The organism is Eubacterium ramulus, from assembly GCF_045002895.1.
Classification (GTDB): Bacteria; Bacillota; Clostridia; order Lachnospirales; family Lachnospiraceae; genus Eubacterium_I; species Eubacterium_I ramulus.
Genome location: NZ_CP173382.1, coordinates 1,745,432 through 1,803,102, shown reverse-complemented (window position 1 = coordinate 1,803,102; position 57,671 = coordinate 1,745,432). Strand labels below are relative to the sequence as shown.

50 protein-coding genes, 5 tRNA genes, 1 other RNA gene and 1 riboswitch (2 of these 57 running past the window's edge) are annotated in these 57,671 nt (G+C 44.2%); of the genes, 42 read left to right on the top strand and 14 right to left on the bottom strand.

All coding sequences use genetic code 11. From position 1 onward, the window contains the following. The 8 genes from dnaG to ACIRUQ_RS08605 form a co-directional block, all read left to right on the top strand. A protein-coding gene (gene dnaG / locus ACIRUQ_RS08640; RefSeq protein WP_055289518.1) for a DNA primase crosses the window boundary here: on the top strand, positions 1–319 show its 3' portion. 1,466 nt of this gene lie to the left of the window's left edge; only the last 319 of its 1,785 coding nucleotides appear in the window; its start codon lies beyond the left edge, outside the window; it ends in the stop codon at positions 317–319. 65 nt (positions 320–384) lie between these two features. Continuing rightward, positions 385–1,494, top strand: a complete 1,110-nt coding sequence (gene rpoD / locus ACIRUQ_RS08635) for an RNA polymerase sigma factor RpoD (protein WP_129899575.1) — start codon at positions 385–387, stop codon at positions 1,492–1,494. A gap of 1 nt (position 1,495) precedes the next feature. Next, on the top strand, positions 1,496–2,227 hold the full coding sequence (locus ACIRUQ_RS08630) for a class I SAM-dependent methyltransferase (RefSeq protein WP_055289521.1): 732 nt from the start codon (positions 1,496–1,498) through the stop codon (positions 2,225–2,227). Next, the gene (locus ACIRUQ_RS08625) at positions 2,208–3,872 is read left to right on the top strand and encodes a nucleoside kinase (RefSeq protein ID WP_242853576.1); all 1,665 of its coding nucleotides are present in this window, start codon (positions 2,208–2,210) and stop codon (positions 3,870–3,872) included. Before ACIRUQ_RS08630 ends, ACIRUQ_RS08625 begins: the two co-directional genes overlap by 20 nt. A 49-nt stretch (positions 3,873–3,921) precedes the next feature. Beyond that, an RNA gene (gene rnpB / locus ACIRUQ_RS08620) (RNase P RNA component class A) lies at positions 3,922–4,436 on the top strand. A 166-nt stretch (positions 4,437–4,602) separates the two neighbouring features. Next, the gene (locus ACIRUQ_RS08615; RefSeq protein WP_070103940.1) at positions 4,603–5,019 is read left to right on the top strand and encodes a hypothetical protein; all 417 of its coding nucleotides are present in this window, start codon (positions 4,603–4,605) and stop codon (positions 5,017–5,019) included. Positions 5,020–5,121: 102 nt separating this feature from the next. Next, positions 5,122–5,967: a DUF5685 family protein gene (locus tag ACIRUQ_RS08610; protein WP_055289523.1), complete on the top strand. Its 846-nt coding sequence runs from the start codon at positions 5,122–5,124 to the stop codon at positions 5,965–5,967. Further along, positions 5,964–6,650, top strand: coding sequence for a J domain-containing protein (locus ACIRUQ_RS08605; protein WP_021738292.1), 687 nt, complete (start codon positions 5,964–5,966; stop codon positions 6,648–6,650). Before ACIRUQ_RS08610 ends, ACIRUQ_RS08605 begins: the two co-directional genes overlap by 4 nt. Before the next feature lie 254 nt (positions 6,651–6,904). On the opposite strand, the gene ACIRUQ_RS08600 is transcribed toward ACIRUQ_RS08605, so the two are convergent. Together ACIRUQ_RS08600 and ACIRUQ_RS08595 are read right to left on the bottom strand one after the other, a co-directional pair. Continuing rightward, positions 6,905–6,978: transfer RNA gene (locus ACIRUQ_RS08600), tRNA-Met, on the bottom strand. A 142-nt stretch (positions 6,979–7,120) separates the two neighbouring features. Further along, positions 7,121–7,315: a Uma2 family endonuclease gene (locus ACIRUQ_RS08595; protein ID WP_242853577.1), complete on the bottom strand. Its 195-nt coding sequence runs from the start codon at positions 7,313–7,315 to the stop codon at positions 7,121–7,123. A 443-nt stretch (positions 7,316–7,758) separates the two neighbouring features. On the opposite strand from ACIRUQ_RS08595, the gene ACIRUQ_RS08590 reads away from it, so the two are divergent. Together ACIRUQ_RS08590 and ACIRUQ_RS08585 are read left to right on the top strand one after the other, a co-directional pair. Beyond that, positions 7,759–7,986, top strand: a complete 228-nt coding sequence (locus tag ACIRUQ_RS08590; RefSeq protein WP_022034971.1) for an HPr family phosphocarrier protein — start codon at positions 7,759–7,761, stop codon at positions 7,984–7,986. A gap of 183 nt (positions 7,987–8,169) precedes the next feature. After that, positions 8,170–10,560 carry an ATP-dependent DNA helicase gene (locus ACIRUQ_RS08585; protein ID WP_055289528.1) on the top strand — a complete coding sequence of 797 codons (2,391 nt, stop codon included), beginning with the start codon at positions 8,170–8,172 and terminating at the stop codon, positions 10,558–10,560. Positions 10,561–10,875: 315 nt separating this feature from the next. Here ACIRUQ_RS08585 and ACIRUQ_RS08580 read toward each other — a convergent pair whose 3' ends face one another. Further along, positions 10,876–11,760, bottom strand: coding sequence for a LysR family transcriptional regulator (locus ACIRUQ_RS08580; protein WP_336302587.1), 885 nt, complete (start codon positions 11,758–11,760; stop codon positions 10,876–10,878). A gap of 254 nt (positions 11,761–12,014) precedes the next feature. On the opposite strand from ACIRUQ_RS08580, the gene ACIRUQ_RS08575 reads away from it, so the two are divergent. From ACIRUQ_RS08575 to ACIRUQ_RS08535, 9 genes are all read left to right on the top strand, one after another. Then, positions 12,015–15,821 carry a phosphoribosylformylglycinamidine synthase gene (locus tag ACIRUQ_RS08575; protein WP_055289531.1) on the top strand — a complete coding sequence of 1,269 codons (3,807 nt, stop codon included), beginning with the start codon at positions 12,015–12,017 and terminating at the stop codon, positions 15,819–15,821. A 362-nt stretch (positions 15,822–16,183) separates the two neighbouring features. Continuing rightward, positions 16,184–17,092, top strand: coding sequence for a 1-phosphofructokinase (gene pfkB / locus ACIRUQ_RS08570; RefSeq protein WP_021739223.1), 909 nt, complete (start codon positions 16,184–16,186; stop codon positions 17,090–17,092). A 59-nt stretch (positions 17,093–17,151) separates the two neighbouring features. Next, entirely contained in the window at positions 17,152–19,068 is a 1,917-nt protein-coding gene (locus tag ACIRUQ_RS08565; protein WP_055289533.1) for a fructose-specific PTS transporter subunit EIIC, read from the top strand. Positions 19,069–19,092: 24 nt separating this feature from the next. Beyond that, positions 19,093–19,350, top strand: a complete 258-nt coding sequence (locus ACIRUQ_RS08560) for an HPr family phosphocarrier protein (RefSeq protein WP_021739221.1) — start codon at positions 19,093–19,095, stop codon at positions 19,348–19,350. A gap of 180 nt (positions 19,351–19,530) precedes the next feature. Continuing rightward, positions 19,531–21,189 (top strand): phosphoenolpyruvate--protein phosphotransferase, encoded by a 1,659-nt coding sequence (ptsP, locus tag ACIRUQ_RS08555; protein WP_021739220.1) that lies wholly within the window; start codon positions 19,531–19,533, stop codon positions 21,187–21,189. A 135-nt stretch (positions 21,190–21,324) separates the two neighbouring features. Next, entirely contained in the window at positions 21,325–22,071 is a 747-nt protein-coding gene (locus ACIRUQ_RS08550) for a DeoR/GlpR family DNA-binding transcription regulator (RefSeq protein WP_021739219.1), read from the top strand. A 183-nt stretch (positions 22,072–22,254) separates the two neighbouring features. Further along, positions 22,255–23,442 (top strand): cysteine desulfurase NifS, encoded by a 1,188-nt coding sequence (gene nifS, locus ACIRUQ_RS08545; RefSeq protein WP_021739218.1) that lies wholly within the window; start codon positions 22,255–22,257, stop codon positions 23,440–23,442. After that, positions 23,432–23,863 carry a Fe-S cluster assembly scaffold protein NifU gene (nifU, locus tag ACIRUQ_RS08540; RefSeq protein ID WP_022035438.1) on the top strand — a complete coding sequence of 144 codons (432 nt, stop codon included), beginning with the start codon at positions 23,432–23,434 and terminating at the stop codon, positions 23,861–23,863. The genes nifS and nifU overlap by 11 nt, the downstream gene beginning before the upstream one ends. A 232-nt stretch (positions 23,864–24,095) precedes the next feature. Continuing rightward, positions 24,096–24,341: a hypothetical protein gene (locus ACIRUQ_RS08535; protein WP_021739216.1), complete on the top strand. Its 246-nt coding sequence runs from the start codon at positions 24,096–24,098 to the stop codon at positions 24,339–24,341. 47 nt (positions 24,342–24,388) lie between these two features. Here ACIRUQ_RS08535 and ACIRUQ_RS08530 read toward each other — a convergent pair whose 3' ends face one another. Both ACIRUQ_RS08530 and ACIRUQ_RS08525 read right to left on the bottom strand, forming a co-directional pair. Then, the gene (locus ACIRUQ_RS08530) at positions 24,389–25,126 is read right to left on the bottom strand and encodes a YwaF family protein (RefSeq protein WP_044963479.1); all 738 of its coding nucleotides are present in this window, start codon (positions 25,124–25,126) and stop codon (positions 24,389–24,391) included. Between the two features lie 110 nt (positions 25,127–25,236). After that, on the bottom strand, positions 25,237–26,409 hold the full coding sequence (locus ACIRUQ_RS08525; RefSeq protein ID WP_021739214.1) for a pyridoxal phosphate-dependent aminotransferase: 1,173 nt from the start codon (positions 26,407–26,409) through the stop codon (positions 25,237–25,239). Positions 26,410–26,655: 246 nt separating this feature from the next. Between ACIRUQ_RS08525 and ACIRUQ_RS08520 the strand changes: the two genes are divergently transcribed. The 4 genes from ACIRUQ_RS08520 (at position 26,656) to ACIRUQ_RS08505 (ending at position 28,338) form a co-directional block, all read left to right on the top strand. After that, positions 26,656–27,234: a prephenate dehydratase domain-containing protein gene (locus ACIRUQ_RS08520; RefSeq protein ID WP_172679874.1), complete on the top strand. Its 579-nt coding sequence runs from the start codon at positions 26,656–26,658 to the stop codon at positions 27,232–27,234. A gap of 167 nt (positions 27,235–27,401) precedes the next feature. Further along, a tRNA-Val gene (locus ACIRUQ_RS08515) sits at positions 27,402–27,474 on the top strand. An 8-nt stretch (positions 27,475–27,482) separates the two neighbouring features. Continuing rightward, a tRNA-Met gene (locus ACIRUQ_RS08510) sits at positions 27,483–27,556 on the top strand. A 59-nt stretch (positions 27,557–27,615) separates the two neighbouring features. Beyond that, complete coding sequence (locus ACIRUQ_RS08505) at positions 27,616–28,338, top strand: hypothetical protein (protein ID WP_021739211.1); 723 nt, start codon at positions 27,616–27,618, stop codon at positions 28,336–28,338. Between the two features lie 172 nt (positions 28,339–28,510). Here ACIRUQ_RS08505 and ACIRUQ_RS08500 read toward each other — a convergent pair whose 3' ends face one another. Continuing rightward, complete coding sequence (locus ACIRUQ_RS08500; RefSeq protein WP_172679875.1) at positions 28,511–30,079, bottom strand: FUSC family protein; 1,569 nt, start codon at positions 30,077–30,079, stop codon at positions 28,511–28,513. Positions 30,080–30,308: 229 nt separating this feature from the next. Between ACIRUQ_RS08500 and ispF the strand changes: the two genes are divergently transcribed. The 6 genes from ispF to sigH all read left to right on the top strand — a co-directional run bounded on the left by ispF (position 30,309) and on the right by sigH (position 35,432). Continuing rightward, entirely contained in the window at positions 30,309–30,845 is a 537-nt protein-coding gene (gene ispF, locus ACIRUQ_RS08495; protein WP_055289539.1) for a 2-C-methyl-D-erythritol 2,4-cyclodiphosphate synthase, read from the top strand. Between the two features lie 79 nt (positions 30,846–30,924). Further along, entirely contained in the window at positions 30,925–32,016 is a 1,092-nt protein-coding gene (locus ACIRUQ_RS08490; RefSeq protein WP_044963474.1) for a phosphotransferase enzyme family protein, read from the top strand. 117 nt (positions 32,017–32,133) lie between these two features. Continuing rightward, positions 32,134–33,537 carry a cysteine--tRNA ligase gene (gene cysS, locus ACIRUQ_RS08485; protein WP_021739207.1) on the top strand — a complete coding sequence of 468 codons (1,404 nt, stop codon included), beginning with the start codon at positions 32,134–32,136 and terminating at the stop codon, positions 33,535–33,537. After that, entirely contained in the window at positions 33,522–33,992 is a 471-nt protein-coding gene (locus ACIRUQ_RS08480) for a Mini-ribonuclease 3 (RefSeq protein WP_021739206.1), read from the top strand. The genes cysS and ACIRUQ_RS08480 overlap by 16 nt, the downstream gene beginning before the upstream one ends. A gap of 67 nt (positions 33,993–34,059) precedes the next feature. Then, positions 34,060–34,806, top strand: a complete 747-nt coding sequence (gene rlmB / locus ACIRUQ_RS08475; RefSeq protein ID WP_021739205.1) for a 23S rRNA (guanosine(2251)-2'-O)-methyltransferase RlmB — start codon at positions 34,060–34,062, stop codon at positions 34,804–34,806. Between the two features lie 20 nt (positions 34,807–34,826). Next, complete coding sequence (gene sigH / locus ACIRUQ_RS08470) at positions 34,827–35,432, top strand: RNA polymerase sporulation sigma factor SigH (protein WP_055289542.1); 606 nt, start codon at positions 34,827–34,829, stop codon at positions 35,430–35,432. 135 nt (positions 35,433–35,567) lie between these two features. Here the strand turns inward: sigH and ACIRUQ_RS08465 are convergent, their stop codons facing one another. Beyond that, positions 35,568–36,557 (bottom strand): dipeptidase, encoded by a 990-nt coding sequence (locus ACIRUQ_RS08465; RefSeq protein ID WP_055289544.1) that lies wholly within the window; start codon positions 36,555–36,557, stop codon positions 35,568–35,570. Between the two features lie 147 nt (positions 36,558–36,704). Between ACIRUQ_RS08465 and ACIRUQ_RS08460 the strand changes: the two genes are divergently transcribed. Beyond that, positions 36,705–37,667 (top strand): CPBP family intramembrane glutamic endopeptidase, encoded by a 963-nt coding sequence (locus ACIRUQ_RS08460; RefSeq protein ID WP_055289546.1) that lies wholly within the window; start codon positions 36,705–36,707, stop codon positions 37,665–37,667. A gap of 31 nt (positions 37,668–37,698) precedes the next feature. Here ACIRUQ_RS08460 and ACIRUQ_RS08455 read toward each other — a convergent pair whose 3' ends face one another. The 5 genes from ACIRUQ_RS08455 to thiS all read right to left on the bottom strand — a co-directional run bounded on the left by ACIRUQ_RS08455 (position 37,699) and on the right by thiS (position 41,239). After that, a complete protein-coding gene (locus ACIRUQ_RS08455) occupies positions 37,699–38,289 on the bottom strand; it encodes a thiamine phosphate synthase (RefSeq protein WP_055289548.1) in 591 nt (196 codons plus the stop codon). Beyond that, entirely contained in the window at positions 38,282–39,496 is a 1,215-nt protein-coding gene (thiH, locus tag ACIRUQ_RS08450; protein WP_021739200.1) for a 2-iminoacetate synthase ThiH, read from the bottom strand. Before thiH ends, ACIRUQ_RS08455 begins: the two co-directional genes overlap by 8 nt. 12 nt (positions 39,497–39,508) lie before the next feature. Next, positions 39,509–40,291 carry a thiazole synthase gene (locus tag ACIRUQ_RS08445; RefSeq protein WP_022036642.1) on the bottom strand — a complete coding sequence of 261 codons (783 nt, stop codon included), beginning with the start codon at positions 40,289–40,291 and terminating at the stop codon, positions 39,509–39,511. A 91-nt stretch (positions 40,292–40,382) separates the two neighbouring features. Continuing rightward, positions 40,383–41,036: a sulfur carrier protein ThiS adenylyltransferase ThiF gene (gene thiF, locus ACIRUQ_RS08440; RefSeq protein ID WP_242853578.1), complete on the bottom strand. Its 654-nt coding sequence runs from the start codon at positions 41,034–41,036 to the stop codon at positions 40,383–40,385. A gap of 5 nt (positions 41,037–41,041) precedes the next feature. After that, the gene (gene thiS / locus ACIRUQ_RS08435) at positions 41,042–41,239 is read right to left on the bottom strand and encodes a sulfur carrier protein ThiS (RefSeq protein WP_021739197.1); all 198 of its coding nucleotides are present in this window, start codon (positions 41,237–41,239) and stop codon (positions 41,042–41,044) included. Between the two features lie 282 nt (positions 41,240–41,521). Next, positions 41,522–41,628, bottom strand: a riboswitch (TPP riboswitch). Positions 41,629–41,840: 212 nt separating this feature from the next. On the opposite strand from thiS, the gene ACIRUQ_RS08430 reads away from it, so the two are divergent. The 8 genes from ACIRUQ_RS08430 (at position 41,841) to ACIRUQ_RS08395 (ending at position 47,667) form a co-directional block, all read left to right on the top strand. After that, positions 41,841–41,913: transfer RNA gene (locus tag ACIRUQ_RS08430), tRNA-Thr, on the top strand. Positions 41,914–42,021: 108 nt separating this feature from the next. Further along, complete coding sequence (locus ACIRUQ_RS08425) at positions 42,022–42,318, top strand: hypothetical protein (protein WP_336302594.1); 297 nt, start codon at positions 42,022–42,024, stop codon at positions 42,316–42,318. Positions 42,319–42,398: 80 nt separating this feature from the next. Further along, positions 42,399–43,280: a LysR family transcriptional regulator gene (locus ACIRUQ_RS08420; protein ID WP_055289550.1), complete on the top strand. Its 882-nt coding sequence runs from the start codon at positions 42,399–42,401 to the stop codon at positions 43,278–43,280. 93 nt (positions 43,281–43,373) lie between these two features. Continuing rightward, a complete protein-coding gene (locus ACIRUQ_RS08415; RefSeq protein ID WP_055289552.1) occupies positions 43,374–44,774 on the top strand; it encodes an LVIVD repeat-containing protein in 1,401 nt (466 codons plus the stop codon). A gap of 139 nt (positions 44,775–44,913) precedes the next feature. Next, positions 44,914–46,182 carry a diaminopimelate decarboxylase gene (locus ACIRUQ_RS08410; protein WP_022036645.1) on the top strand — a complete coding sequence of 423 codons (1,269 nt, stop codon included), beginning with the start codon at positions 44,914–44,916 and terminating at the stop codon, positions 46,180–46,182. A gap of 87 nt (positions 46,183–46,269) precedes the next feature. Beyond that, a tRNA-Leu gene (locus tag ACIRUQ_RS08405) sits at positions 46,270–46,351 on the top strand. Between the two features lie 95 nt (positions 46,352–46,446). Next, positions 46,447–46,848 carry a BlaI/MecI/CopY family transcriptional regulator gene (locus ACIRUQ_RS08400; protein ID WP_021739192.1) on the top strand — a complete coding sequence of 134 codons (402 nt, stop codon included), beginning with the start codon at positions 46,447–46,449 and terminating at the stop codon, positions 46,846–46,848. 126 nt (positions 46,849–46,974) lie between these two features. After that, positions 46,975–47,667 carry a hypothetical protein gene (locus ACIRUQ_RS08395; protein ID WP_055289554.1) on the top strand — a complete coding sequence of 231 codons (693 nt, stop codon included), beginning with the start codon at positions 46,975–46,977 and terminating at the stop codon, positions 47,665–47,667. A 130-nt stretch (positions 47,668–47,797) separates the two neighbouring features. Here the strand turns inward: ACIRUQ_RS08395 and ACIRUQ_RS08390 are convergent, their stop codons facing one another. Beyond that, positions 47,798–48,898, bottom strand: coding sequence for a prephenate dehydrogenase (locus ACIRUQ_RS08390; protein ID WP_055289556.1), 1,101 nt, complete (start codon positions 48,896–48,898; stop codon positions 47,798–47,800). Positions 48,899–49,268: 370 nt separating this feature from the next. Between ACIRUQ_RS08390 and ACIRUQ_RS08385 the strand changes: the two genes are divergently transcribed. The 3 genes from ACIRUQ_RS08385 (at position 49,269) to ACIRUQ_RS08375 (ending at position 55,174) form a co-directional block, all read left to right on the top strand. Beyond that, on the top strand, positions 49,269–51,338 hold the full coding sequence (locus ACIRUQ_RS08385) for a translation factor GTPase family protein (RefSeq protein ID WP_055289559.1): 2,070 nt from the start codon (positions 49,269–49,271) through the stop codon (positions 51,336–51,338). 275 nt (positions 51,339–51,613) lie between these two features. Next, positions 51,614–54,025 (top strand): leucine--tRNA ligase, encoded by a 2,412-nt coding sequence (gene leuS, locus ACIRUQ_RS08380; protein WP_022036648.1) that lies wholly within the window; start codon positions 51,614–51,616, stop codon positions 54,023–54,025. An 87-nt stretch (positions 54,026–54,112) separates the two neighbouring features. Then, complete coding sequence (locus ACIRUQ_RS08375) at positions 54,113–55,174, top strand: endonuclease (protein WP_055289562.1); 1,062 nt, start codon at positions 54,113–54,115, stop codon at positions 55,172–55,174. 143 nt (positions 55,175–55,317) lie between these two features. On the opposite strand, the gene ACIRUQ_RS08370 is transcribed toward ACIRUQ_RS08375, so the two are convergent. Further along, complete coding sequence (locus ACIRUQ_RS08370) at positions 55,318–56,649, bottom strand: MATE family efflux transporter (protein ID WP_055289565.1); 1,332 nt, start codon at positions 56,647–56,649, stop codon at positions 55,318–55,320. 342 nt (positions 56,650–56,991) lie between these two features. Between ACIRUQ_RS08370 and lgt the strand changes: the two genes are divergently transcribed. Continuing rightward, a protein-coding gene (lgt, locus tag ACIRUQ_RS08365; protein WP_055289567.1) for a prolipoprotein diacylglyceryl transferase crosses the window boundary here: on the top strand, positions 56,992–57,671 show its 5' portion. The gene runs 88 nt beyond the window's last position; 680 of the gene's 768 nt are visible here — the first part of the coding sequence; the start codon lies at positions 56,992–56,994; its stop codon lies beyond the right edge, outside the window.

The following is a 57,671-nucleotide window of genomic DNA, read 5'->3' as shown; positions in this document are numbered from 1 at the left end:
GATTTTCCGTGATGTGGCAAAAGTACTGTACGAGCAGCATGCCGCAGGGGAGATCAATCCGGCACAGATCATCAGCCGCTTTACGGACGAGGAACAGCAACGGGAGGCAGCGGCGTTGTTCCACGCACGCCTGCATCCGGTGGAAACCCGTCAGGAGAAAGAGAAAGCTTTAAAAGAAACGATCCTCAGGATTAAGAAAAACAGTATGGATGTACGCTCCGGAAAATTGGAGCCGACAGACCTGGCAGGCCTGCAGCGGCTGATCGAAGATAAAAAGCAGCTGGCGCAGCTACAGAAAATGCATATTTCATTAGATTGAGGACAAACTATATAGACTAAAAACATGGAAGGATGAACAAGATGGCAGAGAAAAACGATCAGAAAATGAGAGAAAGAGCAGAGCGGGCAGAAAAATTCCAGGCAAAACTTCAGGAACTGCTTGCACTGGCAAAAAAGAAAAAAAATATGCTCGAGTATCAGGAAATCAATGACCATTTCAAGGATTTTGCCCTGAGTCCGGAGCAGATTGATAAAATTCTGGATTTCCTGGAGGCAAATCATGTCGATGTCCTTCGTATTACAGACGATGATGACGATATCCTGATTGATGACGAAGATAATGATGTAGAAGTAGAGAAAATCGATCTGTCTGTACCGGATGGTGTCAGCATTGAGGATCCGGTGCGTATGTATTTAAAAGAGATCGGAAAAGTTCCGCTGCTGACTGCGGAGGAAGAGATCGAACTTGCAAAACGTATGGAACTTGGTGATCAGGAGGCGAAAAAACGTCTGGCAGAGGCAAACCTCCGTCTGGTTGTAAGTATTGCAAAACGTTATGTGGGAAGAGGTATGCTGTTTTTGGATCTGATTCAGGAAGGTAACCTGGGTCTGATCAAAGCCGTTGAGAAATTCGATTACAGAAAAGGATATAAATTCAGTACCTATGCGACCTGGTGGATCCGTCAGGCGATTACCCGTGCTATTGCTGATCAGGCACGTACCATCCGTATCCCGGTGCATATGGTTGAGACGATCAATAAACTGATCCGGGTGTCCAGACAGTTATTGCAGGAACTTGGACGTGAACCCACTCCGGAAGAAATTGCAGAGGAAATGAATATGCCGGTAGACCGTGTGCGTGAGATCTTAAAAATCTCCCAGGAGCCGGTTTCTTTAGAAACTCCGATCGGTGAAGAGGAAGACAGTCACCTGGGTGATTTCATTCAGGATGACAATGTGCCGGTTCCGGCAGATGCAGCAGCATTCACACTGTTAAAAGAGCAGCTGGTGGAAGTTTTAAGCACACTGACAGACCGTGAGCAGAAAGTGCTTCGTCTGCGTTTTGGTCTGGATGACGGCCGTGCGCGTACATTGGAAGAAGTTGGAAAAGAGTTCAATGTTACCCGTGAACGTATCCGTCAGATCGAGGCAAAAGCACTGCGGAAATTACGCCATCCGAGCCGCAGCAGAAAGCTGAAGGATTATCTGGATTAAGATGGCGATTCGTTTATCAAACCGGTTATCTGCATTGGCCAGTCTGGTATCGAAGGGGCATCGTCTGGCTGATATCGGAACGGATCATGGATACATACCGATTTATCTGTGTCAGACGGGGATCATTCCTTCTGCCATAGCTATGGATATCGGAAAAGGTCCGCTGCAGCAGGCAACAGCCCATATCAAACAACAGGGACTCTCAAGCCGGATCAGGACGCGTCTGTCGGATGGACTGACTGCGCTGCAGCCGGGAGAGGCAGATACGATACTGATCGCCGGTATGGGTGGTGGTCTGGTGATGAAGATATTATCCCAGGGCACACATGCACTGACCGGCAGTGAAGAACTGATCCTGCAGCCACAGTCAGAAATTGCGCAGGTAAGAGCCTATCTGCGCACACATGGATTCCGGATTTTGGAAGAAGAGATGATCCTGGAGGATGGAAAGTATTATCCGATGATGAAGGTGGTGCAGGAGACAGCATCTGATCAAAGAGAAGAGACAGTTCAGGTGCAGGTGGAAGATGCCTTTGGCCCTGTATTATTACAGAAAAAACATCCGGTGCTGAAAGAATGGCTGCAGCGGGAATTGAAGACCGTGGATACGGTCTGTCGTCAGCTTGCAGCGCAGCCGGAGAATGAGCGGATTACGATCCGTATGGCGCAGGTACAGGAAAAAAGACAATTGATTCTGGAGGCGTTGAAAAGATATGAAACAGCAGATGTGTAAGATTACGATACAGGGAACAGAGCGGGAATATCCGCGGGAGACAACCTTTCAGCAGATTGCAGATGAATATCAGTCACAGATGGAAAATGATATTGTGCTGGTGAAATTCCAGCAGGATCTGCGGGAGTTACATCAGTCAGTACTCCGGGACGGAGAACTGGAATTTATCACCACTGCCGAAAAACCGGGCAGAGATACTTACCGGAGAAGTGTAACGCTTCTGATGGAGGCAGCGGCATGGAAGCTGTATCCGAACCTGGAGCTTCTTGTCCAGCATTCCATTGGTCAGGGCTACTACTGTGAATTCCGCCATGAGGATGCCATCTGTGTCCCGGATCAGAAGATGTTGCAGGCTCTGAAAGAGAAGATGCAGGCATTTGTGGAAGCAGATCTTCCTATCGTTAAATATAATATGAGCACGCAGGATGCATCTGCACGGTTTCGTCAGATGGGAAGAATGGATAAAGTCCGTCTGATGCGCTACCGCCGCAGTTCCAGAGTGAATGTATATGAATTGCAGGAATTCCCGGATTACTATTATGGCTATATGGTGCCTGGCACCGGTTATCTGAAATATTTTGATCTGATTCCGTACCAGAATGGATTTATGCTGATGTTTCCGGGAAAAGAAACACGGAAAGTGGCGGACTTTGAAGTAACCGATAAATTGTTCAACACATTAAATGACTCTGCCCAGTGGGGAATTGATATGGGAATCCGTACAGTGGGGGAACTCAATGATGTGATCGCAGCCGGCCGGATCCAGGATATGATCCTGGTGCAGGAATCCTACATGGAGCAAAAAATCGGTGATATCGCTGAGACGATTGCGGCAGACCGCAGGAAAAAGTTTGTGTTGATCGCAGGACCTTCTTCTTCCGGAAAAACAACATTTTCCCATCGTTTATCCATTCAGATGACGGCACATGGTCTGAAACCGCATCCAATTTCTCTGGATGATTTCTATTGCAACAGAGAAGAGACACCGCTGGATGAAAATGGTGAGTATGATTTTGAATGTCTGGAAGCGTTGGACATTCCTCTGTTTAATCAGTGTATGACAGATCTGCTGGCGGGAAAAGAAGTGATACTTCCGGTGTTTAATTTCAAAACCGGTCACCGGGAATACCGTCAAAAACCGCTGAAACTCGGGGCGGAGGATGTTCTGGTGATTGAGGGCATTCACGGATTGAATGAAAAACTTTCCTATGAACTGCCAAAAGAAAACAAGTATAAGATATATATCAGCGCATTGACACAGCTAAACATTGATGATCACAATAATCTGTCCACTGCGGACGGACGGCTGATCCGTCGTATGGTACGGGATGCCCGCACCAGAAACACTTCTGCCAGGGAAACACTGGCGCGTTGGAACTCGGTACGGCGTGGAGAAGAGAAAAATATCTTTCCATATCAGGAAGAAGCGGACGTAATGTTCAATTCGGCCTTGATTTATGAATTATCTGTGTTAAAATTATATGCGGAGCCTTTGCTCTTTTCCATCGATGCAGACTGCCCGGAATATCCGGAAGCAAAACGTCTGCTGAAGTTCCTGGATTATTTTCTTCCGGTACCGGGAGAGAATATCGGGCACAATTCGATTCTGAGGGAATTTATCGGTGGAAGCTGTTTTCATGTGTAGTAACGTCATACAAAGGTAACAGCATAATTTAAGTGAAAAGAATACAATTCAAGTAAGACAAATGATCGCGGCTGCAAGTGTCGAAAGACCGCAGGTGAGGAAAGTCCGGGCTTCATAGGGCAGGATGCCGGATAACATCCGGTGGAGGTGACTCCAAGGACAGTGCAACAGAAAGATACCGCGTTAGCAATGAGCCATGCGCAGACACGGATTCAGCAGATTTTCGAGTAAGCTTGCTTACAGAGAAAACAGGATGAATCCGGGGATGGATACGGCGAATGCCGTGTATCGAAAATTGCGCAGCAATTTGAGAGACCGCATGGCGGAGTAAAACAGGATTCTGTGTATTGCTCATTGTTAACGTAAGGGTGGAATGGCAGTGTAAGAGACTACCGCCCGGCTGGTAACAGTCGGGGCACATGTAAACCCCATCCGAAGCAAGACCGAAACAAAGCGTTGACGTGGCCCGCCAGCTTTAGGTAGGTCGCTTGAGGTAACTGGCAACAGTTATCCTGGATAGATGATCATTCACGACATAACCCGGCTTATCGTTTTGCTTGAATTGTATTTTTTGTTCTATTAACTTTTTCTAAAATGTTTGTGAAAAGACAATAGGTTTGTTGACATCAATTTGCACAAACTGTAACATAAGGTTATCGGTTCTGAAACAGGGACTTTATTAAATAAAAAGACTGAGGTGTTACAGGTGAGAAATCGTTTTCAACAATTTATGTATGGACGTTATGGTATGGATCAGCTCAATCGTTTTTTATCAACGGTTGCATTGATCATTCTGGTAGTTTCTATGTTTATCCGCAGACCAATCGTCGAGATTGTCGCATTGGCACTGCTGTTCTGGTGCTATTATCGTATGTTTTCCAAAAATATTTCAAAACGTGCAGCTGAAAATCAGAAATATATGAATTTCAGATATCGTGCCGTATGTTTCTTTAAAAAGGGAAGAACCGGTGGTTCTGCAAGTTTTGCACAGAAGCAGGCGCAGCGGAAAGCACATCATGAGCAGAAAAAGATGTATCGTTTTTTTGCATGTCCGAACTGTGCACAGAAGGTGCGTGTGCCGAAAGGAAAAGGAAAAATCTGTATTACCTGTCCGAAATGCCATACAGAGTTTGTAAAGAGAAGTTAGAGAAATCGTTTAAATCGAATGTTGGGCTACAAATGGCAAAATGCTTGAAGAAAAAGCCGGATAAAATGCGAAAAGAAAAATGAGAATACAAGGAGTATGATCATGTTTGGATATATTTATGTGAATCGAAAAGAACTTTCGGAGGAAGACAGAAAAGATTATCAGTCTTACTACTGTGGATTGTGTCAGGCATTGCGTAAGAGCAGTGGGGTCAAAGGGCAGGTGCTGCTGAATTATGACATGACGTTCCTGATTATTCTGCTGTCCGGTCTGTATGAACTGGAGAATAAGGAAGAAGAATTTTTCTGTCCGTTGCATCCTGGGAAAAAGAAAATCGCATATATCAATGAGGTGACACAGTATGCCTCTGACATGAACGTGCTGCTGTCTTACCACAATCTGCTGGATGACTGGCAGGACGAGAAAAATTATCCGAAGCATGTGATGTCCATGATGCTGAAAAAGGATTATGCACGGATATCGCGCAAATATCCGCGGCAGGCAGAGGCAGTGGAAGCTTACATGAGAAAACTGAATATGCTGGAGCATAAGCGGGAAACGAATCTGGATGCGATCGCAGGTCTCACCGGTGAAATGCTGGGTGAAATTTTTGCATGGAAGGATGATATATGGTCCGAAGAATTACATTGCATGGGATTTTACATGGGCAAGTTCATCTATCTGATGGATGCCTACGAGGATCTGGAAAAAGATCTGCGGAAAAGAGAGTATAATCCTTTTGAGTCCATGGTAAAAAACAGTCCGCAGGATTTTGAGACATTGAGCAAACTGATCCTGACCAGTATGATGTCGGAGTGTTCCAAATCCTTTGAGCGGCTTCCGATTCTTCAGCATGCATCGATTATCCGGAATATTCTGTACTCCGGCGTATGGTCAAAATACGAGTATGTACAGGCAAAGAAGAAAAAGAGGAGGAAATCTCAGTGAGAAATCCTTATGAAGTACTGGGAGTATCTCCCGGTGCTACTGATGAAGAGATAAAAAAGGCATATAGAAAACTAAGCAGACAGTATCATCCGGATGCAAATGTCAACAGTCCGCACCCGGAGATCGCAGAAGAAAAATTTAAAGAAGTGCAGCAGGCATACACGCAGATCATGAAAGAAAAACAGCAGGGGTATGCAGGAGGCTACCAGAATAGCAGTGCACAGTCGGGGCCGTATGGCGCATACGGCGGATATGGCAGCTATGGCGGCTTTGGTGGATTTGATTTTAACGGTCAGAGCGAGCAGCGTTCCCAGCAGAATGATTCTGTGAATATGCAGGCAGCTTTGAACTATATCCGAAACGGATATTATAAAGAAGCACTGCATGCGTTGAATGATATTCCGGCTGGACAGCGCAGTGCGAGATGGTATTTCTTCTCTGCAGTGGCAAATCAGGGAGCCGGTAATAATGTGGCTGCACAGGAGCATGCACAGCAGGCGGTGTCTATGGAACCGAGCAATATGGAATATCGGCAGTTTTTGCAGAATCTTCAGTTCGGCGGTACCTGGTATCAGAACATGGGATCAGCTTATCAGAGACCGGTATCCGGACTGTCACGGATGTGTGCCATCTGGTGTGGATTTATGATGTTTTTGAATTGTTGTTGTTTTCGGCCATTTTAAGACTGTGGCTGTGGAACAGTGATCAGTGGCGGAACGTTAATTTTTATAAAAGAAATCGGGATATCTTGTCTCCTCAGCTAGCAATCGCTTTCGGAGAAAAGATATCCCGATTTCTGTCTACACAGAGAGTAAAGCGGACATTCGCAATCCGCTTTCACTGACCAGAATCACGCACCAAGTCTCACGTGCGTTCGACTTGAATGCAGGATAGTGCAAAAAAAGACCTGTTGGAAATTCCAACAGGTCTTCAGAAGTAGCGAGAGGGGGATTCGAACCCTCGACACTGCGGGTATGAACCGCATGCTCTAGCCAACTGAGCTATCTCGCCACACGAACTTCTTTACTATACATGAAGTGGCGGGATTTGTCAACAGTTTTTTGAATTTTTTTCATATCGGAAGTGCCTCAAGGTCATTCATCCACCTTTGTGTAAGCACAGGTGGATGAATGACCTTTTGACACTGTAATTATTATAATAAATCAGCTATTTTTATTTTCAGATTTTTATAAATGCCGGAAATGACTTCCTGATGAAATGGAATGATCATTGGTGCAGCATCCTGCTCGTAATAGTAGATCGTAGTTCTTTCTTTGGCAGGATCAACAATCCGATATTCACGAACACCGACAGAAGCGTAGAGGGCATTCTTTATATTGTAATCCATGCGTCGGCTGCTGGGAGATACCACTTCAATAACCAGATCAGGAGCACCTTCACAGCCACGATCAGAGATTTTCCATGGACAGACTTGTGCAGAATGCGCGGTAAACCTGTTTAAAAAAGTGAAAGATTATGAAAAATGTTTTTGCATTCAAAATTTTTTGTATTGAATTACATAAAATTCAGAGCAAACTGACGGGAAAGGAAAGCCTGCAGCAGAGTAATATTGACAGATTCCACGAAATGTAAAGGAAATCTTGCAATTGGAACTACCATTTTGGAGAAGAAATGTGAAATATCCTGATTTGACAAAAAATCAATATCATGCAATAATGCATCCGATGTGGAGAAACTGCATAGAGTGTAATGATGGAATAAAAAATGAAATCGTTACCAATTTTCCATTTTGTATAGGGGTGAGCTCATTATAGAAAGGGTGAATCAATCATGACAGAAAAGAAAATCAAATTAAATGCAACCAATGAAGTACAGGAATTTGTCAATGCAGCATCCGAATGTAATTTTGATATTAACCTGCACTATCAGCGTGCCATCGTAGATGCGAAATCATTTCTTGGCGTTTTAAGTCTTGGACTTTCGAAAATTTTTACGGTATCTTATGGCGGAAACGATGGTAATTTCGAACAGATTCTGAGCAAGTATGCTGCTGCATAGTCAGAATCCACAAATCACTGAAAAAAACAGAGATATATACAGGGTCGTACGATAATCGTACGGCCTTTTTTCTGTTTGCAGTGAAAAAAAACATAAGATGTGTTACACTGATAACAGTTTGCTGAATCGATGATACATAGAAGATTCAGTATAAAGTGTTGAAAAGGCGGATAGCAGTCATTTATGGAGCAGATAGAAACGATTGGAGCGACAGAGCAGCGGGAGCTGACGAGAATACGGATTTCCGTGCGAAATCTGGTGGAATTTATTTTTCGTTCCGGAGATATTGACAATCGTATTGGAAAAGGTGCACAGAAAGAGGCTATGCAGGAAGGCAGCCGGATGCACCGTAAAATCCAGGGACGGATGGGAATGGAATATCGAGCAGAGGTTCCTCTGAAACTGGAAGTGCCGCAGGAGCAGTATGTGCTGGCATTGGAAGGCCGGGCTGATGGTATTATTACAAATGCAGATGGTGTGACCGTTGATGAAATCAAATGCATGTATACCGATGTGACACGTTTTGAGGAACCGATTTTTGTGCACAAGGCACAGGCGATGTGTTATGCGTATATTTATGCATTGCAGAACGGATTGGATCAGATTTCCGTGCAGCTGACCTACTGTGATCTGGATACAGAAGAAATCTGCCGGTTTGAGGAAGCATTTTCTTTTTTCTGGCTGGAGCGATGGTTTCAGGATATGATGGAAGCCTATCGGAAATGGACAGATTTTCAGTTTACATGGAGAAAGATCCGTCAGACATCCATACAGACACTGGAGTTTCCGTTTCCTTACCGTGAGGGACAGTACAAACTGGTGGGAGATGTATATAGAACCATTCACCGGAAAAAAATATTGTTTATCCAGGCACCTACCGGAACCGGAAAGACGATTTCTACGCTGTTTCCGGCAATCCGTGCTGTTGGGGAAAATCTGGGAGACAAAATTTTTTATCTCACGGCAAAGACGATCACACGAACGGTGGCAAAGGATACATGTGACCTTCTGAAAGCAAAGGGTTACCGCGGAAAGGTCATTGTACTGACGGCCAAAGAGAAAATGTGTCCCTGTGAGGAAATGGATTGTAATCCATCCAACTGTCTGCGGGCGAAAGGACATTATGACAGGGTAAACGATGCAGTGTATGATCTGATCACCACAGAGGAGGATTTTACCCGGGAGCGGATGCTGGCGCAGGCGGAAAAATATCAGGTGTGCCCTTTTGAAATGTCACTCGATGCGTCACTGTATGCAGATATCATTATCTGTGATTATAATTATGTGTTTGACCCGAATGTGTATCTGAAGAGGTTCTTTTCCGAGGAAGAAAAAGGTGACTATATTTTTCTGGTGGATGAGGCGCACAATCTGGTGGAGCGCGGCCGGGAGATGTACAGTGCCGTTTTGGTAAAAGAAGAGATTTTGACGGTGAAAAAGCTGGTGCGTGGTAAGGACCGGAAACTGGAAGCGGCTTTGGAAAAATGTAACCGCCAGATGTTGGAATGGAAGCGGGAATGTGAAACATATACGATATATGAGAGCATCGGAGCCTTTGCATTTTCCCTGATGCGTCTGATGTCTCTGCTGGATATTTTTCTGCAGTCGAGAGGGGAGATGCCGGAGCGAAAAGAAGTCACGGAGTTTTATCTGAATTTGCGGCATTTTATGAATATGTTTGAGCGGGTGGATGAAAATTATGTACTGTATTCTGATTTTGATGAAACAGACCGGTTTTGTCTGCACTTGTATTGTGTGAATCCATCCGTAAATCTGCAGGAGTGTCTGGAGCGGGGGAAAAGTACGATCTTTTTCTCTGCGACATTGCTTCCTGTGAACTATTATAAAAATCTGTTAAGTTCGAAAAAAGATAATTATGCGGTATACGCGGATTCAGCGTTTCGAGAGGAACAGCGTCTGCTGTTTATCGGCCGGGATGTCAGCAGCTTGTATACACGACGGACCCTTGGAGAGTTTCATCGCATTGCTTTGTATATCCAACAGGTGTTGCGGGCAAAAAAGGGAAACTATCTGATATTTTTTCCATCTTATCGTTTTATGGAGGATGTGTATGAACAGTTTCTGGCGGTCAATGAGCAGGAAGCAGACTGTATGATGCAAAGCGGAAATATGAATGAGGCAGACCGGGAAGAATTCATACAGGAGTTTTCCAATCCAAGAGGAAAATCCCTGGCGGCATTCTGTGTGCTTGGCGGTATTTTTTCGGAGGGGATCGATCTGAAGGAAGATCTTCTGATCGGTGTTCTGATTGTCGGAACGGGATTGCCACAAATCTGTAACCAGCGCGAAATCCTGAAAGAATACTATCAGGAAGAGAATGGACAGGGATTTGATTATGCCTATCAGTATCCGGGGATGAATAAGGTGTTGCAGGCGGCAGGACGTGTGATCCGGACAGCGTCTGACCGGGGGATCATCGGTCTGCTGGATGAACGTTTTCTGCGAAGTGATTACAGGAAGCTTTTCCCAAGGGAGTGGAGTCAGTATGAGGTGCATACGTTGGATAGTCTGCCTGAGGCATTGGAAGCCTTCTGGAATCTGTGTAAAGGGTAAATCTGAAGCAGAAATCCAGACAGACACGGATGATTTTCTGCCTCCGCTGCGCCGCTACGCAGTGCGTCGTGTGAATGGCTGATTATTTCACTGTGTAAATACAGAAAACGAAGCATCCTGTCAGGGAAAGCGATTAAGCAAACGACCGAGTTTCACGAGTTTTTGCGCGAGTGGGAACAACCTCTTTTTCAGGCGTGGGAACGAGCGCGATGAAAACGACGTGAAACGAGGGTAGTGAGCGTCTAGCGTCCTGACAGGATGCTTCGTTTTCGTATTAAAAATTAAATTTCAGCCAACAACAAGACAAACAAGAAGTTACAGAGATGGTAACAAGTCCAGAAATGCCTCTGTTGGTGCATTGATCGGAAGCGTCGGATTCACGGAAGCCACGATCTGTCGTGCAGGCATGGTTTCTTTTGTTTCAATGATATCCAGTTCCTCATTGCCTTCCCGGACGCAGTAGTCCGGTACGCAGGCAATGCCAAGACCGATTCTTGCAAAATCAATCAGCAGATCGTTACTGGAAAGTTCAATCTCCGGTACCAGTTCCAGCTGATGCTGCAGAAACAGATTGTGCAGAAATTCGCAGGTGGTGCAGTGACGTTCCAGGGTGATCAGTGGATAGCCGGAAAGCTCCGCCAGGCGCAGTACCCGGGATTTCAATGGGTAATAAGCCGGATTTGCCACGAATACATCATGAAATTCACAGACAGTTTTCCGGATGTAAGACTGGTTTAGCCGGGTATTTGGTGCATTGGTGATGATCAGATCCACCTTTCCCTGTTCCAGCAGATCCACGCAGTTCAAAGAGGTTGCGTTCGTGACCTTGATCGGCACATTTGGATACTGCTGATGGAATTTCCGGAAATACGGAACGAGAAAATAACGGCAGATGGTGTCGCTGGCGCCGATGTGCAGCTGACCAAGTCCGAGCCCCTGACTGTCAAAGAGCTGGTTTTCACCGCGGCGGATGAGGTTCATCGCCGGTTCCACATGTTTTAACAGCAGCTGCCCGGCCGGGGTGAGCTGCACTTTTTTTGTACTGCGGATAAAAAGCGGCTGTCCGAGTTTGCGTTCCAGTGTCTTGATGGACTGGCTGACCGCAGACTGGGAAATGTAGAGATGTTTGCTGGCTTCCGAAAAGCTTAACGACTGTGCCACATAAAAAAATACTTTGTAAAGTTCATAATTGATATCCATAGAAGTATCCCCTTTGTATGTTTTGATTTACAGAAATCTCTTTTTATATTAGTATATAAAGTGTAAGAGCGTATGTCAATTATAAATTAGTGAAACTTATATATAGAATTAAATATATTAATTTTTCTAATTGAAATGTCTACGGTATACTAAAGGTACCATGATAGCACGGAACAGGTCTGTGCCATGTAATATTGCAGAGATGGACTGGAGAGAATGTCCGCTTTACCTAATTTTAAAATGGAGGATCCGATATGAGTAATGTACGCAGAGTTTATGTAGAGAAAAAAGAAGCGTATGCAGTAAAAGCAAAAGAACTGCAGGAAGAAATCAAGAGCTATCTTGGAATTACTTCCGTCACAGGAGTACGTGTTCTGATCCGTTATGATGTGGAAAACATTTCTGAGGCTACTTATCAGAGAGCACTGGTCAGTGTTTTCTCCGAGCCGCCTGTTGATGATATTTATGAAGAAACTTTTGATCTGAAAGGCGCAAAAGCATTCAGTGTGGAGTTCCTGCCGGGCCAGTTTGACCAGAGAGCAGATTCCGCTGTTCAGTGTGTAAAACTTCTGAACGAGAATGAGGAGCCGGTCATCCGTACCGCAACAACTTATGTGATCGAAGGTGATGTGACTGAGGAGCAGTTAGATGCCATCAAACATCATTGTATCAACCCGGTAGATTCCAGAGAGACCGGTTTTGAAAAACCGGAGACACTGGTTCAGAACTTTGACGAGCCGGCAGATGTTATCGTATTTGATGGTTTCTGTGAGATGCCGGAAACAGAACTGAAAGCATTATATGAATCCTTAAATCTGGCTATGACATTTAAGGATTTCCAGCACATTCAGAATTATTTTGTGAAAGATGAGCACCGTGACCCGACAATGACAGAGATCCGTGTACTTGATACATACTGGTCTGATCACTGCCGTCATACTACTTTCTCCACAGAGTTAAAGGATGTTGTATTTGAAGATGGTGATTATCTGGAGCCGATCAAAGCTTCCTATGATAATTATAAGGAGACTTACGCAGAACTTTATAAAGACCGTGACGATAAATTTGTATGCCTGATGGATCTTGCACTGATGGCTATGAAGAAACTGAAAAAAGAGGGAAAACTGGCAGATCAGGAAGAATCTGATGAGATTAATGCCTGCAGTATTGTTGTTCCGCTGGAGGTGGATGGCAAGACGGAAGAGTGGCTGGTAAACTTCAAAAATGAGACACACAACCATCCGACTGAAATCGAGCCGTTTGGTGGTGCCGCAACCTGTCTGGGTGGAGCCATCCGTGATCCGTTATCCGGACGTACTTATGTTTACCAGGCAATGCGTATCACAGGTGCGGCTGATCCGACCGTTTCCGTAAAAGACACTCTGGAAGGAAAACTTCCGCAGAAGAAGATTGTCCGTTCCGCAGCAGCGGGTTACAGTTCCTACGGTAACCAGATTGGTCTGGCAACCGGTTTTGTCAAGGAAGTATATCATCCGAACTATGTGGCAAAACGTATGGAGATCGGTGCGGTTCTGGGTGCAGCTCCGAGACGTGCCGTACAGCGTCTGACTTCTGATCCGGGTGATATTATCATCCTGCTTGGTGGTCGTACCGGTCGTGACGGCTGTGGTGGAGCAACCGGTTCTTCCAAAGCACATAACACATCTTCTATCGATACCTGTGGTGCTGAGGTTCAGAAAGGTAACCCGCCGACAGAGCGTAAAGTACAGAGATTGTTCCGCAGAGAGGAAGTCAGTCATATTATTAAAAAATGTAACGATTTTGGTGCCGGCGGTGTATCTGTTGCCATTGGTGAGTTGGCAGATGGCCTGCGTGTGGAGTTAGATAAAGTTCCGAAAAAATATGCCGGTCTGGATGGTACGGAAATTTCTATTTCTGAGTCACAGGAGCGTATGGCCGTTGTCATTGCACCGGAAAATGTGGATCAGTTCCTTGCTTATGCAGCAGAGGAAAACTTAGAAGCAGTTCCGGTAGCAGTTGTTACGGAAGATCCGCGTCTGGTTCTGATCTGGAGAGGTAAAGAAATCGTAAATATCTCCCGTGCATTCCTGAACACAAACGGTGCACACCAGGAGACAGGTGTTCAGGTGGAAATTCCGAGCAGAGAGGATAATTATCTGCATAAAATCGCGCTTGACAGCGTTGCAAAAGATCTGGAACATAACGATGTAAAGGCTGCATGGGTAGATACATTAAAAGACTTAAACGTATGCTCCCAGAAAGGTTTGGTGGAAATGTTTGACGGTTCCATCGGTGCCGGAAGTGTATATATGCCATATGGTGGAAAATATCAGTTGACCGAAACACAGAGTATGGTTGCAAAAATTCCGGTTATGACTGGAAAATGCGATGCCGTTACGATGATGAGTTATGGATTTGATCCGTATCTGTCCAGCTGGAGTCCATACCACGGTTCTGTTTATGCGGTTCTGGAGTCTATTTCCAAGATCGTGGCAGCCGGAGGTGATTACAAGAAGATCCGCTTCACATTCCAGGAGTACTTCCGCAGAATGAACGAGGATCCGAAACGCTGGAGTCAGCCGTTTGCAGCATTACTTGGCGCATATCAGGCACAGATGAGCTTTGGTCTGCCGTCCATCGGCGGAAAAGATTCCATGTCCGGAACTTTCAATGAGATTGATGTACCGCCGACACTGGTTTCCTTTGCTGTAGACGTTGCAAAAGAACAGGATATCGTGACTCCGGAGTTAAAGACAGCAGGCGATAAACTGATGTATTTTACCATTGATCATGATGCTTATGATCTGCCGGATTATGCTCAGGTCATGAAACTGTATGATGCAGTATACAGCCTGATCCAGGATCAGAAACTGAAAGCGGTATATGCACTGGATGCAAAAGGTCTGGTAGCTGCAGTCAGCAAGATGGCATTTGGTAACAAACTGGGCGTATCCATCCGTGGCTGCCTGAAGCCGGAAGAAGCATTTGCACCGGGATTTGGTAATCTGGTAGCAGAGGTTGCACCGGAAGATGCGGATGCTGTAAAAGCAGCATTAGAGGCTGTAGGACTTCGTGCAAACGTGTCCATCGTTGGTTCTGTTTTAGAAGAGCCGGTATTCCGTTATGGTGATGCGGAGATTGCAATGGATGACGCATTATCCGCATGGACAAACACATTGGAAAAAGTATATCCGACCAGAGCAACCACAGATAAAAAAGAGCTGGATGCAAAACTTTATACTACCAAAGAAATCTATGTATGCAAAAATAAAATTGCAAAACCGACGGTATTTATCCCGGTATTCCCGGGTACAAACTGTGAGTATGATTCTGCAAAAGCATTTGAGCGTGCAGGCGCAAATGTTGTGACGAAAGTATTTAAAAACCTGAATGCACAGGATATCCGTGATTCTGTCGATGTATTTGCAAAAGCAATCGACCAGGCACAGATCATTATGTTCCCGGGTGGATTCTCTGCCGGTGATGAGCCGGAGGGAAGTGCAAAATTCTTTGCAACTGCATTCCGTAATGCAAAAATCAAAGAATCTGTTGAAAAACTCTTAAATGAGCGTGACGGACTCTGCCTCGGTATCTGTAACGGTTTCCAGGCACTGATCAAACTTGGTCTGGTTCCTTACGGTGAAATCTGTGAGCAGAAAGCAGATTCTCCGACACTGACATATAACACCATCGGACGTCATATTTCCAAGATGGTTTATACAAAAGTGATGTCCAATAAATCGCCATGGCTGGCACAGGCAGAGGTGGGCAAGATTTACACGAACCCGGCGTCTCATGGTGAAGGTCGTTTTGTAGCAAACGAGGAGTGGCTGCAGAAACTCTTTGCAAACGGTCAGGTGGCAACCTGCTACGTCAACGAGGCAGGCAATCCGACGATGGATGAAGAGTGGAATGTCAATGGTTCTTACATGGCTATCGAGGGTATTACAAGTCCGGATGGAAGGGTTCTCGGTAAGATGGCTCATTCTGAACGTCGTGGTGATGGCGTGGCTATCAACATTTACGGCGAGCAGGATCTGAAGATCTTTGAGTCCGGTGTAGCATTCTTCCGCGACTAAAGTTTGCTTATTTTTCTGAAAAATTGATATGACTGAGAAGGGAAATCATTATTTTGTTTCCGCGGCTTACAATCGGCCGTTGAGAAAAATAATTGATTTCCCTTTTTTATGCCATGAAGATTTTATCCATGTATAAAACCATTACAGATAGAAACAATCGCAGAGCATTGTAATAAAAATGAATGAGATTGAACGGATTTACACTATTTGATCTTCTTTTGCAAAAAAAGTGAATGAAAGTGAATGAAAGTGAATGATTGTGAATATTGCATAAAAATAAAAAGTTTTTTTGTGAATTAAAATGATTGATTATGACTGAATGTGACGGTATAATACAGGCATAAAAGACATGGAGGTGCAAGATGGTTTACACAGTAACTTTTAATCCGTCACTGGATTATATCGTATCAGTAAATGATTTTCAGATGGGTATGACAAACCGGACATGTGCAGAGCAGATGCTCCCGGGCGGCAAGGGAATCAACGTGTCTACCGTACTTTATAATCTGGGAATTGAAACAAAAGCACTTGGTTTTTCAGCAGGTTTTACAGGTAAGGAGATTGAGCGCAGAATGGCAGAGATCGGCTTTACACATGATTTTATATCTTTACCGGAGGGGTGCTCAAGGATCAATGTCAAATTGAAGGATTTTGACGGAACAGAGATCAATGGTATGGGACCGGATATCAGTCCGGAGAATGTAGAATCTCTGATGCAGAAACTGGATACACTGACGTCAGAAGATTATCTGGTACTGGCAGGAAGCATTCCGGGAAGTATGCCGAAGATGATCTATCGTGACATTATGGCACGTCTGGCATCCAAAGGTGTACAGTTCGTGGTTGATGCTACCGGAGAACTTCTGATGAATGTACTGGAGTATCATCCGTTTTTGATCAAGCCGAATAATCATGAGCTTGGCGAGATTTTTGGTGTAGAGTTAAAGACAAGAGATGAGGTTCAGCCATACGCAAAGAAACTGCAGGAGATGGGAGCCAGAAATGTACTTGTATCTATGGCAGGACAGGGCGCAGTTCTTCTGGATGAAAACGGCGGATTCCATCAGCTTCCGGCACCGAAGGGAACATTGGTGAATGCAGTCGGCGCAGGTGATTCCATGGTGGCAGGATTTGTAGCCGGATGGATTGAAAAACAGGATTATGAACATGCCTTCCGCATGGGAATTTCCGCAGGAAGTGCAAGTGCATTTTCAGAACTACTTGCGACAGAAGCAGAAATCAGACAGGTTTATGCATCCATCGAGGCATAAGAAACAGTTGATAAGAAGATAAAACAAAACGGACAAAGGAAAGAGGAGGTAATGAGAGTATGAGAATTACAGACTTACTGGACAAAAGAAGTATTTCGCTGGATGCCGTTTGTGCATCAAAATCTGATGCGCTCGACCAGGCGGTTGCCCTGATGGTAAAAAGCGGCAAGATCAATGACGAGGAAGCGTATCGCAAACAGGTTTATCTGAGAGAGGAAGAGAGTACCACTGGTATTGGAGAGGGAATTGCAATTCCACATGGAAAATGTGATGCAGTTACAAAACCGGGACTTGCAGCTATGGTCATCAAAGATGGTGTTGATTTTGATTCTCTGGATGATGAGCCGGTCAATCTGCTGTTTCTGATCGCAGCACCAAATACCGAGGACAACATTCATCTGGATGTGCTCAGTAAACTTTCCATGTTATTAATGGATGAGAACTTTGTGGAGAAGCTGAAAAACGCATCTTCCGTAGATGAATTTTTAGAGATTGTAGATGCGGCAGATGAGGAAAAACCGGATCTGAACGATCAGCTGGCAGCTCAGACGGAGACAGAAGGTTCTGTGTGCAGAATTATTGCAGTTACTTCCTGTCCGACCGGTATTGCACATACTTATATGGCAGCGGAAGGTCTGGAAAAAGCAGCAAAATCTCATAATTGTTCTATTAAAGTAGAAACAAGAGGATCCGGCGGTGCAAAAAATGTGCTGACAGATGAGGAGATCGCAAATGCAGATTGCGTTATCGTAGCAGCAGATGCAAAGGTTCCGATGGATCGGTTTGATGGAAAGAAACTGATCGAGGTTCCGGTTTCTGACGGAATCAGTAAAGCAGATCAGCTGGTAGAACGTGCGATCAGCGGAGATGCACCAATCTATCACAGCAGTAATGCAGGCAGCCAGAGTACTGCTTCCAAGAAAACTTCCGGCGGAATTGGTCACAAATTGTATGTACATCTGATGAACGGTGTATCCCATATGCTTCCGTTTGTTGTCGGCGGTGGTATTCTGATCGCGATTGCATTCCTGATCGATGGAATGAACGTAGATATCAATTCACTCTCCGCAGATATGAGAGCAAACTTTGGTACGATCACACCAGTAGCAGCAGCATTTAAACAGATTGGTGGAATTGCTTTTGGACTGATGCTTCCGGTGCTGGCCGGATTTATCGCTATGAGTATCGGTGACAGACCTGCACTTGCAGTTGGTTTTGTTGGTGGTATGATTGCAGCAAACGGAAAATCCGGTTTCCTTGGTGCGTTGGCAGCCGGTTTCCTGGCAGGACTGATCATTTTATTACTGAAAAAAGTATTTTCAAGATTGCCGGATGCATTGGAAAAGATCACACCGGTATTGTTATACCCCGTATGTGGTATCCTGCTGATGGGACTGATCATGATGTTTGTCATCGAACCTCCGGTAGGAGCTTTGAATACAGCTTTAAATACAGCCTTGACCAATATGGGGGCTTCTAGTAAAATATTACTGGGAATCATATGTGCCGGAATGATGGCAATCGATATGGGTGGCCCATTCAATAAGGCAGCATATGTATTTGGTACCGCAGCAATCGTTGCCGGAAACTATGATATTATGGCAGCAGTTATGATCGGTGGTATGGTACCACCGTGTGCGATCGCTCTTGCTACTTTGCTCTTTAAGAACAAATTTACAAAAGAGGAACGCAAATCCGGACCGGTCAACTTTATTATGGGACTTGCATTTATCACAGAAGGTGCAATTCCATATGCAGCAGCAGACCCGATCCGCGTCCTGCCATCCTGTGTGGTTGGTTCAGCGGTAGCAGGTGCGTTATCTATGGCATTCGGATGTACACTGATGGCACCGCATGGTGGAATCTTTGTTGTACCGGTTATGGGCAATGCAGGTATGTATCTGGTGGCACTTGCAGTCGGAACCGTTATTTCCGCCGTTTTACTCGGTCTCTTGAAGAAAAAAGTAAATGAATAATTGATTGAAAAGGAGAACTTGAACATGAAAGAATTTAAGTACGTAATCACAGATGCACAGGGAATCCATGCTCGTCCGGCTTCTGAACTGGTAAAAGAGCTTAAAGGAGTTACTTCCGTTGTCAAACTTACAAAAGAAGGTAAAACGGTTGAGGCGAAGAAATTAATGGCTGTTATGAGCCTTGGTATTAAATGTGGACAGGAAGTTACTGTAACAGTAGAAGGCGAAGACGAAGACGCAGTAGCTGAGAAACTGGAAAATTTCTTCAAAACAAATCTGTAAGATAACAACTGAAAAAAGGTTTTGGAAAAGAATGCTCTGAATAAGTTATGATCATTTATAAAATGGTTGGTATTTTGAGCCAGAGAGGCTGTGTACGGTGGAAAACATCTGGCGTACACAGCTTTTTGTTTGATAGAAAATTACGGTGAATGATATAAATAAGGAAAGGAACAATGTGGTATGAACGTATATCAGGGAAAAAGTGTGTTTGGCGGTATTGCAATCGGACATTTATGTGTATACCAAAAAGGAGAGCAGCAGGTTACACGTCAGAAGATTGAGGACGTGGAAGCAGAAGTAAAACGGTTTCAGGTTGCCAGAGAAGCGGCTCAGGCACAACTTGGGGAGTTATACGACAAAGCTGTAAAAGAAGTAGGTGAAGCAAATGCCGCTATTTTTGAAATGCATCAGATGCTTTTGGAGGATGAGGATTATCAGGATTCGGTAGAAAATATCATCCGTACGCAGCAGGTGAATGCAGAGTATGCGACAGCTGTGACAAGCGATCATTTTTCTTCTATGTTTGCCGAGATGGATGATGATTATATGAAGGAGCGTGCGGCAGATATCCGTGATATCTCTGAACGTGTTATTGCAAACTTAAATGGTGAGAACAAAAGTAAAGTTGTGACAGATGAGCCGGTGATCATTCTGGCGGATGATCTGGCTCCGAGTGAGACAGTTCAGCTGGAGAAGGACAAAGTACTTTCTTTCGTAACTGTACATGGTTCTGTCAACTCCCATACAGCAATTCTTGCCCGCACCATGGGAATTCCGGCCCTGGTAAGTACAGAGATGGAACTTACACAGGATCTGGATGGGAAACTGGCTGTTGTAGACGGCAACCATGGAACCATCTATGTGGATCCGGATGCTGAGACCATGGAAAAAATGAAAACTCTGAAAAAAGAGGAGGAGGAGAAGAAAGAGCTTCTTCAGACTTTTAAAAATAAAGAGAGTATTACACTGGACGGCAAAAGAGTACTGACTTATGCAAATATCGGCAATGTCAAAGATCTGGCGTTGGTTCTTCAGAATGGTGCTGAGGGTATCGGACTGTTCCGCAGCGAGTTCTTATATCTGGAGTCCGAGACATATCCGACGGAAGAAGAACAGTTTGAAGTATACAAAAAAGTTGCTGAGACTATGGCAGGCAAACGTGTCATCATCCGTACCCTGGATATCGGTGCGGACAAACAGGCAGATTATTTTGAACTGGCAAAAGAAGAGAATCCGGCGATGGGTGTCCGTGCCATCCGCATCTGTCTGACCAGACCGGAAATCTTCAAAACACAGCTGCGTGCACTGTTCCGTGCAAGCGCTTATGGAAACATTGCAATCATGTATCCGATGATCACTTCTTTATCTGAAATTGCACAGATCAAAGAGATTGTGGAAGAGGTAAAAGCAGAACTGGATGCAGACGGCGTTCCGTATGGTACACCGGAGCAGGGTATTATGATCGAGACACCGGCAGCAGCAACTATCAGTGATCTGCTGGCAAAGGAAGTAGATTTCTTCAGTATCGGAACCAATGATCTGACGCAGTATACATTGGCGATTGACCGTCAGAACCAGTCTCTGGATGCATTTTTCGATGCACATCATATCGCAGTACTCCGAATGATCTATCAGACCGTACAGAATGCACATAAAGCAGGAATCTGGTGTGGTATCTGCGGAGAACTTGGTGCAGACAGCGATCTGACAGAGTTATTCCTGGCAATGGGTATTGATGAATTGTCAGTATCTCCGGGTCGTCTGCTGACGATCCGTCGTCTGATCTGCGAAACTGACAGCAGTGCAAATAAGGAAGAAATTCTGAAAAAATGGCTGTAGGGTAGCTACGGAGGTCCTGAAAGGACGTTTTGCGAATGGCACGCGTGAACAGTAACGCATAGCATGTATCTCGCAGCAAGAATTCCGAGGGCGTTCTTGCATTAGAAAAGTAACAGAAAAGAGGAATGATACTAGATGTTGACAGAAAAGAGGCAGGAGGAAATTCTGCGCCTGCTTACTTTGAAAGGCAGCGTGACTGTTCAGGAGCTGAAAGAATACTTCGATGCTTCGGAATCTACGATCCGGCGTGATTTGAACACACTGGATGAAAAAGGTGCGCTGGTGAAAGTATTTGGCGGAGCCATGCTGACAGAATCAAATCTTGCGACCAAAGATGAGCAGGTTTCTCAGCGTAAGGGAATGTATCAGGAAGAGAAGCAGAAGATTGGCAGATATGCTGCTTCCCTGATCGAACCCCATGATTTTGTATATGTGGATGCCGGAACGACGACTGCCTGCATGATACCATATATTACAGAAAAAACGGCAACTTTTGTAACAAATGCGGTTTCACACGCGCTGGAGCTTGCAGAAAGGGGATTCCATGTCATTATCCTTGGTGGTGAACTGAAGGCGGCAACGGAAGCGATTGTTGGAAATGAAGCCTGTTTAAGCCTTCAGAAGTTTAATTTTACAAAAAGTTTTATGGGAACCAACGGTGCATCTCCGACGATTGGTTTTACCACCCCGGAGATCAATGAAGCCAAAATCAAGGAATGTGCCATGGTGCACAGTCTGAAATCTTATGTGCTGTGTGACAGCACGAAGTTTCACCAGGTCAATCCGGTCCGGTTCGCAACATTTGAGTCTGCCCAGATTCTGACAGAACAAATCCCGGATGCAGTATTAAAAGGACATAACAATATCATTGTGGTGCCGTAACAGGAGCATGAATTAAAACAAAAATAACTCCGACATAGGATTGTTGGAGTTATTTTTGTTTTTGTTCTTTAAATGAAACACCTTAATTCCTATTGACATTAGGGGAATACTATGATAAGATATCCGCGAATTGAGAAAACAATAGTTGAGATACAAATACTAAACTAGAAAGTGTGAGGGACTATGAACGTATATTTTGATAATGCGGCAACGACAAAAATGAGCCAGGTTGCATTGGACGCTATGATTCCATGCCTGGAAACTGTATATGCAAACGCATCAAGTCTTCATACTCCGGGTCAGAAATCCAAGGAGGTACTGGAGAAAGCAAGAGAGGAGATCGCAGCCTGTATCGGGGCACAGCCGAATGAAATATATTTTACTTCCGGTGGAAGTGAGGCAGACAATCAGGCTATCGTATCTGCAGCAAAATGGGGTGCACGCAGAAATAAAAAACATATTATTTCCACAACGTTTGAGCATCATGCCGTACTTCATACATTGCAGAAACTGGAAAAAGAAGGTTACGAAGTAACATATCTGGATGTCCATGAAAATGGTATCGTTCAGCCGGAAGAAGTTGCGGCAGCCATTCGCCCGGATACCTGTCTTGTAACAATCATGTATGCAAATAATGAGATTGGAAGCATCCAGCCAATTGCTGAAATCGGTGCAGTCTGTAAAGAAAAAGGGGTCTATTTCCACACAGATGCTGTACAGGCAGTTGGACATCTTTCAATTAATGTGAAAGAGCAGAATATCGATATGATGTCTGCATCCGCACATAAATTCCATGGACCAAAAGGAGTGGGCTTCCTGTATGCAAGAAAAGGGATCCTGCTTTCTAACATCATTGAGGGTGGTGCACAGGAGCGTGGCAAACGTGCCGGTACAGAAAATATTCCTGCAATTGTAGGTATGGCTGCAGCATTGAAAAATGTTCTGGCTCATCAGGAAGAGAACGCAGCAAAAATGACAGCTTTACGTGACCGTCTGATCGATGGATTGCTGACGATTCCGCACTCCAAATTAAACGGAGACCGTACAAAACGTCTCCCGGGTAACGTAAACTTCTGTTTCGAAGGCATTGAGGGCGAATCCCTGTTACTGATGCTTGATATGAAAGGTATCGCAGCATCTTCCGGTTCTGCATGTACATCCGGTTCCTTAGATCCGTCTCATGTACTTCTTGCAATCGGACTGCCACACGAAGTAGCACACGGTTCCCTTCGTTTATCCCTGTCTGAGTATAATACACAGGAAGAAGTGGATTATGTATTAGAAGAATTACCAAAGATCGTAACTTATTTAAGAAATATGTCACCGGTTTGGGATGAATTGGAAAAAGGAGAGAAAAAACATGTTATATAGTGAAAAAGTAATGGATCATTTTCAGAATCCGAGAAACGTAGGTAAAATGGAAGATGCTGACGGAGTCGGCGAAGTAGGAAATGCAAAATGTGGTGATATCATGAGAATGTATATCAAAGTCAATCCGGAAGATCAGACAATTTCAGATGTAAAATTCAATACATTTGGATGTGGCTCTGCCATTGCAACAAGTTCTATGGCTACTGAGATGATCAAAGGTAAAAAAATCGACGAAGCGCTGGAACTGTCCAACCGTGCAGTAGTAGAGGCACTTGACGGACTTCCACCGGCAAAAATCCACTGTTCCGTACTTGCTGAGGAAGCAGTAAAAGCAGCAGTAAAAGATTACTATGATAAAAACGGCATTGCATACGATCATGAAAAATTCCAGTCTGTAGACTGTGCACACTGCCACGAATAAAGCACCATTCCTTAAATGAATAAATACTTGTGAGCGAAAGAAAAGCGTCCTTTGTAGGGCGCTTTTCTTTATGGTATACTATCTGTAATTATTGAAAAATGCAAATTGGCATAAAAACGAAATAAAAGTTTTACTTATAATTTACGGTAATATGCTTTGTTTTTTACGATGACATGCTAGGATTTCAATATCAAAAGAAAAGAGTTTTTGATGTTAAGAAAGAGGGCATGACATGATGGAAAAGATTTATGCATATTCAAATAAAGCAGGAAGACATACAGTAAATTCAGGTAAATATTTATATCTGTTTTTGCGTACGGTAGTTGTAGCGGCAATTTCACTGGCAGCAGTGATGATCTTGAATCTGTTTGTTACGATTCCGGGAATGACGCATCTGGTATTTTTAATGTTGGTTTGTGGCTGGATTACACTTGTATATGGATTTTTCGGTGGCATCTTAACATTGATGCGCCGATAAAGAATACAGTGGGTACCAAGATGATTTGGGCTATTACGGGTATAGGATCATTGAAATCTGTTGAAAATCTGATATAAAATCAGTATCATCAAAAAGATAAAAATGGCATATCCAAGCAAATAGCCGGGATTTCCAATTTGATCGGCAAGAACTTTCAGTGGCGTATTGGCTGGTGGATAGTTGATAAACATGTAGTTACTGTCAAATTTTTTATTAAAGAGATAAACGGGTGGCACAATGCAACAAAGGAATAGTACCGGCTGCCAGATGTGTTTGGTTCTGGGACGAACGTTTCCGCTGACAAAAAGCAGCCATGGATAAAGGATGATCAGAGCGTGATATATAAAACCGTGGATTGTCATATAATGAAAAGCCGGATATACACTCCACACCGGAAATAAAATTCCTAGAACGGCGCCAGGCATAAAAAGGCACAGTGCAATTTCTGCCAGTGAGTCACAGTGACCGGTGCGCAGAATGCGCATTTGCAAAAACAGGTAAAAAAATGTGGCCAGATCACAGAGATGGAACGGGAGCATTCTTGCATTCATATGTCCGGTGACAGCCAAAATAGCATCCTGCGTAAATGTGCAGCACAAGGCCAGAAGCACAAAAGCGTTTAGCATTTGCAGGCGTTTGTTTTTGGCAAGACGCAGGTATACTTTGCACAGGAGGAAAATACTCATGGCAATGCCTGCAATCCATATAAAATGAACACCGCCAAAAAGTGGAAAACCGGAATTTTCAGGCAGAGCGTCCTGATAAGTGAAAAAATAACCATACATAAAAAGAACCTTCATTCATACAATTGATAAAAGGAAAAACCGTGGAAACGATGTTAATGTACAATCTTTGGTTTTTCCTTATGTATGAAACGAGGTTCTTTTTTTGTAAATTATAAGTCATTGTGAGTGGTCTGATAAGTTTTTAACCGTTCTAACATGGTTCTTAACACATCTTCCGATGCTGCAAAGGAGAAGCGGATGCAGACACAGTCTTCTTCTCCGTAGGCAATTCCCGGAACACCGGCAATTTTTGCTTTATCAAGGAGATCATTGCAGAGTGTTTCACTGTCCATATCGGTATCAAATTTTACCCAGGCATAAAAAGCTCCGGCAGGAGTCAGAAGTTCCACTCCTGGGATCTCGTGGATTCCTTTGACCAGGAGATTCTTGCGCTTTTCGTATGCCTGACGCATCTGTTCTGTTTTTTCCACACAGTCCATGGCAGTCAGTGCACCTCTCTGCAAAAAGCCGCTGGTGCAGCTGATGGAATGCTGGAACAGCTTCAGGACAACCTGATACATCGCAGTATTGCAGGCAAGATAGCCCAGACGCCATCCGGTCATGGCACTGCATTTGGAAAAACCATTGACGATGACAACTCGATCGAAAAATTCCGGAATAGAAGCAAGGCTGATAATCTGCTTCTGATCATATACGATTTTCTCATAAATTTCATCGGATAAAACATAAATGTTCGGATGCTTGCGCAAAAAGACGGTCAATGCCTGAATATCTGCTTCTGTCAGAATCTGTCCGGTGGGGTTGTTCGGATAATTGATGATCAGAAGTTTGGTTTTATCCGATACGGCAGCCTCCAGCGCTTCTGCTGTAATGCGGTAGTTTTCTTCATATTTTAAATGGACCGCCACAGGAATACCACCACTGGCTTCCACGATGGACGGGTAAGAAACCCAGCCGGGTGTGAGCCAGATAGCTTCATCTCCGGGATTGATCAGTGCACGGATGGTCAGGTACACAGCATATTTTGCCCCCGGTGTGATCAAAATATTCTCCGGCTGAAAAGGAGCATGATTTTCCTCCTGTAATTTACGGGCAATGCGGGCACGCAGCTGTGCATCTCCGCGACTGTCGGAGTAGTGTGTATGTCCGGCAGCAAGTTCCGCCACAACAGTATCACAGATGGCTTTCGGTGTTGGAAAATCCGGTTCACCGCCGGTCAGATTTAATATTTCAGGATCAATTTTCTGTAATTCTTTTGTTTTTGTCAGCAAAGTAACGGATTTTGATGGTTCCACGTTGCTGATCTGTCTGTTAAATTCCATAATTCATTCCTCCAAAATGCGGGAAAATTTGCCAGTTTAGCTTTTTAATGTGTAAAAGCACACTTTCCTGTATTTTACCTCAATTCCAGGTTAATAACAATCGGAAAGATGAGAATTATCTGGATTTTTTTACAGAAAACGATATAATAAATACATATGGGCTTATAAAAGTGTAAAGTGCAGTGATTCTGAGCGGAGAATGTTCTGCAAAACAGAAACTTTTATAAGTTATGAGAGAAAATGGAAATGAGGATTGTAAAAATGGATAAGATTGGTTATATGGGAATTCCGGGAAGCTTTTCAGAAGTAGCAGCAAATGAACTGTTGGCACAGGCAGGCATGACAGAGACAGAACTTGTGCCTCTGGTATGTGCAAAAAATATTCTGGAAGCAATGCAGAAGGGTGAGGTTCAATATGGTGTACTGGGTGTGGAGAATTCTACAGCCGGTCCGGTGGGAGAGTTTGTACATACTTTTGAAAATATTTCTTATGAAAAACTTGCTGTGTATGTGCTGCCGATCCATCATTGTCTGTTTAAAAAGCTGGGAGTGGATGCGGCAGCTTTGCAGGAAGTGGCTTCTCATCCGCAGGCTCTGCGTCAGACGATCAATACCCGTAAGGAAAAGTTTCCTGATTTGAAAGAACTCGAGATTGAAGATACTGCTATTGGAGCAGAGTGGCTGGCAAAAGGAATATTGCCGGAAACAACGGCTGCCATTTGCAGCGCACGTGCAGGGAAACTGTGGGATCTGGAGATGATTGCAGAAAATATCGAGGACAGTTCCGAGAACCGCACGACTTTTTGGCTGCTGAAACTTGCGTAGCAGATCATCAGGATGAAATGTGTAAATTGCGTGAAAAAAACATAAATTACAAATAAAATGTCTAACTTTGAAAAAAGTAAAAAAACTTGTTGACTTTCGGCTTGTTATGGGTGTATACTAACGAAGTCGACAGGGCGAACAGATAAAGGTTCACCGGTCAACAAAATGGGATCTTAGCTCAGCTGGGAGAGCATCTGCCTTACAAGCAGAGGGTCACAGGTTCGAGCCCTGTAGGTCCCATTTAATATGGCGAGATAGCTCAGTTGGCTAGAGCATGCGGTTCATACCCGCAGTGTCGAGGGTTCGAATCCCCCTCTCGCTATTAGAAGCCTGTAAGAGTTTTCTTGCAGGCTTTTTGTTTAAAGCAGACGAGGTATAATTATGGATCGTTATTTGGAAAACATTGAACATAAAGCGGCAGTACTTTGTGATGCACTGCCGTATATCAGAGATTTTGTAAACAAGATCATTGTCGTAGAATATGATTGCGGAGAGTGGCTTTCCGGTGTGGAAGAAAAGAAACTGATGAAGGACATTGTTCTGCTGAAGAGTATTGGTGTCATTCCGATCGTGGTACACCGGACGCCGATGGGCGTGGATAAATTTCGTGAGAACAAGCGGATCGCAAAGATGCTGGAACTTTGTGGTACCAAGGCATTGGGAATCTGTGGTGTAGATGTGGAGACACTTCATATGACCATTTCAAATGATTATATACCGGTCATCGTGCCGAATGATATCGACAATGAGATGGAATACATTGATCCAAAAGATACGGCATTGGAAATTGCGGTAAAGATGCAGGCAGACAAGCTGATCTATCTGTCCCGTTATCCGGGGATTTATACAGATGAGACTCGTAGTGATGTATATCCGCGCATTACATCTGAGGAAGTGGAAGAATTGAAGAAAACACGTCATTTTCCAGAAGATTTCATGGATTATCTGAATCATTGCATGGATGCGGTACATCAGGGAGTAAACAGAGCACATATCCTGGATGGAAGGATTGAACATGTACTTCCAATCGAGTTCTTTAGTATTGACGGTGCAGGAACAGTCGTCATCCGGGATGAGCGGACCTTATACCAGCACGAATTATAAAACCTGAGGGGATCTGGAGAATTTTCAGGCAGGTATCATAAAAACCGGAGTATTTTTTTCAATCAGCGCTTGCTGGCTGAGAAAAATACTCCGGTTTTCTCTTTTTGAACGCAGAATAAGCAAGTATCGAAAGCGGATTGCGAATGTCCGCTTTGCTCGGATTTGTCAGAAACTATGTCATATATTGTGCCAGATAGGAAGCCAGAAATTCCATATGCTGTTTCCTTGCATCCTCAAAGTCGGAATATTTCTGCATTTCCGGCAGAGACTCCTGCAAATCTTCCGCGCGTGTAGAGAGCAAATAGGATTTTATGATCAGCTGATCGATCTGGTGACGTCTGGAATCATCCCCGGGTGTGGTGTGGATACCGATTTCTGCCAGTTGTTCCCGCAGAGTGCGGAGCAGTTCAAAGAGATATTGCATCTGTTTCTGGAGCCGGACCGGGAAAATATACCGGTTGGAGAGCAGAGCAATCCCGCCGCCAAGTAATGTGTAGATCAGCCGTTGTGTCAATACGACAGGTATATTGCTGTCGATGGACTGCAGTGCGAGGGCAGAACATGTAATGAAAGCAACTGTGGGACCATATCCGTCCGCCGCATAGATTAAAAAGTTCGCTGCTGTCATAATTACAACTCTGGAAGTGAAATCCGGGAAGATTGTAAAAAGGATGAAGCTAAGGACAATGCCTGCCATCGTTCCAAATACTCGTTGTCGTACCCGTTGCATGGTATATTCCGTAAATGGTATCATCATAAAAAATACGGAGATGACCAGCCAGTAGATATTGTTTGTCTGCCACAGGTAGGCAAGTACCAGACAGGGAGTCAGCACAATGACCTGACGCAGTGCAAATCGAAACCGCAGATTACGGATATCAGGTTTGCGGATGCGGAAATTCAGCCGCCGGTAATCGGTGGCAGGTTCAATTTCCTGGAACTGCGCATAAAATTTTTCATAAATACCCCGTGCCGTCTGTTGGTTGTTATCCTCCTGTGCGTGATCCGTCAGATAGTTTATAATCTGGAATACAAGGACAAAGCGGCAGTACCAGTTGGTTTTTCCTTTCAAACGCAGGGTAGCACGGTTGGCAGAATAAATTTCGCGGCTGATGTGCTGATTGATCGTGCAGAGCTTTTTGTGAAGTTCCGGAACCTGTTCGGATGTTTCGTTTTGAGCAGAATGGGAATCTGCAGTTATGCATCCGGTCTGTGTCAGGAGTTCCTTACATACATCAAATCCATCAGAAATCAGAGCCTTTAACCGGTTTTGTACGGTTGTATTCAAAGAAAGAAACCAGGCAAATAAAAATACGATGCCAAAACTTGCCAGAAGAGCCAACAGACGGTTTCCAAGGTCAGATACTGTATGCACCGGTGCAATCTGGAAAAAAATCAGTGCCATTCCTGCCGGAAAATAATTGTTTGGATTGTATTCATCAATGAGCAGACAGGCGATCCAGAACAGTGCAATGGCATTGACAATGATGCACAGTGGCAGATTCAGTACAGCCAGAAAGGAAAGTACAGCCATGATCATATACACGGAAAAATTCCGGATCAGACATTCGTAGTGGTTGCACATATTCCTGCAGCGCAGGAAGGACAGCGTGGCAAATGGTCCGATCATGGTGTTTTCCATGCCGAAAAAGAAATATGTAATAAAAAATATCAGGGTGGCAACAATGGTCGGAGCGACAGCACCCTGCAACATTTTTTTCTGTTTATCTGATAATTTCAAAAAATCACCTCTGAATATACGATTATTATGGTTCACGCGCATCATTCCTCATTATGCAGGCATGCTTGAATGTACATGAGGAATGAACTGTAACCTTGAAATTTATATTAATTTATATTAACAAAGAAAAAAACGGGAAGTCAATGGAAATTTTTCGGGAAGTGTGATAAACTAAATACCAAATAGGCTCTTGGGGCAAATAGAAGAGAAAAGAGGTGCAGATACAGTTATGAGAATCGGAATGGGTTATGATGTGCATAAACTGACGGAAGACCGCAAGCTGATCCTTGGAGGTGTGGAGATACCACATACGTTGGGACTTCTTGGACACTCAGATGCGGATGTGCTTCTGCATGCAGTCATGGATGCGCTGCTGGGCGCAGCGGCTTTGGGAGATATTGGCAAGCATTTTCCGGATACGGATGAAAAATATCGTGGCATTTCCAGTCTGAAGCTGCTCGAGCATGTGGGAAATCTGTTGGAGCAGGAGCATTATATTATCGAAAATATCGATGCAACGGTAATCGCTCAGAAACCGAAACTTCGTCCTTATATTGAAGAGATGGAGCAGAATATTGCGGATACCCTTCATCTTGCAAAAAATCAGGTGAATGTTAAGGCTACCACGGAAGAGCATCTGGGATTTACCGGACGGGAAGAAGGTATTTCCGCAAATGCAGTCTGCATGTTGTCAACGATTTATGAAAACAGTGTGGCTGTGGGTGACAGTGAAGGTGGATGCACGGGCTGTGCGGGATGTCATTGAGGATGATAAATCTGACCTTTACATGTCTGGCAGAAGAAGCACTTTGTTAAAAAATTGGTCTGACCATGGAGGTAGAAAGATGTTAAAGTTTGAAGAAATTATCAGTAAATTTCAGATTGAAGGAGAGATCACGGATGTGAAACCTCTGGGTCATGGAACCGTGAACCACACATATGAGATTGTCTGCGGCGGAGAGCATTATGTCCTTCAGGAGATGAACCATATCGTGTTCAAATATCCTACAGAGGTGATGAATAATCTGTTCCTTGTCACAGAATATCTGCATGAGGTAATCGAGCAGGAAGGACGGGATCCGCAGCTGGAAGGACTGACATTTATCCGGACGAAGGCAGGCAATCAGCTTCTGCAGACGGAAAACGGCAGTTATTTCCGTTTATACCGGATGATCTGCTGTGGTGAGGAAATGGAAAAACCGACGACACCGGAGCAGGCATATGAGGCTGCCAATGCGGTCGGCGTGTTTCATCGGAGACTGCGTGATTTTGACAGCAGTCAGCTCGGAGTTACGGTGCCGAAGCTGCATGATATGAAGAATGCGATGCGTCAGCTGCTGGATGCAGTCCGTGCGGATATTTGCTTTCGTACTTCAGACTGTCAGGAGCAGATTCAGTTTGTGCTGGATCGTTCCAAAAAGCTGAATGAGATTCAGGAAGCTATTGAGTCAAAGCAGATTCCAAAACGTGTCACACACAATGATACACGATACAGTAATGTGCTGATCGACAGTGATAGTAAGAAAGCAATTTGCCTGATCGATCTGGATACTGTGATGCCGGGAGCATCCATACTGGATTTCGGAGATGCGGTGCGCGCCGGTGCAGCGACATTTACGGAAGATGAAAAATTTGGCAATATTGAGCTTGATATGGAGCTTTTCCGGGGCTATGTGCAGGGCTACTGCCATGAGATGGGACGGATCCTGACAGCAAAAGAAAAAGAATTGATGGTGTATGCGGTATGGCTGATGACTATGGAAAGTGGTATTCATTTTCTGACGGATTATCTCAGCGGTGACCGGAATATGACCAATTTTTCCGATGAACGCCAGAACCTGTACCGTGCCGTGAATCAGTTTTTTCTGGTGCTGGATATTGAAGAAAAGAAAGAGCAGATGGACGAAATCGTGGCAGCTGTTCTGATGAAGAAATAAGGAAATCGTCTGTGGGTTACAGGCAATTGAAAATAATTTTTAAATAAGTGCACGGGAGGTGCACATATTTAAGAAACAGAATTGAGAAAGGAGAGCGGGGTGACCTGCTTAAATGGAATGAAACTTTACAATACACTGACAAAACAGAAAGAAGAATTTGTACCTTTACATGAAGGAAAAGTAAGTATGTATGTATGCGGACCTACCGTATATAACTTTATCCATATTGGAAATGCCCGTCCGATGATTGTATTTGACACTGTGCGCAGATATATGGAATACAAAGGATACGAAGTAAATTATGTGTCTAACTTTACGGATGTGGATGACAAGATCATCAAAAAAGCCATGGAAGAGGGCCGTACAGCCGAGGAGGTGTCCCAACAGTACATCGAAGAGTGCAAAAAAGATATGCACGATATGAATGTAAAACCGGCAACCACACATCCGTTGGCTACGCAGGAAATCCAGGGTATGCTGGATATGATCAGTACATTGATCGAGAAAGGATATGCATATGCGGCAGCGGATGGAACCGTATATTACCGTACCAGAAAGTTCAAAGATTACGGAAAACTTTCCCATAAGAACATAGATGATCTGGAAGCAGGACACAGAAGTATCAAAGTGACCGGTGATCTGAAAGAAGATCCGCTGGATTTTGTGCTCTGGAAACCGAAAAAAGACGGTGAACCGTACTGGGAGTCTCCGTGGTGCCAGGGTCGTCCGGGCTGGCATATTGAGTGTTCTGTCATGTCAAAAAAATATCTTGGTGATGAGATTGACATTCATGCAGGCGGCGAGGATCTGATTTTCCCGCATCATGAAAACGAGATCGCACAGAGTGAGGCAGCCAACGGTGTACCGTTTGCGAAATACTGGCTGCACAATGCATTTTTGAATATTGATAACAAGAAAATGTCCAAATCTCTCGGCAACTTCTTTACGGTAAGAGAAATCGGTGAGAAATATGACCTTCAGGTATTGCGTTTCTTTATGCTTTCCGCTCATTACAGAAGTCCGTTAAATTTCAGCGCAGATCTGATGGAAGCAGCAAAGAGCGGTCTGGAGCGCATTGTGACAGCGGCAGAGAACCTGCAGAGATTGTCCGGAAGCACAGCCGGTGAACTGTCAGAAGCAGAGAAAGATCTGCTGAATCAGTCTCATGCTTATCAGGAAAAATTTGAGGCTGCCATGGATGACGATTTCAACACAGCGGATGCAGTATCTGCAGTATTTGAGTATGTTAAATTCTGCAATACTAATGTTTCCGGCGAGAACAGCAAGGCATACATTGATGCATTATATGCCAAATTAAAAGAACTGTGCGATGTGCTGGGAATCATTGTGGAGAAAGAAGCAGAGATTCTGGACGCAGATATTGAGAAACTTATTAAAGAACGTCAGGATGCAAGAAAAGAGAAAAACTTTGCCCGTGCGGACGAAATCCGTGATGAACTGGCTGCAATGGGAATTATTCTGAAGGATACAAGAGAAGGAGTTACATGGAAAAGAGCGTAGATACTGCAGCATTGCCAATTTTCAGTGCAATCCGTGAAACATTTGATATTCGAAAAGGAGATATCCGGACATACTCGCCGCTGACACTGGCTTATATCGGAGACGGTATTTATGATCTGGTCATCCGTTCCATGATTGTTGCACAGGGTAATACGAAAGCCAGCCAGCTTCACAATCATACAAGCCATCTGGTGAAGGCACATTCCCAGTCCGCCATGATGGAATATCTGCTTCCGGTGCTGTCCGAAGAGGAAGAAGCGGTCTACAAGCGTGGCCGGAATGCGAAGTCTCCAACTATGGCGAAAAATGCAAGTATGAGTGATTACCGACGGGCTACAGGATTTGAGGCTCTGATGGGATATCTGTATCTGGCGGATCGGTTTGACCGGATTCTGGAACTGACCGTTCTGGGACTGGACGGTTTGGGTAAAGAAGAAAAAACACACCGTTCATGATCTGTACAGGTCAAAAGAAGCGTCTGAGTGCTTAAATAAAAAATAAGAAATAACCAGGAGAACATACATGAGATATGAAGAATTAACCATCGAGGGCAGAAATGCGGTTCTGGAAGCATTTCGTTCCGGCAAGACGATTGACAAGGTATTTGTGCTGGAGGGCTGTCAGGATGGTCCGATCAAAACAATTTTGCGAGAGGCAAAGAAACATGGTACTATGGTAAAATTTGTTTCCAAAGACCGTCTTGATAATATGTCTGAAACAAAGAAACATCAGGGGGTTATCGCTTATGCGGCAGCATACAATTATGCAACTGTGGAGGATATTCTGGCAAAAGCTGAGGAAAACGGAGAGCCGCCATTTATCTTTCTGTTAGATGGAATTGAAGATCCGCATAATTTGGGAGCTATCATCCGTACTGCTAACCTGGCGGGGGCACACGGTGTCATCATTCCGAAAAACCGTGCCGTTGGTTTGACTGCTACGGTGGCAAAGACTTCCGCGGGAGCCTTAAACTATACACCGGTGGCGAAAGTGACAAATCTGAGTGCCACCATGAAGGAATTGAAAAAACAGGGGCTGTGGTTTGTATGTGCAGATATGGACGGTGAAGTGATGTACCGTCAGAATCTAACCGGACCGATCGGTCTGGTCATCGGAAACGAAGGTGATGGTGTCAGTAAGTTAGTAAGAGAAAACTGTGATTTTACGGCATCCATTCCGATGAAAGGGGATATTGATTCCCTGAACGCTTCTGTGGCAGCAGGAGTTCTGGCTTATGAGATCGTGCGCCAGCGCCTGCAGAAAAAATAACAAGAACGGAATCATAAGATATGAAAAGACAGTATGATGCCTTTACGGACGAAGAACTGATTGAACAACTGCGGGACGGAGATTCCGCTGTGATGGATTTTCTGATGGAAAAATATAAATACTTCGTCCGTAAAAAGGCAAATGCTGTCTTTTTACTTGGCGGGGATACTGATGATCTGGTGCAGGAAGGAATGATCGGCCTGTTTAAAGCAGTGCGGGATTTTGACAGCAAAAAAAGCAGTTTTTTTCATTTTGCAGAACTGTGCATCAGCAGGCAGATTTATCATGCAATTGAAGCTGCAGGGCGAAAGAAGCATGTTCCTCTGAATGCATATGTATCGCTGTCCGGGTCCGATATGGATTCGGAAACAGTACCTCTGGAGGACAGTCTGAATAGTCCTCAGGATAATCCGGAACAGATGCTTATTGATCAGGAAACGGTGGCTGCATTTCTTCAGGACATTCATGAAACATTGAGCCCTATGGAAAATAAGGTACTGGATGCATATCTGGATGGATGGAATTACCGGCAGATTGCCCGGAAGATGGGAAAGACGGAGAAATCCATTGATAATGCACTGCAACGGATCAAGACGAAAATCCTGAAGCTCAGATGCCATAAGTAAAAGTGAACGGATCCCGCTTCCTTTTAACGCAGAATAAGCATTCCCCCGCGTCAAGTGCGTAGAGAACGAAATGGTGGGAGGATGCTTATTCTGACCAGAATCACGCACCAGGTCTTAGGTGCGTTCGACTTGAATTTATAGCAGGTCACGGTAGACACGTAAGGTGTTTTTATAACAGATTTTTTCAATCTGAGTCGGCGTCAAGCCGGCTTTTTTCATTGTGTGGACCAGTTTTGGCATAACACTGCAGTCGGACAGATCGTGATAGCGTGTAATGCCATCAAAGTCAGAACCAAGCGCAACAAAATCTTCTCCGCCAAGATTCATCAGATATTTTATATGTACCACAGCCTGATCCAGATAGTTCTGGGAGACATCCGGTTTTCCGAGAAATTCTTTGCAGAAATTAATACCGGTGATTCCGCCGCGTTCTGCCAGCCGGCGAACCATGTCATCTGTAAGATTTCTTACTGCAGGGCAGACACTGCGGGCATTGGAATGGCTTGCCACGAAAGGTTTTGTGGTGTGCTCCAGTACATCATAAAAACCGGCATCAGAAAGGTGAGAGACATCAATGATCATGCCAAGACGTTCCATTTCTTCCAGAAAGACAATCCCCTGTTCTTTCAGACCTTTGTTCTGGCTCAGGCAGTATCTGTCGGAAGAAGCAGACGCTTTCTTATCCAGTCTGACATTTGGAAAACCGAGAGAGTTTTCATAGTTCCAGGTGAGTGTCATCATACGCATGCCGAGTTTGTATAAGAAATCAAGAAAATCCGGATTCCCCATTGTAATCTCGCCTTCTTCGCCGGTGAGTAGAGCAGACATGACACCATCTGCCTGGTTTTGCTCGATGTCAGCGTAAGAACGGACCGGACGGATCAGATCAGCATGTTTTTCCATTTCAGATTCAAAAAGCAGAATCATTTCCAGCGCTTCCGGTAGCGGTGAGTCGGTTTCACCGAGATTTACAAAGATGGCGAAGTTCTGGAGCAGATAGTCTCCCGCCTGCATTTTAGATAATGAAATCTGAGTATCAGAGTTCTCAAAATCAAAGTTTTTGCCCTGACGTTTTGCAGAAAGCAGGGCAGACAACGTATCACAGTGCATATCAACAATTTTCATAGTAAATGTCCCCTTTTTTGTTTGTGTATCCTTATAATTTTTTGATGAAAGAGTTTGCGGATATATTATTTTTGAAATGACTATATATATTATACCTCAAATGGTGTAAAATGGAACACAGGATGAAGAAATGGAGAAGATAAATTTATGGATGACAAAAGATTTTTTTCAAGGGTAGGGTTCAGCTATTTTATGATGGTAGTTCTGACGGTTGCTGTTCAGTTTCTGTTGTCACTGCTGGTGTCTCTGATTGCGCCGCAGGCAGCCGGTCTTCCGGTTACAAGCTGGCTGCTGGCTATGGTACCGCTGTATCTGGTGGCAATCCCGGTATGTGCAAAGATGATGCAGGCGCTGCCGAACATGCAGCTTTACCGGAATGAGATGCGGCCGGGACAGTGGATCCGGACATTGTGTATCTGTATTTTTGTGATGTATGTGGGAAATATCATTGGAAATGCAGTGAGTGCACTTATTGCGCAGGGGACCGGACTGGATCTGTCCTTTGAACTGGAAGAACTGCTGTCCCAGGGAAGCCCGTGGTTTACCTTACTTTTTTCTGTTGTTCTGGCACCGGTGATGGAAGAACTGATTTTTCGTAAGGTACTGATAGACCGTACCATTGTATATGGAGATAAAGCAGCAGTTGTGTTATCCGGTCTGCTTTTTGGTGTGTTTCACGGGAATTTTCATCAGTTTTTCTATGCTTTCGGACTGGGATGCATATTTGCTTATGTATATATCCGCACCGGAAAGCTGAAATATACGATTTCGTTGCATATGACAGTGAATATGCTGGGTGGTTTTCTGTCTTCCTTGTTGTTGCAACAGCTGAATTACAGTGCCTGGGATACTTCAGATCCGTATGCTTATATCGATATGATGTTCAATCATGCGGGGGCTGTTCTGGGACTGGTTATACTGGAAATCAGTATGATCATCATGGGCATTGCCGGATTGATTTTCTTTGCCGTGTCTGTGAAAAAACTGGAATGGCGTTCCGGTGAGTACGAAAGGCCATTCCATGAGATGGCGGGAGCCATGTTTGGCAATCCGGGCATGATTTTGTTTCTTCTGTCCGGCGTGTGCCTGTTTGTGCTGGATATGCTGTAAAGCAGACGATGATTCAAGTCGAACGGTCTGATTACAGCTCCATCATGCCGGACATGATGCAACCGCCGGTGGCACCTGCCGATTGCAGTTCCTGCCATTGAACCGGATCAAATTTAATACCACCGATGCCGTAGACCGGCACGGATACAGACTTGCACACTTCCTGCAGAAAATGCAGACCACGGGGTGCAAGTCCTTTTTTACAGTCTGTCACATAAATGTGTCCTGCAGTGAGATAGGTAACACCCAAATGTTCTGCTTCCCGGGCTTCTGCCACGGAATGGACGGAAGTACCAAGAACCGTGAAGGAAGCAAACTCCGGAGAAGACAAAATCTCTTTTTCAGAGAGCCTCCGCAGCAGAGGAAGGGGCAGATGGATGGATGTGCAGCCAAGTGCAATCGCTTCCTTCCAGAACGTATGGAGAATACAAGGAACATCATATTTGTGACAGATGTCCAACACCTGTGCAGCAAGTGCCAGATAACTCTCTGCCTCCAGATCTTTTTCCCGCAGAATCAGACCTTTTGGATGAGTCTGGCAGATGCGGGTAATCTGTTCCGGATACGGATGTACGGACAGATGCCGGTTTGTCACAGCCAGAAGAGATACTGTATTACACATAGATATAGTCACTCATAACCGGCTGCAGATGATGTTCAAGTAAAGCCTGGTAGATTTCATCCACAGAGCGGCCGTCTGCAATTTCAAACTGATCGTCGCCCTTATCCTCGATATCTTCCACATGGCTGCCGATACCGGTGCTGACACCGGCTGAAATCTTGGTGGCTGCGATATCTACCAGGTGATCCCGGACACGCTCACACTCCCGGGTGGAGACGGTAATGCTGGCATAAGGCATGAACAGCCGGTAGGCACAGACGACCTGCAATAACTGCCGTTCATGGACATCCATAGGATTGATGCGGTCATTGTTGATGATCGGACGCAACCGTGGACAGGAAAAAGCAATCTCAGCATGCGGATATTTCCGCTGCAGCAGATAAGCATGGTAACCGGTGGCAAATGCGTCTTTGCGAAAATCGTCCAGTCCAAGCAGTGCGGCAAATCCGACTCCGCGCATGCCGCCCATCAGAGCGCGCTCCTGGGCATTGATACGATATGGGAAAATACGTTTATGACCGGCCAGATGCAGCGTTTCGTATTTGTCAGAATTATAAGTTTCCTGAAAAACGGTTACATAATCTGCGCCGCAGGCATGCAGATAGGCATACTGATCAGAATTTACCGGATAGATTTCGAGACCGATGACACGGAAATATTTTTTTGCGATCTTGCATGCTTCACCTATATATTCCACGGTGGACATGGTCGGACTTTCTCCGGTAAGAATCAGAATTTCCTGCAGACCGGTGGCGGCGATGGCGGCCATTTCTTTGTCGATCTCTTCCGGTGTCAGGCGGGCACGGTGGATCTTATTGTGACAGTTGAAACCGCAGTAAATGCAGTAATTTTCACAGTAGTTGGCAATATAGATCGGTGTGAACATATAGACACTGTTGCCAAAATGTGCCTTTGTCTCCTTTCGGGCAGCCTGGGCGATTTCTTCCAGAAACGGCAGTGCAGCAGGAGAGAGCAGTGCCTGAAAATCCTGCGGTGTGCGCTCTGTATGCGCCAGAGCACGTTTTACATCTGCTGCAGTAAACTGCTGATAGTCGTAGCTGTTCATGGCATCGATCACCTGATCCATGATATCGGAGCCGATGTTCTGCATATCTGGCAGATAAGTCATGTGATCAATACGGTTTTTCTTCTGATCTTCTAAAATCTCTTCACTTAAAATGCTTTCATTGATATGTTTATTTTCCATAGGTTGCGCCTCCTAGTCCTGTAAAAATCCGGTCAGTGGGGAAGAAGCACTGGCACCGTGTTCAATGGTGCGTCCAAGTCCGGACAGATATGCACTTCGTCCTGCTTCAATGGCTTTTTTGAAAGCTTCAGCCATCAGCGGCACATTGCCGGCAGTGGCCACAGCAGTATTTGCCATAACGGCGGCAGCACCCATTTCCATGGCATCACAGGCCTGAGACGGGCGTCCGATGCCGGCGTCTACAATGATTGGAAGATCAATTTCGTCAATGAGTATCTGAATAAAGTCACGGGTGCTAAGACCTTTGTTGGAACCGATCGGGGAGCCGAGGGGCATGATGCATGCTGCTCCGGCATCTGCCAGTGCACGGGCAGCATTCAGGTCCGGGTACATGTATGGCATGACAACAAAGCCTTCTTTTGCAAGGATTTCTGTAGCTTTGATGGTTTCATAATTATCCGGCAGCAGGTATTTGGAGTCGTGAACAACTTCGATCTTTACAAAATCACCACAGCCGAGTTCCCGGGAGAGACGGGCAATACGCACAGCTTCTTCGGCGTTTCTGGCACCGGAAGTATTTGGCAGCAGTGTGACATTGTCCGGAATATAATCCAGAATATTTGCAAGTCCGCCTTCATTGGCCCGGCGCAGAGCCAGAGTGATGATCTGTGCCCCTGCTTTTTCTACACAGGCTTTTACTAGCTCCAGAGAAAATTTTCCGGAACCGAGAATAAAGCGAGAGGTGAATTCATGTCCTCCAAGTATAAATTTATCTTCGATTGTATTTGTATTCATGATTACGATACCTTTCTTTTTACTAAATGTTTGCGTTATTATCACGGTGACAAATTGTTATGGTCTTAGAAGCAGTTTTGGCACGAGGTGGCTATACATCTTCGTTTCCCAGAAGTAACCGGGTGATCATATTTGCCTCATGGGCCGCACAGATGGCCACTCGTGGTGCCATCAACCCATTGCCATAGGATGGCTCAGATACAGCGTCGCCACACAGGTAAAAATTTTTCATCACCCGACGTGTGGTAATGGTGTTACTGCTGTCAGCACCTGTCATTCCAGTGGCGGACACCAGCTTTTTTTCCGGAAAATATTCCAGAATACCGTTGACAAGCATAGCTTTTGCTACGGGATCGTCAAAGGCTTCACAGACGATGGGGGCATCGGCAAAAAGTTCCCGGAGATTTTCTCTGGTTACCCGGATGCAGTCTGTGCGGATATCCAGATATGGATTGATCTGTTCCAGCAATGATTTCAGAGCATCTGTTTTATACATACCGAGTTGTCCGATGAAATATTGCTGGCGATTTAGATTCGTAATGTCCACCACATCAAAATCAATGAGATGAAGATGTCCGACACCGATGCGGGCCAGTGCACAGGCAACATTGGAACCAAGTCCCCCAAGCCCTGCAATGGCTACATGTCCCTCGGATAGCAGGCGCTGTTTTTCAGGGGAATGGCGTCTGTTCAGTGCATCCATGATCTGCGTTTGTGTCAGCATATTGGTTGGATTCTTATTCATAAATATCAGCCTCCTCCTACAAATGTGACGATTTCCATGCAGTCGCCATCTTTCAGTATGGTTTCAGCATAGCGGTCTTTTGGTAGAATCTCTTCATTTAGTTCCACAACGATGCGGTCTGTCTTGTAGCTGCAGGCTTCCAGATAGGCAGAAACACTGGTGTTGTCTGCAAGAACGACCTCTTTTCCGTTGATTGTGACCATCGTATAAATCCTCCTTCCCAGATGAAAAAAGAGTTCACGAAAGTAATACACCCGTGGTGGTGCACCCCTTCATGAACCCTTTGTTCACTCTCAATTATAACATTATTTTATTATGTTCCTGATTAGATGATGTTAGATAATGGAATTTTGATCATACCATGGAAGAATATGTAGTGATACATACCTTACAGGTAAGAACGTGTGCATCATATACTACGTATTTGGAGTTTCTGCGTGGTTTTCCATTAAAAAAAGAGATACGCGGTAATGTATCTCTCAGTCCATTCGTTCCTTATACATCCCTACGTTGGCATTATCCAAATCAGGTTTGTGGGTCGAAGTTCTCAACTTCCTCTCAGCCTAGTATATAAGCTCCCCATATGTGATTACAAGGCAGAGTATAAAAACAATCATTGAAAATGTCAAGTGTTTTTTGCGAATTTCTTTTAGTAGAGGTCGAAAAGGTGCAAAAAAGGATAATTGTTTCAAAAGTCTGACAATTTACGATTGTTTAGAAAAAAGACACATGGAAAAGGTGTTGACAGAAGAGGGAAAATATTGTATATTTATCAAGTCGGTAATCACTGAGATTACGGAGCAGGCTGCCGTGGCACAGTAGGTAGCGCACCTCATTGGTAGTGAGGAGGTCACGGGTTCGATTCCCGTCGGTAGCTTTTGAACCGGAAACTGTAGAATGCAGTTTCCGGTTTTTTGTTTGTTCGGAAATTCCGATGAATTTCCGAACCTTCTATTAGTTAATGCAGGATGACAGGAGAAAAAGAATGGCAGTAGATATTGATAAAATGACAAATGTATTGGTAGTTTATAATACAGAAGACGCAGAGGAAGTGGAAGTGCGTCTTCGTATGGAAAAAATTGTCTGCGCACGAAAGAAGATCGGATCCGGAAAACATGGGAATTTTCTGCTGGCGATGAATAATTTCGGCGAGGAAATCTATGTCAATCCGGAAGAAGAGACAGCGGCACGTGCTGTGATCGAGGACTGGCGCAGAGAAAAAAGAGGAGCGGGAAAAGGCAGCCACAGTGCCGCAGTCAGAAGCAGCAGAAAAAGGGAATAAAATGCTGTTGCCGCGCGTGATTGCAGGAATTGCACTTGTGATCATCGTTGCCTTATATATTTCTCATTTGAGATAAGACAATGAATGATCTGCAGATAGAATATTTTCTGGCAGCAGCAAGAAATATGAGTTTTTCCAGAGCGGCACAGGAATTGTTTGTATCACAGCCTGCCATCAGCCGGCAGATCCTGGCACTGGAACAAGAACTGGGCTGCCCGCTTTTTGAGCGGCTGAACCGCGGAATCATGCTGACAGCAAACGGTGAGATGTTTTACGATTTTTTTGAACGGTATCGTGGGGAACTGTTTGATCTGAAACTCCGGGCAAAGCTGTCGCTGGAAAACAAAAAACAGGTGTTACATCTTGGTGTGTTGAATAACTGGAATATCTCTGAAATTTTGCTTCCTGTGCTGAAAGAGTTTTCGCAGGAATTTCCAAATGTCAAGGTAGAAGTTAATAGTTATGAGCCTCGTAGTTCCCAGGAGGCTTTGCAGAGTGGCAAAGAAGATGTCATTGTCACCATAGAACCGAAAATCTTAAATATCCAGGGAATTTTACATGCCAAAGTTGCTGATCTTCCCCGGGTGCTGCTCTACAATACGGCCAATGCACCACACCAGGGCGAACTGATTCCCTATGATTTCAGGGGGGAAGAGTTTTTAACGGTGGCGGGAGAGGATAACGATTATGTGACAGATCTGATTCGGAGTGTGTGCAAACCTTATGGATTCACACCGAAGATCCAACCGGTACACAGTACAGATGCAATGATCATGGGGGTACAGTGTGGCCTCGGGGTAGCGGTGACGGATAGCTGGAGCCGGGCACTGGATACTCCCGGATTCGCGTATCTGCCACTGGAATCCACGCATCCGCTGAGTCTGGTATGGCGGAATGAGCACAGGGATCCTGCCATCCGCAGATTTGTGACAATATTGAAAAAAACGATTCACAATGCATAACAAAATGGTTATAGCAAACGGCTCATTTTTTTATTTGACGTATGAAAAAGATTAGATTAGAATAAAATCATCAAGAAAAAAGGAGGCGTAATTATGGCAGACAAATTTTATGCCAAGGGACCGGGAAATAACGGATATATCAAAAACCTGGAAGTTCTCGATTTCAACCCTTGGAATGGTAAAAGCGGTGTTTTCCAGATGCAGGTATACAAGACTGCAGAAGGAAAATATTATCTGTATGGTTCCTGCTTTGGCGGCAGCCAGAATGGTGTTCTGATCGCAGACATTACAGATCCGGAACATACAAGATTTGTAAAACATCTGCAGCTGTTAGATCCGGAAGAATATCCGACTACCTCTACCCCTAAGATCCAGGTAGCTGATGATCTTCTGATCTGTGCAATGACAGCCGGTTCAGGTCCGGGTGCCTTAGTTGAGCAGAGCGAGCTTATGAACATGAAATGTCAGGCCGGTATCCAGATCTGGAGCCTGAAAGAAGATCCGGAGAATCCGAAATATCTGGGTTACTGGGATTGTGGGGTACCACATTCCATCGGTGTTCATCGTTTCATGTATAACGGAGGTCCTTATGTATATCTTTCCTGCGAATCCGAGCGTTTTGAAGGAATGATCATGCGTATTGTAGATATTTCTGATCCGACCAATCCACATGAAGTTGGTAACTGGTGGGCACCTCATCAGTTCGTAGACGGATATCCTTGCAGAACAGTAGATCATCATGCAGGACATGTTCCGTCCTTCATGGATAAAGGATGGATGCATGGACCGCCATTCAGACGTGATGACGGAATTATGTTCTGTGGTTACGGCGGAGATGGTCTGTATGTTCTGGATGCAACAGACGTTACCCGTCCACATCTGTTAGGACAGTTAAAATTTATGCCGGCATTCTCAAGCCATCTGGCAGGAGCACGTACTCATACAGCATTACCGCTGCCGGGTCGTGATCTCTGTGTTGTTACAAACGAGGGCGAGAGATTCCAGTTCTTCCCGGAAGGATCCATCAAAGAAGCACAGGCTATGAATAACATTCATATGGTTGATGTCAGTGATCCGACACATCCGACTCTGATCGCAGAGTTCCCGTATCCGGAAGTACCGGAAGATTTCCCGTATCCGAACTTCAATGTAATGAACCTTGGATGCCAGGGACCGTTCGGACCGCACAATCTGCATGAGCCGATGAGCAACAAGCCATGGCTGGAGCAGAGAGGCGACAGAGTATACTGCTGTTACTTTGCAGCAGGATTGCGTATCTATGATGTATCCGATCCTTATTACATCAAAGAACTTGCATACTTTATTCCGCCAAATCCGAATAAAAAACCGGAAGACTCCTTCTTCCCGGGATTACCGGGTCCGCGTAATGCAATGACAGAAGATTGCTGCGTAGATGACAGAGGATATATCTATGTAACCTGCTTTGATGATGGTTTCTATGTATTAAAGAGAACCGGAGCAGCAGACAATTAAGAAATGCTGAAAGCTAGACGTTAAGACAAAAAAGCAGCCCATTGTCAGGAGAAAATCCTGACGACGGGTTGTTTTTTTTTGTTCTTTTGTGTATGATGTAGAACGAGAGAAAAAAGTGATACGACAAGGAGAAATTAAAATGAAAAAAGAACCATTTGTTACCAAAGAGCAGATCGAAGAGATTGTAAAATCTTATCCGACTCCTTTCCATTTATATGATGAAAAAGGAATCCGTGAAAATGCAAAGGCTGTGAAAGAGGCATTTGCATGGAATCCGGGGTTTCGTGAGTATTTTGCTGTAAAAGCTACACCGAACCCATTTCTGTTAAATATTTTAAGAGAGTACGGATGTGGTGCTGACTGTTCTTCGATGACAGAGCTGATGCTTGCCCATGAACTTGGCATGTCCGGTGAGGAGATCATGTTTTCCTCCAATGATACACCGGCAGAAGAGTTTGTATATGCAAATGAGATTGGTGCGACGATTAATCTGGATGATTTTACCCATATTGATTTTCTGGAGAAAACGATCGGTGCGTTTCCAAAGACCATGAGTCTGCGTTATAATCCGGGCGGAGTGTATACATTGAGCAATGGTATCATGGATAACCCTGGTGATGCAAAATACGGGTTTACAAAAGAGCAGCTTTTTGAGGGATATAAACTTTTGAAAGAAAAAGGAGTGGAGCGTTTCGGTATCCATGCATTCCTCGTAAGTAATACGGTTACCAATGATTATTATCCAACACTTGCACGTACATTATTTGAACTGTGTGTTGAAATCAAAGAGAAACTGGGTATCAAGATCAGTTTTATCAATCTGTCCGGTGGTGTAGGAATCGCATATAAACCGGATCAGGTTCCGAATGATATCCGCGTGATCGGTGCAGGGGTACAGAAGGTATACGAAGAAGTGCTCGTTCCGGCTGATATGGGTGATGTAGCAATCTATACAGAGATGGGAAGATTTATGATGGGACCATATGGCTGCCTCGTGACAAAAGCAATCCATGAGAAACACACATACAAAGAGTATATCGGTGTGGATGCCTGCGCTGCAAACCTGATGCGTCCGGCAATCTATGGAGCATATCATCACATTACCGTGGCAGGTAAAGAAGATGCACCTTGCAACCACAAGTATGATGTGGTAGGTTCTCTTTGCGAGAACTGTGATAAATTCGCAGTAGACCGTATGCTTCCGAAGATTGACATGGGTGATTATCTGGTGATCCATGATACAGGAGCACATGGTTATTCTATGGGATATAATTACAACGGACGCCTCCGCTCGGCAGAAATACTGTTGAAAGAAGATGGCGGCGCACAGCTGATCCGTCGTGCCGAGACACCGAAGGACTATTTTGCAACTTTTGATTGTTTTGACATTATCAAAGGACTGGTATAAAGAAGTAACAAAGAAAAGATAAATTTTTCTTGCAATTTGCATATCTGTATGATATGATTAATGTGTTCGGTAAAAACCGAACACCATGCCGCTGTGGCGGAATTGGCAGACGCACTTGACTCAAAATCAAGCGGGTAACTCCGTGCCGGTTCGAGTCCGGCCAGCGGCATTTGAGAAGCAGGAAAGTGTATCGCTTTCCTGTTTTTTGTAATAAAGAAAAATTTACTTAATGCAAAGAGCATAAAACGCAAGGGGGCGACAGCAATGATTGATAGAACAAACAGATATTATTTGACAACAGCGGAAATGCTTGTGATGCGTGCTATCTGGCTCGCAGATCATGATATGGTTTTAAGTGAAGTAGTAAAAGCTTGCAATGCAGTGTATGAAAAGAACTGGAAACCTCAGACGGTAAGTACTTACCTGAGTCATCTGGTTCAGAAAGAGTTCTTACGAATGGATCGTAATGGTAAGATTTACAGTTATCATCCGATTGTAAAGGCGCAGGAATATATGAAATATGATGTACAGAACTTTGTAGAGTTCTGGGGGCTGACACCGGCGGAGATGATGAAGAATTATCTTGCAATCCGTGGATCATCCAAGGAAGAGCGTGATGAACTTCGTGCCAGCATTGCGAAAATGGAAGAAGAACAGTCAAAATAAATATCGTATAAATGGAGATAAAAGTCAGGAAATGGAGCGTTTCTTGACTTTTTCTATCTATACAAGTAAAATATAATGGAGATTTTGACCAAAATATTACTTTGAAAGAAAGGCAGACTAAAAAGAATGAAAAAATTAATCGTGGGGTTATTAATGACAGCGATGATCTGTTCTCTGGTGGCCTGTGGTGGAAAGAATCAGAGCAGTGCAGGAACGGATACATCTGCAGTAGGAGAAACAGCAGAGAATGCAGACAGCAGTGCATCGTCGGAGGATGTTGTTGCTTATCAGGCAGGAACCTGGGATGGTGTTACTTATACAAATACAAGTCTTGGTATGTGCCTGACACTTCCGGATGGCTGGCAGATTGGTACACAGGAGCAGATTGATGCTGTGGAAAGTGCCGGACAGCAGGTGACAGGCAATACAGATAATATGGGTGATACCAGCAGTTATGAATTCTATATTTATAATCCAAATACCGGATCTACGATTGCAATGATGACAGAGGATCTGACGATGTTTGGTGAAGTGACAGCTCAGGAGTACGCAAATACACTTGCCGGGCAACTGATGAGTTATTCCGATCAGGGTATTACTTACAATTTTAATGGTATTACAGACAGTGTCATTGGTACGAGCCCGTTTGTATCTTTCGCCGGTATGGCGGAATATCAGGGCAGCTATATTTACCAGTATTATGCAGTGACGGAAAATGGCGGACGGATGATTACAATCATTGCCACAGGACCGGCAGAAGCAGGGCAGGCAGAATGTGAAGCTGTTCTGTCATCTATCCAGCCGCTTTCACAAAATTAAAAAGGACACAGGTATTGGAGAAAGTAAAGCAGACATTCGCAATCCGCAAACAGACCAGTTTCAGAAGAACGATCCATAGGGGTGGGTATCGTTCTTCCTGAAGCTGGTCTATTTTTTGAAAAAAGAAAAATTATTTCTCATACACGGTGTAGTGATATTTGCGTAACAGTTCTACTGCGTGATCATAAGCATTACTATCGTAAAATTCCACCTGAAGAACACCCTGTTGGAACTCGCGGTTATGGATGATGCCGATGTTCTTGATACTGATGTTGTTGGAAGCCAAGATCGTAGCAATGGTGGCGATTCCGCCTGCTTCATCAATCAGATCACAGAACAGCTGGTAAACCGGGCGGATCGGACCACGATGCGAGATGTTGAAAGAATCACGGTATTCCTTGGCAGAACTGAAAAATTCTTTGATCTCTTCCGGGTGACTTTCTGCTATGGTGTTTCTGGTTTCCTTCAGTGCATTGACATAGGTATCGATTAGTTCCAGAATCTGATTGCGGTTTGCCAGACATATGTTTTCCCACATGGTAGGATCGGAAGATGCCACGCGGGTGATATCTTTGAATCCACCGGCTGCAATCGTACGCAGTGTCTCATCAGAGTCATCCAGATTTTTTACCAGATTGACCAGTGTAGAGGCTATGACCGTAGGAAGATGGCTGATGGAACCGACAGAAAAATCATGTTTTTTATAATCCAGAATCAATGGAACCGCACCGATCGATGTCACAAAATGCTCGAATTCATCAACTTTCTGGGGAGAAACAGTGTGTGTCGGGGTCAGAATATAATATGCATTTTCCAGCATATATGCAGTGGAATACTCATAGCCTACATGCTCCGTTCCGCACATAGGATGACCGCCGATAAAATGTCGTTCCAGATCCGGAAATTTCTGAATCTGTTCGTGGATGCCGGTCTTGACACTGCCGACATCAGTTAAAAGCATATCATCATGCAGAATGCCGGATAATTCCCGGACATAGTCTGCATTGTCGAGAACCGGGGCACACAGATAGATATAATTACAATCGGAAAATCCTTTGCCAACCTGATCCAGTGCTTCACTGATCACACCTTCCTGTAATGCGGTGTCCAGAGTGGCACGGCAGGTGTCATAGGCGACGATCTGAATATCCGGATAGATGCGATGCACCGTCTTTGCAACAGAACCGCCGATATGCCCCAAGCCGATAAAGCCGATTTTTTCTGGAATCATAATGTACCCTCCCTTATCATTTCATATACGCTCGGAATCTTTCGAAAACGAGCCCTTTATTTAAAAACTATGATCCATATCGTTCGCTCAGCGAACTCTTTTGCCATGATAACGCATTTATATAAAAAAGTCAACACTTTAAAGCGTAAAAGTAAATAAGAAAAAAAACAGAAGACGGGTAAGGTGATGTTGAAAAAGTCTGATAGAGGATATCGCTCTGAAAGCAGATCTTGTTCAGAAAATTTCCGGAAAGCGAAGCAATTGCAAGATAATATGGATGAAACTTGTGCATTTTTTATAAAAAGGTTGCAAAAACAAGAAAAGTTTAGTAAAATATAACCATACTTTTTTATGTATTGGAGGAAATGACATGAATGTTTATACTACTGACAAGATCCGCAACGTAGTTTTACTGGGACATGGGGGTTCCGGAAAGACAACAATAGTTGAAGCTATGGCTTACCTTTCCGGAATTACCAATCGTATGGGAACAGTCACAGATGGCAATACCATCAGTGATTATGATAAAGAAGAGATAAAACGTGGTTTTTCCATCAGCACATCTGTGGTTCCGATCGAGTGGAGAGAAACCAAGATCAATCTGCTGGATACACCGGGTTTTTTCGATTTTGTCGGTGAAGTAGAAGAGGCAGCAGCTGCAGCCGATGCGGCGATTATTGTGGTAAATGGCAAAGCCGGCGTGGAAGTTGGTACACAGAAAGCATGGGATATCTGTGAGAAGTATAACCTTCCGCGTATGATCTGGGTTACGAATATGGATGATGACAACGCAAGCTTCCGTCAGGTAGTCGTAGATCTGCAGGAATTATATGGAAAGAAGATAGCACCGCTTCATTTACCAATTCGTGAGAACGGACAGTTTGTTGGCTACGTCAATGTCATTCAGATGAAAGCAAAACGCTGGAAAGAAGACGGAACCGTAGACAAGACGGATGTGCCGGATTACTCTTTTGAAAATCTGGAAATCTGTCGTGAGGCATTGTTGGAGTCTGTGGCAGAAACAAGTGAAGAATATATGGACCGTTATTTTTCCGGTGATACGTTCTCTGAGAACGAGATCCGTCAGGTTTTACATACCAATGTATGTGACGGCAGTATGGTTCCGATTTCCATGGCTTCCGGTACAATGGCAAAAGGTATCTACACCTTGTTGGATGATATTGTAAAATATCTTCCAAGCCCGGAGAAAAAACAGTGCAAAGCTATCAATATCAAGACAAATGAAGTATATGATGCAGACTTTAATTTTGCAAAAGCAAAGAGTGCGTATGTTTTCAAGACCATTGTGGATCCATTTATTGGAAAATATTCTCTGGTCAAGGTGACATCCGGTGTAATCAAGACAGATGATGTGATGTACAATGAAGAACATGGCATGGACGACAAAATCGGTAAACTGTATGTACTGCGCGGGAACAAACCGGAAGAAGTACCGGAGCTGCACGCCGGTGATATCGGAGCACTTGCAAAATTAAATAAGGTAGCGACAACCGATACACTGTCCACAAAGGCAACACCATTGACTTTTATCAAGACAGCGGTATCCAAACCATATACATACATGAGCTACAAACCGGTAAACAAAGCTGATGTAGATAAAGTATCCCAGGCATTGCAGAAGATGATGCAGGAAGATCTGACACTGAAAGCAGTCAACGACAGTGAGAATCATCAGTCTCTGTTGTATGCGATCGGAGATCAGCAGCTGGATGTGGTCGTAAGCAAATTAAAAGAAAAATACAAAGTAGAGATTACGTTAGAACAGCCAAAAGTTGCTTTCCGTGAAACTATCCGCAAGAAAGCTGATGTAGAGTACAAATATAAAAAACAGTCCGGTGGACACGGACAGTATGGTCATGTTAAGATGACATTTGAGCCATCCGGCAATCTGGAAGAAGCATATGAATTTGATCAGATTGTAGTAGGAGGTGCTGTTCCGAAAAACTACTTCCCGGCAGTAGAAAAAGGTATTCAGGAATCCGTAGAGCGCGGACCGCTGGCAGGCTATCCGGTTGTAGGTGTAAAGGCTGTATTATACGATGGATCTTATCATCCGGTAGATTCCTCTGAGATGGCATTCAAGACAGCTGCAATTCAGGCTTTCAAGAAAGGATTTATGGATGCGTCCCCAATTTTATTAGAGCCGATCGCTTCAGTAAAAGTGTTAGTACCGGACAAATACACCGGTGACATTATGGGAGATTTAAATAAACGTCGTGGTCGTGTACTTGGAATGAATCCGGTAGAGGGCGGCAAGCAGGAAATTGTTGCAGATGTACCAATGTCTTCATTATTTGGCTACAATACAGATCTTCGTTCCATAACCGGCGGCAGCGGAACTTATGAGTATGAGTTCTCACGCTATGAGCAGGCTCCGTCTGATGTACAGGAGAAAGAAGTGGCTGCAAGAGCAGAATAAAATTTAACCGAATAAGCAAGTCCCCTGCTTCAATTGCACAAAGCAATAAGCAGGGGACTTGCTTGTATCAGGAGTGGTGCAAGCCACTCCTGATAAGCTGTAATGCAGCATTCGGTTATGAGCAAGTAGCGAAGCGGATTGCGAATATCCGTTTTTTCGCTTTAGTAATGTAAATTTTCCTATGCCAACCTTGACAAATGCAGTGGTTGTGTTAAAATTTCTACAGACTATGTCCACGCAAGAGAAAGAAGGACAATCTGTTAGGAGGAATGAAAATGGCTGTACCGTACAATCACAGAGAGATTGAACAGAAATGGCGCAAAATCTGGGAAGAACACCCGGTTAATGTAAATGATGGTAAGAAACCGAAATACTACTGTCTGGACATGTTTCCGTATCCGTCAGGAAATGGTCTGCATGTCGGACACTGGAGAGGATACGTTATCTCCGATGTCTGGAGCAGATACAAAATGCTCAATGGATATTATCTGATTCATCCGATGGGATGGGATGCATTCGGACTTCCGGCTGAGAACTACGCAATCAAGATGGGCGTACATCCGGAGAAATCCACAGCAGAGAATATTGCAAATATCAAACGTCAGATCAAAGAAATCGCTGCTGTTTATGACTGGGATATGGAAGTAAACACAACCGATCCGAATTTTTATAAATGGACACAATGGATTTTTGTGAAAATGTTCAAAGCAGGTCTTGCTTATCAGAAAGAGATGCCGATCAACTGGTGTCCGTCCTGTAAGACAGGTCTTGCAAATGAGGAAGTTGTAAATGGTAAATGTGAGCGTTGCGGCGCTGATGTTACGAAGAAAAACCTGAACCAGTGGATGTTAAAAATCACAGCATATGCTGACCGTCTGTTGGATGACCTTGACAAGCTTGACTGGCCGGAAAAAGTGAAAAAGATGCAGACTGACTGGATCGGTAAGAGCTACGGTGCTGAAGTTAACTTCAAGGTTGAGAATACAGATAAAGAAATCACCGTATATACGACAAGACCGGATACTTTGCACGGTGCTACATTTATGGTCCTGGCTCCGGAGCATGCAATGGCAAAAGAGCTTGCAAACGATGAGACAAGAACAGCAGTAGAAGATTATATTTATCAGTCTTCTCTGAAATCTTCCGTAGACCGTCTGCAGGACAAAGAGAAAACAGGTGTATTTACCGGAAGCTATGCTATCAACCCGATCAATGGTGCAAAAGTACCGATCTGGCTGTCTGATTATGTATTAGCTGATTATGGTACCGGTGCGATCATGTGTGTTCCGGCGCATGATGATCGTGACTTCGAATTTGCAACCAAATTCAATATCCCGATTATTCAGGTTATCGCAAAAGATGGCAAAGAAATTGAAAATATGACAGAAGCTTACACAGATGCCAAAGGTACCATGATCAATTCCGGTGAGTGGAATGGTATGGAATCTTCCGTGCTGAAGAAAGAAGCTCCGCATATTATCGAGGAGATGGGTATTGGAAAAGCTACCACAAACTACAAACTGAGAGACTGGGTATTTTCCCGTCAGCGTTACTGGGGTGAGCCGATTCCGATTATTCATTGTCCGGATTGTGGACCTGTTCCGGTTCCGGAAGAAGAACTTCCGCTGTTATTACCGGAGGTTGAGTCCTATCAGCCGACAGGTACCGGTGAGTCTCCGTTGGCAGACATTACGGATTGGGTAAATACAACCTGCCCATGCTGTGGAAAACCTGCAAAACGTGAGACAAATACCATGCCGCAGTGGGCAGGATCTTCCTGGTATTTCCTTCGTTATGTAGATAACAAAAATGAGAAGGAGCTGGTTTCCAGAGAAAAAGCAGACAAATATCTGCCGGTTGATATGTATATCGGTGGTGTTGAACATGCGGTACTGCATCTGCTTTACTCCAGATTCTATACAAAATTCCTGTGTGACATCGGTGTGATCGACTTTGACGAGCCGTTCCATAAACTGTTCAACCAGGGTATGATCACAGGTAAAAACGGTATCAAGATGAGCAAATCGAAAGGAAACGTAATCTCACCGGATGATCTGGTACGGGATTACGGCTGTGATTCACTGAGACTTTACGAACTGTTTGTAGGACCGCCAGAACTGGATTCTGAGTGGGATGACAGAGGAATCGATGGTGTATATCGTTTCATCACACGTTTCTGGAAATTGATCCTGGATAACAAGGATGCTGATGTGAAAGAGACAAAAGAACTGGTAAAAGTTCGTAACAAACTGATTTACGACATTACCACCCGTCTGGAGAGCTTCAGCCTGAATACAGTTATCTCCGGATTCATGGAGTATAATAACAAGCTTATCGACATGGCGAAAAAAGGCGGTGTAGACAAAAAGACATTAGAGACATTTGTTATTCTGATGGCACCATTTGCTCCACATATCAGTGAGGAACTGTGGAGTCAGCTTGGACATGAAGATTCTGTGTTCCATGAGACATGGCCAACTTATGATGAGAATGCCATGAAAGATGATGAGAAAGAACTTGCCGTTCAGATCAATGGAAAAACAAAATGCGTGGTTACGCTTCCGGCTGATGTCAGCAAAGAAGATGCTATCGCAGCAGGTAAGGCAGCACTTGGCGATAAATTGACAGGAAATGTGATCAAAGAGATTTATGTTCCGGGCAGAATTATCAATATTGTAGCCAAATAATGAAATTAGGAAAAGGCATCCGTTTTATGGATGCCTTTTTGTGAATAATGATTCAAGTTAAAAATGTTGGGACGGAGCAGAAACATTATGAAGGGGAAAATAATATTAAAGAAAGTTGGAATTGTAATACTGTTCATCGTATTGCTTGCAGCGGCAGTGCTTATTTTTTATACGGTACGGGAATATCATCCGAAATCCATTGAGTTTCTTAATGCGGGAAATGGAACAAAGACATTGTCTGAAGGAGACAGTTTTTCTGTGTTGACTTACAACACAGGTTATGGTGCACTGAGCAAAGATGAGGATTTTTTTATGGACGGTGGAAGGAAGGTACAGCCGGATCGTAAAGAAGTTGTAGAGACAAATCTTGCGGGTATTTCTGATATTTTAAAAAATCAGGCTGCGGACTTCTATTTCCTTCAGGAAGTGGATATTGATGCAAAGCGTTCCTTCCATATCAATGAACGTGCGTATTATGAGAAGGCATTGGATATGAGCAGCATTTATGCCTGCAATTTCAAGTGTGATTTTGTACCTTATCCGATTCCACCGATCGGAAAAGTCGAAGCGGGTCTGGTTACGATGACAGATTATCAGGTGGAGAGTGCAAAGCGTATTAAACTGGCAGAATCTTTTTCCTGGCCGATCAAAACCTGTAATTTGAAACGCTGCATGCTGGAGACAAGGATTCCAATTGAGGGAACAGACAAAGAACTGGTGCTGATCAATTTTCATCTGGAAGCGTATGACAGTGGAGAAGGAAAGATAATTCAGAGCCGGATGCTGGCAGATAAGTTGCAGGAAGAATACAAAGCCGGCAATTATGTGATTGCCGGTGGTGATTTCAATCAACAATTTGAAGGTGTGGATACATATGAAATCCATGATACAGACAGTTGGGTACCGGGAACTGTATATAAAAAAGATTTGCCGGAAGGATTTGATTTTGCCGTGGCAGATAATGCACCAACCTGCCGTCTGTTGAACGGACCATACAGTGGAAATTATGAGGATTCTCAGGTGTATGTCATTGATGGATATATCGTGTCTGACAATCTGCAGGTGGAGCAGGTAAACGTAGTTGATACTGATTTTGAATATACGGATCATCAGCCGGTATCCTTGCGGGTGACGTTGCAGCGCACGTAGTGTGGCACAAAGTGCAGGGTGGCGTAAAAATGAACAACTCCAGCAATTTTCCCTTGGGGAGCGATTGTTAGCGACCGAGGCAAAATTGCTGGAGTTTCTATTAGGATCGAGATAGTAAATTTTAAGTGACCCGAAACAAGAAATTATGCGTAATGGTATACATGCCGTTTTCGTACGAAGAAGGAAATCGTTACGCAGATTGCCAGTGATTCAGCGACTACAATGGAACACCATACACCATTGATGCCGAACAGATATGGTAGTACAAGCACGGCAACAATCTGAAAGGCAAAGGTCCGTAAAAATGCGATACAGGCAGAAATCAGTCCATTGTTTAAGGCGGTGAAAAATGCAGAACCGAAGATGGAAAATCCGTTCAGCAGAAAGGCCAGTGAATAAATGCGGAATCCATGTACCGTGAGTGCAAATAAGGCATCATCATATCCGACAAAAAGGGAGGCCAGCGGTGCAGACAGAAGGTTTGCCAGGATAGCCAGGCAAACACCGGCGCAGCCTACCAGTTTCAGACTTTTGTGAAACAGATTTTTCAGTTCCGGATAATTTTCAGCACCGTAATTGTATCCTATCAGTGGTGCACATCCTACGGAGTAACCAATGAACATTGCACAGAAGATAAAACTTACATACATAATGACGCCGTAAGCGGCAATTCCGTTTTCACCGGCGATACGCATCAGCTGAAAATTGTAAAGCATGTTTACCAGTGACATGGAAATGTTTGTCATGAATTCAGAAGAACCATTCGTACAGGTTTTGATCATAATTCTTGGCTGAATCCGTGTCCTGCAAAGTTGCAGTGAACTGTTGTTTTTGCGTAAAAAATAGAGTAGTGGGGTCAGACCGCCAATAAATTCGGAAGCAACAGTGGCAAGTGCGGCACCTGCGATACCAAGTTTTAATCCATAGACAAATACGGCATCCAGGGTCATGTTGGTCAGACCGGCACTAACGGTAATCAGCAGCCCAAGTTTGGGTTTGCCGGCAGTGACTAGCAGACTCTGGAAAACATTTTGCAGCATGAAACAGGTCAGTGAAATCATGGAGATACGTCCGTAGAGAATACTTCCTACCAGCATTTCACCGCGGGCCCCCAGTGATTTTGCAATTGTCGGCATAAAAATGAAACCAAGGATAGAAACGATGATGCCGCCAATCATGGTACAGTATATGATCATGGAGAAATATTTCTGTGCCAGCTTAGGTTCACCTTCTCCCAGTGTTTTTGATACGATTGCATTTCCTCCGGTTCCAAGCATAAATCCGATCGCACCGAGGATCATAATGAATGGCATGATCAGATTGACGGATGCAAAAGCGGTTTTTCCGACAAAATTGGATACAAACAGTCCGTCTACGACACTGTAAATGGAAGTAAAAATCATCATGATGATAGATGGAAATACAAAGCGCAGTAGTTTTGATAATGTAAAATGATCAGAAAGCTGAATTTTCATAAAAAAGAGATCCTTTCCTATATACTTACATACATGAACAAGCAGCGAGAATGCAGAGGGCATTCTTGGACTTATATCTGAACTTCAAGTCGAACATACGTGAGACTTGGTGCGTGAATCTGGTCAGCACAAGCTATAGTAACCAAAATGTTATCACAGGGAAAATGAGCTGTCAATGTAAAAAACGATACAATGTATTTTCTATTTATTGGAGCGTTAAACCGAAAAGAGTGTGAGAAAAGTGTGCTTCCAATCAGAAAAGTGTAAGAAGAAAGAGTTGGAAAACAGAAGAAAATGGTGTAGAATAGAAAACAAATTTGAAAAAAGAGGAGCGTTTAAAAGATGAAAGTAGATTTATTTTCTATTGGCAGATTCACCATTCATACCTATGGCGTGATGATTGCCATAGGAGTCATTTTGTGTGTTCTGATGGGATATTATAGAGCAAAACGTTACGAGATGAAGGCAGAGTCCGTGCTGGATCTGGCAATTCTCTGTGTGGTGATGGGATTTCTGGGAGCAAAAGTATTTTTTGTGATATTGAGCTGGAAACAATTTCTTGCGGATCCGCTGAGTGTTTTGGGTTCTTCCGGATTTGTGGTGTATGGCGGAATTATTTTTGGTGTGGTATCGGCATTGATTTACTGTAAAATTAAGGATATCCGCTTTTTCACATATTTTGATCTGCTGGCACCATCCATAGCATTGGCACAGGCCTTTGGCCGGCTGGGCTGCTTTTTCGCAGGCTGCTGTTATGGTAAGGAGACGAGTTTGCCAATCGGAATTGTATTTCCGGAAAACAGTTTGGCACCGGCAGGGGTACCGTTACTGCCGACGCAGCTTTTTTCTTCCGCAGGTGATTTCCTCATTGCGTTTGTGCTGATCCGGATGACAGGAAAGATGCGTTACCATGGCGATGTGGGAGCGTTGTACCTGATGCTTTATGGAATCGGAAGATTCTGTGTGGAATTTCTGCGTACCAATGAGCAGGGGGGAATGTTCGGGCTGACAACGGCACAGTT

Coding starts and splice junctions, on each gene's coding strand:
- cysS (WP_021739207.1), top strand. CDS start 32,134: ATGAAACTTTACAATACACTGACAAAACAGAAAGAAGAATTTGTACCT.
- ACIRUQ_RS08530 (WP_044963479.1), bottom strand. CDS start 25,126: ATGTATGGTTATTTTTTCACTTATCAGGACGCTCTGCCTGAAAATTCC.
- ACIRUQ_RS08585 (WP_055289528.1), top strand. CDS start 8,170: ATGGAGCAGATAGAAACGATTGGAGCGACAGAGCAGCGGGAGCTGACG.
- ispF (WP_055289539.1), top strand. CDS start 30,309: ATGAGAATCGGAATGGGTTATGATGTGCATAAACTGACGGAAGACCGC.
- ACIRUQ_RS08520 (WP_172679874.1), top strand. CDS start 26,656: ATGAGGATTGTAAAAATGGATAAGATTGGTTATATGGGAATTCCGGGA.
- ACIRUQ_RS08415 (WP_055289552.1), top strand. CDS start 43,374: ATGGCAGACAAATTTTATGCCAAGGGACCGGGAAATAACGGATATATC.
- ACIRUQ_RS08580 (WP_336302587.1), bottom strand. CDS start 11,760: ATGGATATCAATTATGAACTTTACAAAGTATTTTTTTATGTGGCACAG.
- ACIRUQ_RS08425 (WP_336302594.1), top strand. CDS start 42,022: ATGGCAGTAGATATTGATAAAATGACAAATGTATTGGTAGTTTATAAT.
- ACIRUQ_RS08560 (WP_021739221.1), top strand. CDS start 19,093: ATGAAAGAATTTAAGTACGTAATCACAGATGCACAGGGAATCCATGCT.
- ACIRUQ_RS08460 (WP_055289546.1), top strand. CDS start 36,705: ATGGATGACAAAAGATTTTTTTCAAGGGTAGGGTTCAGCTATTTTATG.
- ACIRUQ_RS08420 (WP_055289550.1), top strand. CDS start 42,399: ATGAATGATCTGCAGATAGAATATTTTCTGGCAGCAGCAAGAAATATG.
- nifU (WP_022035438.1), top strand. CDS start 23,432: ATGTTATATAGTGAAAAAGTAATGGATCATTTTCAGAATCCGAGAAAC.
- ACIRUQ_RS08630 (WP_055289521.1), top strand. CDS start 1,496: ATGGCGATTCGTTTATCAAACCGGTTATCTGCATTGGCCAGTCTGGTA.
- ACIRUQ_RS08615 (WP_070103940.1), top strand. CDS start 4,603: ATGTATGGACGTTATGGTATGGATCAGCTCAATCGTTTTTTATCAACG.
- ACIRUQ_RS08610 (WP_055289523.1), top strand. CDS start 5,122: ATGTTTGGATATATTTATGTGAATCGAAAAGAACTTTCGGAGGAAGAC.
- rlmB (WP_021739205.1), top strand. CDS start 34,060: ATGAGATATGAAGAATTAACCATCGAGGGCAGAAATGCGGTTCTGGAA.
- thiF (WP_242853578.1), bottom strand. CDS start 41,036: ATGAATAAGAATCCAACCAATATGCTGACACAAACGCAGATCATGGAT.
- nifS (WP_021739218.1), top strand. CDS start 22,255: ATGAACGTATATTTTGATAATGCGGCAACGACAAAAATGAGCCAGGTT.
- ACIRUQ_RS08575 (WP_055289531.1), top strand. CDS start 12,015: ATGAGTAATGTACGCAGAGTTTATGTAGAGAAAAAAGAAGCGTATGCA.
- ACIRUQ_RS08565 (WP_055289533.1), top strand. CDS start 17,152: ATGAGAATTACAGACTTACTGGACAAAAGAAGTATTTCGCTGGATGCC.
- ACIRUQ_RS08395 (WP_055289554.1), top strand. CDS start 46,975: ATGAAAAAATTAATCGTGGGGTTATTAATGACAGCGATGATCTGTTCT.
- ACIRUQ_RS08525 (WP_021739214.1), bottom strand. CDS start 26,409: ATGGAATTTAACAGACAGATCAGCAACGTGGAACCATCAAAATCCGTT.
- ACIRUQ_RS08625 (WP_242853576.1), top strand. CDS start 2,208: ATGAAACAGCAGATGTGTAAGATTACGATACAGGGAACAGAGCGGGAA.
- ACIRUQ_RS08590 (WP_022034971.1), top strand. CDS start 7,759: ATGACAGAAAAGAAAATCAAATTAAATGCAACCAATGAAGTACAGGAA.
- ACIRUQ_RS08550 (WP_021739219.1), top strand. CDS start 21,325: ATGTTGACAGAAAAGAGGCAGGAGGAAATTCTGCGCCTGCTTACTTTG.
- ACIRUQ_RS08385 (WP_055289559.1), top strand. CDS start 49,269: ATGAATGTTTATACTACTGACAAGATCCGCAACGTAGTTTTACTGGGA.
- ACIRUQ_RS08400 (WP_021739192.1), top strand. CDS start 46,447: ATGATTGATAGAACAAACAGATATTATTTGACAACAGCGGAAATGCTT.
- pfkB (WP_021739223.1), top strand. CDS start 16,184: ATGGTTTACACAGTAACTTTTAATCCGTCACTGGATTATATCGTATCA.
- ACIRUQ_RS08595 (WP_242853577.1), bottom strand. CDS start 7,315: ATGGATTACAATATAAAGAATGCCCTCTACGCTTCTGTCGGTGTTCGT.
- ACIRUQ_RS08505 (WP_021739211.1), top strand. CDS start 27,616: ATGGATCGTTATTTGGAAAACATTGAACATAAAGCGGCAGTACTTTGT.
- ACIRUQ_RS08410 (WP_022036645.1), top strand. CDS start 44,914: ATGAAAAAAGAACCATTTGTTACCAAAGAGCAGATCGAAGAGATTGTA.
- leuS (WP_022036648.1), top strand. CDS start 51,614: ATGGCTGTACCGTACAATCACAGAGAGATTGAACAGAAATGGCGCAAA.
- thiH (WP_021739200.1), bottom strand. CDS start 39,496: ATGGAAAATAAACATATCAATGAAAGCATTTTAAGTGAAGAGATTTTA.
- ptsP (WP_021739220.1), top strand. CDS start 19,531: ATGAACGTATATCAGGGAAAAAGTGTGTTTGGCGGTATTGCAATCGGA.
- thiS (WP_021739197.1), bottom strand. CDS start 41,239: ATGGTCACAATCAACGGAAAAGAGGTCGTTCTTGCAGACAACACCAGT.
- ACIRUQ_RS08445 (WP_022036642.1), bottom strand. CDS start 40,291: ATGAATACAAATACAATCGAAGATAAATTTATACTTGGAGGACATGAA.
- ACIRUQ_RS08390 (WP_055289556.1), bottom strand. CDS start 48,898: ATGATTCCAGAAAAAATCGGCTTTATCGGCTTGGGGCATATCGGCGGT.
- ACIRUQ_RS08480 (WP_021739206.1), top strand. CDS start 33,522: ATGGAAAAGAGCGTAGATACTGCAGCATTGCCAATTTTCAGTGCAATC.
- ACIRUQ_RS08535 (WP_021739216.1), top strand. CDS start 24,096: ATGATGGAAAAGATTTATGCATATTCAAATAAAGCAGGAAGACATACA.
- ACIRUQ_RS08455 (WP_055289548.1), bottom strand. CDS start 38,289: ATGTGTAATACAGTATCTCTTCTGGCTGTGACAAACCGGCATCTGTCC.
- sigH (WP_055289542.1), top strand. CDS start 34,827: ATGAAAAGACAGTATGATGCCTTTACGGACGAAGAACTGATTGAACAA.
- rpoD (WP_129899575.1), top strand. CDS start 385: ATGAGAGAAAGAGCAGAGCGGGCAGAAAAATTCCAGGCAAAACTTCAG.
- ACIRUQ_RS08465 (WP_055289544.1), bottom strand. CDS start 36,557: ATGAAAATTGTTGATATGCACTGTGATACGTTGTCTGCCCTGCTTTCT.
- ACIRUQ_RS08490 (WP_044963474.1), top strand. CDS start 30,925: ATGTTAAAGTTTGAAGAAATTATCAGTAAATTTCAGATTGAAGGAGAG.
- ACIRUQ_RS08370 (WP_055289565.1), bottom strand. CDS start 56,649: ATGAAAATTCAGCTTTCTGATCATTTTACATTATCAAAACTACTGCGC.
- ACIRUQ_RS08375 (WP_055289562.1), top strand. CDS start 54,113: ATGAAGGGGAAAATAATATTAAAGAAAGTTGGAATTGTAATACTGTTC.